Source organism: Luteococcus sp. H91 (assembly GCF_038433135.1).
GTDB lineage: Bacteria > Actinomycetota > Actinomycetes > Propionibacteriales > Propionibacteriaceae > Luteococcus.
Genome location: NZ_JBCDMV010000026.1, coordinates 1 through 56,617, shown reverse-complemented (window position 1 = coordinate 56,617; position 56,617 = coordinate 1). Strand labels below are relative to the sequence as shown.

The window sequence follows — 56,617 nt, the reverse complement described above, 5'->3', positions numbered from 1 at the left end:
CCCGGAATCAACAACTCGCACAACACCGCCGCCGCCTCCGGACAGTTCTCGCCCTCCGCATGAGCCAGCCTCGCCAACGCGATCAGCACATCATCACGGGCCATCACATCGCCCGTCCGCGATGCCCGCCGGAAATCGTCGACCGACCTCAGCAAGCCCAGGTCCGGATGACTGATCCCCCACCCCGGGGCCAGCCGATCAGCCGCCTGCAGCAGAAACTCGGTGCCCAGCGCCTCGCGCAACGTGTCCATGTCCATCTCCCTGTCGTGGGTGCCTGTCATGGACACAGATGGACACGACAACGTCCTCGCTTTCGTTCCTCCACAACCCCACCCAATGGGGGAACACGAGGGAAACACGAGACCGTCGATTGGAGAAACACCTAGCCACGGCAGTGTTCCCCCAAAAAGGGAGAAGTTCCTACCGCTCGAGCTCCACGACCAGCGGACGGGGGGTGACTTGACCCTCACGCTGCGTCAGGGCTGACAGTGAAGGGCATGAGCAACTACTTCAACGCATTCGACGCGAGCCCCGTCCCGGCGCCCGGGCCCGATGCCGTCGCACCAGAACCCTTCCGCGGCATCTACGCCATGCCCACGTTCGTCACCCTCACCAGCCCAGACCTCGCCGCATCGGTGAACTTTTGGACCCACACCCTCGACTTCTTCGAACTGTTCAGCATCCCCGGTCGCCTCGTGCACCTGCGCCGCTGGGCCTTCCAAGACGTCTTGCTGGTCCCCTCCAACGACCCCACCCGAGTGGTTCCCGGCCAGCCACTCACGAGCTTCGCCTGCCTTCTGGGCGAACTGGACGACATCGCCAGCCGCTGCCGTCAGGCCGGGACGAACGTGACCGGTCCACAGGACACCCCGTGGAACACGCGAGACCTTGAACTCACCACCCCCGAAGATGCCCGCATCGTCTTCACCGCCGCCAAGCCCTGGGACCCAGAATCCGACCAGGCACGCAACCTCGAAGCCGTGGGAATCCGCCTGGCTCGGCAAGACTGAACCCATGAGCCAACGAGACGCCCCCGGCGAACAGGGCATGACCGTCGGAGCGGCCGCGCGCGCCACCGGCGTCACCGTGCGCACCCTGCACCACTGGGACGACATCGGGCTCCTCACGCCTTCAAGCCGCACCCCCGCCGGCTACCGCCTCTACATCCAGCCCGACATCGACCGCATCCTGCGAATCGTCGCCTACCAACGCGCCGGCCTCGGACTCGAAGACATCCGCGACCTGCTGCAACGCCCCAGCGACCAGATCATCCCCGCCCTCGACCAACAGCGACGACTCCTGACCCAACGCATCGACGAACTCACCGACCTCGACAACCAACTCGAACGCATCAGCACTGCCCACCGCGAAGGAATCCTCCTGACCCCCGACGAGCAGACAGCCCTCTTCGGCGACGACTGGAACCCCCACCACGCCAACGACGCCCGCCAACAATGGGGATCAACCCTGCAATGGGCCCAATTCGCCGAACGCTCCGCCACCCGCTCCGCCACACAATGGGCCGAACTCGCCCAGCGCATGCACGCACTCGAAGACCGCTTCGCCGCAGCGATCGACAGCAACCTCCCACCCGACAGCCCCACGGCCAGTGACCTCGTCGAATGCCACCGCCACGTCTTCAGTGAGCTGTTCCCCATCACCCGTCAGATGCACGTCTGCCTGGGCAGGCTGTTCGCCAACAACCCCGACTTCAGACGCCACTACGACACCCTCCGCCCCGGACTGGCCACCTGGCTACACCACGCCATCAACCACAACGTCGCAGCCCACGGAATCAACCCTGACCAGGCAACCTGGCAATAGAACCCGTACCAGCACATCGCGCCGCCTGCTCACGGCAACCGCTGGATCACCTCGTCCACCCTCACCTGCTGAACGCCGACCAGCGCAGGATCAGCCACACGGTCAGGCGTGACATGCGACCGTGTCGGTCACCACACCCGCTGGGAATTCACGATCGGTCGCCCTGCCGACAAGCATGCGACGATGGCAGCCATGAATGTGGAGATGGTGGCGCTACCCCTCCTCGGCCCCGTCGAGGAGCAGGTCGTCGATCGCTCCACGGGCACGTCCTGGACGGCGCGCGTCGAACCCTTCGAACTGGCCACCACGGTGGTCACGCGCAGCCTCTGGGCCCAAGTGACTGGGGGCACCGTCGTCCCGGAAGAAGCGGCCCTGCCACAGACGGACGTGAGCTGGCGTGACGCGATCACCTTCTGCAACACACTGTCCATGCACGAGGGGCTCACGCCCGTGTACACGATCGGGCAACGCGAGCTTCCCGCACCGACACGGTGGCGAGCCCACAGCGAGCCCGAACACGACGACTGGATCGTCGACTGGAAGCACCACGCCGACGGCTGCCGGCTCCCCACGGACGCCGAGTGGCAATTCGCCTGCCGCGCCGGCACCACCGGGCCACGCCACGGCGAACTCGACGCCATCGGCTGGTACGCCGGCAACTCCGCCGGCCACCTGCACCAGGTCAAGCTCAAACAGCCCAACCATTGGGGACTATTCGACATGCTCGGCAGCGTCTGGGAATGGTGCTGGGATCTCTACAACCCGCAGGTGTACGGGTCGTACCGCAACATCCGCGGAGGAGGATGGAGCGATCCGCATTGGAGCTGCCGCGCCGGCGTGCGCCGCAAGACCAACCCCGCATCATCATTCGACGACCTCGGATTCCGCATCGCCCGCGGAGCAGGCACCCAGCCCGCCGTAAGACTGCATTGAGGAACGCCACCGGCGCCATCTTGATTAGGGCACACTGCCTGATCAGGACCGTCGCTGGCGGCTCGTGGGGCCCGATGCGCCCCGGGCGGCCATTCGTCAGAATTGATTCTGTCGTTCTTGCCAAGTCGTGGTCATACCCCGAGGACCGACCCACCTCCTCACGCACGGCCCCTGCCGTCCTCGCTCAAGTCGATCAACGTCGCCGCTCGCTACACCGAGCAATCGTTGTTTGCGCTACTTCCGGAAGGACGTCGCGTGTGCTCCGAGTTGGCGTAGCAGCGGTGCGGGGTCCGTGAGGCAGCGGTCGAGGTCTGGTTCTAGCTCGAGCAAGCTGAGGACGTGTGCGAAGCCCGCAGAACGGGACTGTTCGGCAGTGAGCAAGTTCCGACCGCAAATGGCTACCACTGGAATGTCGGTTGCCGCGGCGAGCTGAACGACCCCGAAGGGGCCTTTGCCTTGAAGTGTTTGAAGATCCAGGGAGCCCTCGCCGGTGATGACCAGTGATGCGCCTCGAAGAAGCTCCTCGACGCCGAGCGATTCCAGGAGGAGCTCAATCCCCGACTCTAGGTCTACGCCGAGCGCGAGGCAGGCGACGCCTACCCCTCCTGCCGCACCAGCCCCGGGCCTGTTGCGGTTGTCGTGGCCAGCGGCACGTGCCAGTACGTCGGCCCATCGGCCCAAGAGTTCGTCGGCCTCGATGGCTTCGCGTGGATCAAGGCCCTTCTGGGGGCCGTAGACGGACGCGGCGCCGCTGGGGCCGATCAATGGGTTCGTGACATCGCTGGCTACTCGCACTCGGACCCCATTGAGGCGCGACAACGCGCCTGTCAGATCGCAGGTGCTCACCTGGCTGAGTCCTTCAAGCCCTGGAGCGATCTCAAAGCCGGCTGCGTCGCGCAGCTGAGCGCCGAGCCCGGCGAGGAATCCGGCTCCGCCGTCGGTTGACGCGGAGCCGCCAAGACCGATGACTACGTCCGTGGCGCCTCGCGCGATTACGGTACTGAGTGCTTGCCCCAGCCCGAAGGAGGTCGCTGCTCGGGGCGCCCGTTCGGAGGTGGACAGATTGGCGAGCCCGCAGACCTCGGCGAGCTCGATGACGGCTCGCCGCCCCCGGTGGCCGTATCGCGCGCGGTGGGCCCGGCCCAGAGCATCGCTGCACTCGACGTAGCCGATGTCGTAGCCCAGACGCTGGAATGCGGAGAGCGTTCCGTCGCCGCCGTCTGCTATGGGCAAGACCACGACGGTCGCGCCGGGCAAGGCCGCCTGGATGCCGGCAGAAATTGCTCGGGCGACCTCGTCTGCCGAGAGGCTGCCTTTGAACTTGTCCGGTGCGACGATGATGTTCATGCGGACTCCCGCGCCGAACCTGCCAGGTGATCTATGAGCCGCGCGGTCACTTGGTCCGGGCACTCCTCGGCGATGAAGTGCCCGCCCGGCAGCCCGGTTCCGGTTGCGCTCGGGAACCAGGCTTGCCACAGCGGCAGGGGGTCTTCGTAGAGCGGCACGGTTCCTTCTTCACCCCACAGGACTAGGGTGGGGACCTCGCTCGTTCGTCCCTGATCGGCGAGGTCGTGGTCGCGGTCGACGGTGGCTGCGCTCTGGTAGTCCTTGCACCAGGCTTCGACAACCGAGGGGTTCTCGGCTGCGCGGCGATAGCTGGCCAGAGCCGCTTCGTCGAACGTGACGCGTGAACCCCCAAGGCCGCGCAGGGCATGCTCGAGGTAGAACAGCGGACGTGCGTTGATCAGCGTCTCCGGAAGGCGTCCCCCCTGGGCGAGAAAGAGCCAGTGGTAGTACCGCAGACCGAGCCCCGCATCCATCTGCCTCCACACGTCCAAGGTGGGCAAGATGTCCAGGAGGGCGAGGGACCTGACGACTTGGTCGTGATCGAGCGCCATCCGATGCGCAACACGGGCTCCGCGATCGTGCCCGATGACGTCGAAGCTTTCGTGGCCCAGCGTTGCCATGAGCTCCACCATGTCCTCAGCCATCGCTCGAAAGCTGAAGTCGTCGCACGTTGAGACGGACTGCCCGTAGCCTCGCAAATCCGGTGCGATGACGCGGTGCCCCTCAGCCAGACAGCGTGCCTGGGCGTGCCACATCTCGTGGGTCTGAGGGTATCCATGCAAGAGCAGAACTGGGCGCCCTTGGCCCCCGGCGAGGGCATGGAGCCGTCCTCTCGTTGTCGCGATCTCGAGATCTTTGAAGCCAGCCCATCGTGCATCCACCGTGTCGCCCCTCACATCCGAAGTAACCTGCATGGGAGTTACTTTATGGGAATACGGCGCACGGGTCCATAGACTCCCCACATGGTCGACCAGAGCGCGTTGTGGGTGTGGGACGGCGGGAGCCCCTGTCTTGACTTGGTAAACACCGTTCGGCATCGGCAGCTGAAACCGTTGGACACGTTGACCGACGACGGGTTGGTTGTCGCTTGGTTGCAGGCGGCAGGCATCCTAGACGCCACAGCGACCCCAGCTCCTCATAGAACTCTCCTGGAGGACGCCCGCGCCCTCAGGCAGGCTCTTGAGCGGGTCCTCGGCCTTGCTCCGCTCAACCAGGATTCCTTGGACTTGGTCAACCGTTGGGCCGAAAGCCTTCCCCGCCCTCGACTGGAGGAGGGCCCGGAGGGTTGCGTTATCGTGAGCCGGGGCCAGCGCACGCAATCGACGCGGACAGCACTGGCAATGGTCGCCGCCTCCGTCTTGACGCTGGCACAGTCGGGTCAGCTCGCCCGGGTGAAGAAGTGTGCCTATGAGAGGTGCGGGCTGCGCTTCATCGACCGGACCACCAGTCAGGATCGCCAGTGGTGCTCCATGAAGCGCTGCGGCAACCGAGCGAAGGCCGCGCGTTTCCGAAGGTCCGGAACTGGCTGACCGGTAGTCGGGGAACCCCTGCAAGGCGTGTTGCTTCGACAGCCGCCCCTCTCGCCCATTTGCCTAGTGACGGACGAAAACCGCCACCCGCAGCTCAACTAGTGCCCCGTGTTTGAAGTTGCTGGACGGTTGGCTTTCGTGAGGATTTCGTCGGCGGTCTTGGTCCAGACGAAGGGATGGCAGCGGTTGTTCCAGCCGTTGACGAAGGCCCGGATCTTGGCGTTGAGGTACTTCACCGATGGGAAGACTCCGCGGCGGATGGCCTGCTTGTCGATGATCCCGAACCAGACCTCGACCAGGTTCAGCCAGGAACCGGAGGTGGGGGTGAAGTGGACGTGGATCCGCGGGTTGGCGGCGAGCCAGTCACGGACCTCGACGCGTTTGTGGGTGGCGTAGTTGTCCATCACCAGGTGCAGCTGCTGGTCGGGATATGCCCGGGCGACCTGTTTGAGGAACGCCAGGAACTCCTGGTGCCGATGGCGTGGTTTGCAGGCCCCGGTCACGTGCCCGGTGGCGATGTCCAACGCCGCGAACAATGTCGTGGTGCCGTGGCGCACGTAGTCATGGGTGCGGCGCTCGATCTGGGTGGGCTGCATCGGCAGGACCTTCTGGGTGCGGTCCAACGCCTGGATCTGCGACTTCTCGTCCACGCACAACACCACCGCGTTCTCAGGCGGCGCCAGGTACAACCCAACGACGTCGGTGACCTTGGCGAGCAGCTCGGGGTCGGTGGAGAACTTGAACGTCCCACTGCGCCACGGCTGCACCCCGTACTCGCGCCAGGCGCGGGCGATCGTCGCGTTCCCCACGCCGAGATGGGAGGCGAGCAAGCGGCTCGACCAGTGCGTCACCCCGTACTTGGTCGGCGGCGGCTTCAATGTCGTGGCCACGATCTGACGATGGTCCAGCCGGCGTGGTCTGCCCGAACGGGGAGCGTCGGCCAGTCCCGCCATACCGCCGTCCGCGTAGCGGCGCCGCCAGGCAAGCACCGTGTTCTTCGACACTGCCAGCTGCTCAGCGATCCTGTCGTTCGCAACTCCGTCCGCGGCCGCGAGCACGATCCTGGCCCGCATCACCGCACCCGCCTCAGACGTTCGTGATCGCGTCAACGACTCCAGACGTTCACGATCACCCTCACGAAGACCCAGCGCCGGGGCAGGAGAATTGGCCATGACCATTCTCCAAACCACAACCATTCAAGAACTAACGACACGCTGCACTAGAGCTATCCGGAGGCTCGTCTGTCCCGAGCATCCATACTTCTCACGATTGACCCAACGTCCTCGGTCATGGCACCTGATATGGGCGCGGGGTTCGGGAGGCAATCGCATCACTCAGTTCAGGCGAGTCGGCTGGCAGGCCGCCCAAGTCCCGCAAATTGGGTGTCTGCCCCAGATGAGTTCTCGCATGACGTGCCACTACCCTCGAGTCGATCGCCCACATATCAAGCAGATGATCGATGTCACGCGCCTGTGGTCAGTGTGGGCTTGATCAGAAGTCGGAGGCTGCGTGGGCTCAAGTCGGCCGGGAGTTCCTCGTCGTCGAGCATGGTGCGTACTTCTTCCTGGAGTATGTGGGCTTCGTCGAGTCGGCCTTCGCCGGTGGCGACTGCTGCCAGGTCGAGTCGGGTGATGGTGTCCTCTGGGGCGGCCCGCAGCGCTGCTTCTGCGCTTGCTCGTGCTCGCGCGGTGTCGTTGTTCGTGAGGTGGTGGCTGCTGACGGTGTGGGCGATGTCGACGATCGAGACGGTGATGTGGTGCTCGAGTCCGGTGTGCGCGAGCCAGCCCCAACCGCCAGGGCGCAGCTGGTCGAATGGACGCCCTTGAGCCAAGCCCAAGGCGGCTTCGAGATCGTCGATGCCGTCCTCCCCGGCCGCTTGGGCGCGGGCGCGGAGGCGGCGCATGAGGTCGATGTCGACGAGCAGTTCGGGTACCTGGTAAACGGGCACGCCCCTGTCGAGGGCGGCGGGGGTGTTGGTGGCGTCGGGCAGGTAGCGTTCGCCGGTGGTCGGGTTGGTGCCGAGCCATTCGCGGATGGTGGTGATGCCAGTTCGCACCGTCTGCGCAGACACGTTCATGGCGTCCGCGACTTCGTCGGGGGTGGCGCCGTGCTCGCGTAGTGCGATGTAGGAGAGCATCTCGGTGTAGTAGGGCTTGCGTTTGGCGATGGTCTTGCCCCGGGCGATGACCTTGACCGGCCCGAGCAGGCTCAGCTTCGGGCGGCGTGTGTCGGGGTCGTTCCAGTCGGCCAGGTCGGCGTCGAGGGTGGGGTCGAGCTCTCGCAACCGCTGGGCCACAGTGTCGTCGGGCTCAGGCAGGAGACGTGCCCATTCGGCGTCGTCCTCGACGGTCGGAGGCAGCGACACGGAAGCATCGTGGTCGCCCTCTACGTCCCAAGTGGGCTGTGCCTGGTCCTCGACGGTCGTGGACGGGCTGTGCGTCGCGATGGCTCCGGCGGCGTCGGTGATTTCGCGCCAGCCGGTGTCGCCGGCGGGTGGGACGGATTCGTCGGTGAGTATGTCCGCTTGGGCGAGTAGCGCCGCGCAGCCGAGGGCCTCGTCCGGGGTGAGACCGGCAGGGATGAGGGCCAGCCCGGCTGGTTCCAGACGTGCCTGGCCGTGGGCGGTGAACACCAGCCGAGCCGCATCAGAGTCAGGGTTGCTCTCCCCCACCATGAGCACCGCTGTCCCGGTTCGGGAGGGGTGGTCGATGATCATGCTGGTCAGGTCATTGACTTCGATGGTGTGGGCATCGGTGGTGATGAGTGCTTTCGGGAGCCAGGCCTCGCCGTCGGTGGCGCGGCAGCGCTTGTCCTCCACGGCCGCGTCCTCGGCCGAAAGTAGGTGGACGGTGCGTCGGGCGTCGTCGGTGATCGTCTCGATGGTTCCGACTGCCGTGGTTGGTTGGTGGAGGCGGTTGGGGTTCATGTCGATGGCTTCGACGCCGGCGTCGAGGCAGGTGGCGCGCACGCCGCGGGACCAGGGGTTGACGGCGATCTCGGCGGCGGCGTAGCGGGCGAAGTCGTGGGCGTAGTCCGCGTCGCCGGTGAGGTGCAGCACGCCGAGCTGTTCGAGGTTGACCAGCCACACGGCCTGGTCGTGGTCGGTTCCTGCCGTGACGAGCAGCGGGTAGGGCGCGGGCGCCTCGATCGCACCGAGGTTCGGGTGCAGGGGTGTGGCCCAGCAGCGGCCGCTGTCGCCGGTGGCGGTCCACGCACTGGGCATGGAGTCGGTGGCCTCGGCGAGGTGGACCTCGACGTGGTCGGTGGTGACGCGCACGGCGGCCACGTGCGGCACGCGGTGGCCTGCGGCCAGGGCGTCTGCGGCGAGGTGGCGCAGGTGGGCGTCGAGGTTGGCGAGGTCGACCGTGACCGGTGTCCCGGCGGCGACCAGCGTCTGCTCGACGGGGGCGAGTTCCGGTGGGGGCAGGGTGATCTGGCGGCCCGGACGTCGGTGGGAGGCCTGCACGACGCGTCGGCGGCGCAGCACCATCAGCGCCGAGGCGGCCAGCAGGCCACCGCCCGACGCGAGCCCGGTGAGCAGCCACGATGCCGAGACACCGTCGTGCGCTTCCACCTCGTCGTTTACCGGTGCGGCAGCTGGGGTGGCGGTGCTGTGCGCCCTCGCGGTGCTCGCGGCCGATGACGGGCTGGGCGCCGGTGCCGGGGTCGAGGTCTGGCTAGCGGTGGTGCGGGGCCTGTCGGTGGGCTTGGGAGTCCGGCTCACGACCTGCGGCTTCTTCTCGGTCGCAGGTGCCGTCTGGCCAGGGATGGTGAGTGTCCAGCCGGGCAGGATGATGTCGGGGTCGGTGAGGCGTGCTCCGTCGGGCTGGGATGCGCTGCGGGAAGCCTCGTAGATCTCGGGCCAGCGCTCAGGATCGCCGAGGTGTGTCCGAGCGAGCTGCGCCAGGGTGTCCCCTTCGTGCACGACGATCGTGCGGGCCTGCCGGTCGGTCTGTGGCTGGGTGGTACTGGTGGGGATGGTGATGCGCCAGCCGGGGTTGATGACGTTGGGGTCCGTGAGGTGTGCCCCATCGGGCTGGACGGTGCGGCGGGATGCCTGGGCGAGCTCGGGCCACCGGTCGGCGTCGTGGAGCTCGTCTGCGGCGATGCTCGACAGGCTCTCCCCCTCTGTCACGACATGCACCCGCACCCCGGTGCCGGTCGGCTTCGCGGTGGCTGGGCTGCTCGGGGCGGTCTGGGCGGTGGCGGTGGCTGCGGGTGGGGTGGGGCGGGGTTCGGCCGAGGCGGTGGGGGTGCCGAGCAGGGGTGCGGTGACCAGGACGAGGGTGGCGGTGGCGACCAGGCGTCGGATGCCGAGCTGGGGTGCGTGCCAGCCGGGCAGCATCGGAGCGGTGCGGCCGCGCAGGCGCGCGACGGTTTCCAGCAGGATCAGCACGGCCAGGTAGGCCCAGACGAGCCAGCCCAGCAACCCGATGGCGCTCAGCGCGAGGGTGCCGTCGTCCGGCGCGGTCAGGGCCTGCCACCACTGGCCGGGGCTGGGGATGCTGCCGGGCAGGGGGTTGCCGACGGTGGCCACCAGTGCTGCGGGAAGGCCGACCATCAGGGCCCCGAGGGCGAACAGGGCAGCCAGACCGTGGAGGCGGCGTCGAAGGGTGGTCATCGTGGTCTCCCGTCGAGGACGCGGTGGATCTCGACCTGACCGGTTCCCGTGACGGGGAGCCGGTCGATGCCGAGCAGGGTGAGGAAACGGCACTCGTAGTCACCGGTGGCCGTCACCGACACGGTGGTCGCGCCGACGGTGGTGGTGCCGGTGTAGCCGGCGGTGCCGAGGTATCCGTCGGCGGCGGCGCTCACCCGGGCGGGGTCGGGGGTGAGGGTGCCGGTGGTGGCCAGCGTGTCGAGTTCGACCTGTTGGCCGCCGGTGCGGGCGGCTTCGAAGGCGACCTGGCGGGCGCGTTGCTCGGCCGCGACATGCCCGGCCAGATCGACGCCCAGGCCGAGGACCAGCATCATGCACAGGCTGGCCAGCACGGCCCAGGTGCTGATGGAGCCCCGCTCATCGCGCACCGGCTTGGTGCGGCGGGGTGCCGCGGTCATCGTCGGCCCCGGAACACGTCCAGCGGTGAGCTGGCCTGTCGGTTGATGGTGATGCTGCCGGGCAGCCCGGGCAGCGCGATGTCGGACAGGTTCACCTGGCACGCCACGGTGGCCTTCAGGCTGGCAGGGTTACCGACGGGAACCGCGAAGCCGGCGGCATCGACCTCGACGCGCGCCGGTTGGCAGTCGAGCTGGTGGCTTGCCAGCGTGGCCTGGGCGGCGGTGGTGGCGCGGCTGGTGGCGCTGGCCGCATCTCGTGCCAGCGAGCCGCTGCGGGCCGCTTCGGCCGCGGCGGCATCGACGTGCTGCCGGGCCACCTCAATCCGGCCCAGGGCGATGACCAGGCCGAGGAACAGGCAGAAGGCCGGCACCACCAGGACTGCCTCCAAGGTGGCCGAACCCCGCTCTCCCCGTCCACTGCGGCTCATGTGAGTTCCTCCCACGGCATCGACGCCGACCTGAGCACCGGCAACTCCAGCCCTGGGACGAGGGCCAGGCATCGTCCGGTGACCGTGGCGTGGGGGCCTGTGACGTCCCCGGTGACCGTGACCTGGGCGTGTTCGAGGCCGCCGTGGGACTGCTCCAACGCCGCCTGGGCCCGTTGCGTCCCGGTGGCCTGCCAGTCGTGGTCCTTGGCGCTGGCAGCGGCCCGGGCAGCGTCCTGCGCCGCGGCCGAGGCAATGGACGCGGCGTAGTAGTAGAGGGCCGCCTGGACGCCGACGATGACCAGCAGCAACAGTGCCGGCAGCAGCACGACCATCTCGAGGGTGGCCGAGCCGCGCTCGTCTCGCCGCGGCACCCGGCCCCGACGACGCCGGGTCACTTGATCTTGCCGACTTCCTTCTTGACGAAGGCGGTGATGGCGGCCACCACGATGCCGACCAAGGCGATGATCGCGACCGCCCACAGCGCCTGCTCGATCGTGATCGAGCCCCGTTCGTCCCGCCGCCGGGCCAGCACCTGCTGCTGGTGCCCCAGCAGGGTCTCCACTTGGTAGCCCAGCGTCAACCAGATTCCCAGAATGTGCTGCATCGTCGTGTTCCTTTCGTCGATTCCAACAAGCCACCAGGACGGCCCTGGTGACCCCAGATCTGTCACAGGGGAATGCACAACTCGGGGGAAGACCACCCGTGGTGGGTGGCGCGGGGGTTCTGCGGTGTCAGGTGATGCCGACCACCCTCAGCAAGGCCGGGACGATGAGGATGGTGATGAAGGTGATCCCCAGTGCGCTCATGGGGATGGTCAGCTTCTCGCCGACCGCGTTGGCGTGGGCCAGGTCCTGGCTCAAGAGCGCCGAGCGCATCGACGCGGAACGGGCCCGCAGCTGGCTGTAGATCTGGCTGCCCTCCTCACCCGACAGCCGCAGGATGTCGGCCAGGTCAGCCAGCTCGGCCAGACCGAGCTCGTGGGACAGTCGCCGCAGCGCCTCCCACGGCGGCTCACCCGTCCACCGCGAGAAGGCCAACTCCTCCCGCAACCGGACGAAGACCCACGAATCGCCCACCTCTGCGGCAGCCTCCATCGCCTGCCGGGTCCCCGAACCGGAGTTGCGCTCCAACGCAATCAGTTCGATGTAGGCGCCCAAGGCGCGGTTGAACTCCGTGCGGGCCCGGCCCGCATCGTCGACGACATTCCAGTTCGGGATGAAGAAGAACACCACACCCGCTGCCAGGCTCGCCACCACCGGAACCACCACCGGCAGCCGCAACCCCATCACCGCGAACAGGCTCGACAGCAGCACCGGCGCCATCATCCCCAACAGCGCGAAGGCCACCTTCTCCCCGAAGAACCGCGCCTGGCTGATCCGCAACAACGCCAACTGCTGGGTGGGCACCACACCCCACCAGCCAGCCGGCAACGTGCGCATCGCCCACCGCCCCAGACGCTCGACACCACCGACCGCCCGAACCTGACCCCCACCCGTGACAGGTGTCTGGGTCGACTGGGCGGACAGCCGCACGACCGCGTCATGGGCATCGACCTGCACCGTCGCCAACCGCCACACCAACGCCGAGACCCCGGCGCCGATGCTCAACCCGCCCAGCAGCGCCAACTGCAGACCCGTCGTGCTCATCGCACCTGCTCCTTCGCCACCGACGCCCCCAGGAACCGTGGAATCGCGTCCCCGGCAGCCATGCGCCGCATCCACACCAACACCGCCACATAGACCCCGAGCAGGACCGCCAGCACCACCTGCCCGATCGGTGTCTTGTACGGGGCGACATAGCTGCCCGACATCGCCAACACCGTCAGCGCGCACACGGTGATGACCGTCACCCACCGGGCCGTCGCCCGCGGCTTGGCACGGTCGGCCTCCACCTGCCGGCGGGCCCGCACATCAGCAGCCACCGACTCGGCCAGGCTCTCCAACACCGCCGCCACACCCGGACCACGCCGCCGTGCCGCCAACAACAGGTTCGCCGCCACCAGGTCCCCGGTCGGGTCGTCCAGCTCGTCGGCGAACAACCGCAACGCCTCCGAAGTCGACCACCGCGCCCGCAGCCGGGCCACCAGCCGCGACACCTCCGGACGGATCGGCTCCGGCGCCGACCGCAACGTCGCAATCAGCGCCTGCTCCAACCCCGCACCCACCGTCAGGATCCCTGACAGCGACCGGGTCCACTCCTCCATCGCCTCCAACCGCTCGATCCGCGCCGCCGCTGGAGGGGCCGACACCAACGCCGGCAACCCCGCCACCGCCAACGGCACCACCACGACCGCGATCAACCAGCCCGACACGAGCGCCACCACCACACCAGCCACCAGCCCGACACCGACTGCCAGCCGGGCACGCCGCGACCACCGCCGCAGGGTGCGGCCCCGTCGCGGACGTCCCGTGGCAACCGGCGACGGCCGCAGCCCCCAGACCACCCCCAGCAGCCCGGCGACGATCATCGCTCCCGCGACGGCGGGCACCAGCAGCGTCACAGCACACCTGCCTGGCTCTCGGCCCGGTAGCCGTCAAGGTCGAACCCGAAGCGCGCCAGGTCGTCGTACTCCTCCGGCAGGCCCGGCATCGCCCGGATCGTCCTCGACCCCGGCTCGCACCCGAACACCGGCACCAGCGCATAGCCCTTGGTCTTCTCCCCCGGCCCCAGCACACAGATCTGCGAGGTCCAGCGCTGCTTGCCCTGCTCGGTGGTGCGAGCATCGACGTGCACGATCACGTCCAACGACTGCGCCAACGCCCGCACCGCATAGTCGTAGGTCACATGGGCGCCGGCCTTCATCGCACACGTCACCAGCTTGTTGACCGTGTCCTCACAACTACGGGCATGCGTCGTCGACAACGATCCCGTCCCTGACTGCATCGCCTCCAGCATCGCCAGCACCTCCCGGCCCCGAACCTCACCCACGATCTGGCGCGACAGGTTGAACCGGTACGAGTCGTACAAGGCGTCATCGATGCTGAACTCCCCCGCCCGACGCCCCGAAGCCGTCATCTCCCCACCCGGCCGGGCCTCCCACGCATGCACGATCGGATGCCGCTCCCGCATTTCGTGCAGGTGCAGCTCGTACTCGGTCTCGAAGGTGCCGATCGCCTCATCCGGGCCGATCTCGGCGCACAACGCCCGCACCATCGTCGTTTTGCCCGCCCCCTGCGCCCCCGCCACCACGATCGAACGACGCGACCGCACCGCCGCCCGCAGGAAGGACGCCGCCGTCGCCGACAACGAGCCCAGCCCCACCAGGTCGTCCAAGGTCACCTGCTGCAACCGGTGACGACGGATCACCACCGACGGTCGAGGCGTCACCCACGCCGTCGCCGCCAACCGCGCCCCACCATCCAGGCGCAGGTGCAGCCGCGGCTCCGCCTCACTGAACTGCCGCGCATTCGCCTCCGACCGCGACGCCACGAAGACCAGGAAGTCGATCAACTCCTGGTCACTGTCGGCCACCGCCGGCCCCGCCACCACCCGCCCATCGGCGTACTCCAGCCACACCACATCACAGCCCTGGATGATGATGTTCTCCACCCGCTCGTCATCAACCAGCGGCTGCAACCTGCCGAGCCGGAACAACGCATCGAAGACCGCCTGTGCCACCCGCTGCTCACCCGACGGCGACAACGTCCGCACCCCCGCACGAGCCTGCTGGGCCACCTCCTCGACCACCAGATCAGCAATGATCCGCCGCCCCAGCCGGTGCTGCTCGGCCACCGACGTCGCCGACGACCCCTCCAACGCCCGCATCAACTGCCCCGACGCAGCCACCCTCAACGAGCGCACCAACTCCCAATCCAACTCCCCCTCCACCGCAGCACCGGCCCGAACCTCCGCCACGTCGGGCACAGGCTCGGTCACAGCGCTCTTGGGCGTCGCGGTGCGAATGTTGGCCGGTGCCGCAGCGGCCCGGATCCGCTCCACCGACGCCGAACCCCGCACCAGCGAGAACGTCGAGCGACGCCGCCCCGCCGACCCGGCCGGTGAGTCCGTCTGGAACAAGGGAAGCCGCGCCAGATCCGACGCCTCCAGCTCGCGTTCATCGACCCGGTCGTTCATCACGCCTCCTCCAGCACCGTCGACGGATCCTGCGCGCTCGCCGCCGAACGGATCGCCGTTCCCAGCGCGTCGAGCGAGCGATGCCACCGACCCAACGCCCTGCCCGAGACCTTCTCCCCACGACTCACACTGCCCGCCGCCCGCGGATCCCAACACACGCTCCCGAAGCCGGGCAGCCCCACCGCCTTGGCCACCTCCCGCAATCCGTAGGGACGGCCCGGGCCCACCACCACGCAGCCCACCGTCCCGGCACCCGTGCCCGCAGCAGCCGCCTCCGCCCAGGCCAGCCCCCACTGCCGGGCAGCCGACAACTCCGGCAGCCCACTGCCACAGACCAACAGCGCCAGATCAGCCGACTCCACCAACGCCGTCGCTGAATGGGCCATCCCCAACCGTCCCGCGTCGATGATCACGTCCTGCCCCGACGCCTCGAGCGCTCGAAGCTCCACAGCCAACGGACGCCACAACTCCCGCAGACTGCCCGCCTGCACATGCGACCTGGGCCCCACCAACACCGACGCATTCGTGCCCTCCAGCACCAGCAGCGACGTCGGCAACGCCTCACCCAGCCGGCCCTCACGCTGCGCCAGCACCAGCTGCACCATCGCATCCGGATGCGCCACCGCACCCTGGAACAACCCCGCCAACACCGGCGAACCACCCACCGGGTCGGCATCCACCAACACCACCGGACGCGGCCACCGCATCGCCAACCCCAACGCCGTCGTCGTCACGCCCGGAGCACCCGAAGCCGAGGCCAACACCACCAGAGCCATCAGCCCTCCCGCGCATCCACCACGAGGGCCACCTTGCCGCTGGCCGAACGAGCCGCCAGCTCCGGCGCCTGCTGCTCCGCCACCTCCACACTCACACTGATCCGCCCCGACACATCCGCAGCACCGACCTGCACCACCGACGCCGTGAACACCCGAACGTCCTGAGCCACCACGTCACCCTGCTGGCCCGGCGTCGACACCACCCGCACGCGATCGCCCACCCGCAGCGGCTGCGACGGCAACTGGCCCGGAGCCAATGCCAAGCCCACCACCGACATCCCCTTGTGCGGCGCCACATCCTGCGTCACCCCCGTCGGCACCATCAACTGCCCCGCCTGCAAATCCACCGCAGCACGCTGACCCACCAAGGCCTCCAACCGGTCCGCCGGCACCGTCGCCAACGCCGGATCAACCCCCACCCGGACCACCTCCAGGTCCGACGCCGAGATCACCGACCCCCGCGCCACGTCCTGCCGCACCCCCACCACCGGCTGCGCCGAACCCAGGCTCGAGTACGCCCACACCGACAACAACGCCCCCAGCACCACCAGCGCCACCGACACCGCCACCAACGCAGGACGCCGCCGCATCCGCACCCCCGCCGCTACCGGCGCCACCCTGGCCGCCCCCTGCGGGGCCTCCACACCAGCCGTCTGCGCCGCGATCATCGCCCGATCACCTGGACCTCGCCCACTTCAAGCACCCGATCCGTCGTGAAATCCATCGCGATACTCCCCGTCTGCCCGCCCGAAGCCGTCCAATCAACAGCCCAAAAGGACGTCGCCCGGATCGTGTACGTCCCCCGCTGCGAATACGTATGGCCGCAATCCGGCGACGACTTTCCGCCATCCCCAGGCCCGAACACCGACCCCGCCGTCGTGCACGTGACAGCCTGGCCGTCGCCCATCTGCCACACCACCCGCTTCACCTTCGCCGTGGCCGAAACCGTCACGCCCCGCTCGCTCAAGCTGCGAGTCTGCGGGCCGAAGGTCTGCGCCGACGGATTCTCAACCCACATCCACACCGGCAACCCCACCGTCCCCACCACACCAGGACGATCCTCCGGAGCCATCCCGACATCGATCGCCCGAAGATTCATCTGCGCCACCAACCGCTTCGCCAACACCGCAGGATCCGGCGGCGCCGCCACACCAGCTGGCTGCGTCGCCGACCAGAAGGAGTAGACGTGACCGCCAGCCTCAACGCCGGTCGTGCACATGTACACCGCCCCATCCGTGTGCCCCTCCCAGAGCGGATGACCTGCGGGAGGCGGAGGCGTGGCCGGCTTCACATAGCACTGCCGCTCGTTGGACCAGTAGCCGGCACTGCTGGTGCACGGGACCGGGGAACCCGACCGGCTTGCACACGCCGCCTGCACGGCCCTGCCCTCCACCTTCTTGTGGAGCGCGGCAGCCGGCTGAGAGCCTCCCCGTTGTGGAACTGACAAGGTGAGTTTGCAGGTGCCAGTCAGGCGCACATACTCCTGATCCCGTCCGCACGAGACACCCGAGTCAGCCGCAGCTGTCGTCGAGGCTCCGCACAAGAGGGCCAACAGACTCACCGTCCCTCCGACGCGGCTCAGCACGTACCCACCACCTTGTCCTGGATGACGAACCACGAACCCGTAACGGCGTCCTCGGCGACGGTCACCTTCGATTCCACCCGCCTCGGGCCTTCTCCTCGAACGGACTTCCCCTTGGCGTCCACCAGATCCGTCCCCGTGCCGTCCACGCAGTAGGTCATGAGCCAAGATCGTGCGTCGCTACCGGGCGTTACATGCGTGAGCCGAGCTGAACTATTCCCTGTCTGCTTCAACCCTTGGGTCCTCAACTCCGTCAGGTCCACCTGCCAACGTCTCAGCGCATCACCGCGCGTTACGGTCTGAAGTTGGTTCAAGTCCGAGGAAGGGTCCGCGGCCAGTTCCTCGGTCAACTTCAGGTATCGACCAAAAGCCGCATCGGCCTTCTGCGCCCCCGCTGGGGTCGGGGGACTTGAGCTCGGTGAAGTGGGAGAAGGCACATGCACCGGCGTAGAGCTGACGCCAGCACTTGGAGAGGTGGGTGCAGGCGGCCTCTCTGTGGTCACCGGTGCCTCCGGCCCTGAGCACGCGGCCATAGCGAACGCCAGTGCTGTGCTTGCAACCAACTTCTTGGCACTCGTCCTCACGAGGGCCCCCTCTCGTCTGCAGCGTCATTGCCACAAGCCGAGCCGGATGTCGTGGTGCTCACCGACCCGACACTGGGGGCATCAAGCAATTCATCACTCCCCCGAGTGGGACCCATACTGCGACAGTTCATGGTCTTACCGCTAGTAGTGGCGGAACCTCTGGGCGACTGACAACCGGCCAGCGGCTGCTCGTCTCGGTCGCGAATCCTTACGGCATAGGGCATCCAGCAAAGCCGGAGCTCCTCGAAAGGTTTTCGAAATTTCTTGTGCCGTCGACACGCAATCCGCGGGTTTGCGCGGAACATCTCGCACTCTCGGCTTCTTGGCACAGGAGCCCCGCCGAGCGGGCACAACGACGCTCCACTGCCAAGAGAGGACAGGTCCCAAGACGCGGTGAATGCACCTGACCGAGTAGCCCAAGTTATTGCTGCGCGACGTGCCGAAGCTGAGGTAGCTCGTTTGAACCCCGACGTGGCCTCGGGTCTGGCGCTCCATGATTGATGCCTTCATCGACCATGCACTCAGGGTGTGCTCTCGGGGTAGTCCTCGCGGCAGATGAGTGGGTTGTTGGTGGCTCAGATGTGGAAGCGCACGTCGTTGAGTTGGGCGTCGTGAGGCATGTGGGGGTAGTGGCTTCGCAGGCCTGCTTGGTAGTCGGGGTCGAGGTCGGTGAGGTTGATCGGCGTGACGCTGTCGATGGTTCCGGGCATGGTCTTGAACCCGTGGTGTTCGCCGTCCTCGAAGACGAAGGTGGTCGGTCCGAAGGGCACGGGGTCGAGAAAGCGGACGGTTTGCGTCTTGCGCCCGCTGGCGACGTCGTCGTAGTAGCGGGCGTTAAACCTAACGAAGCGTTCTGCGGTGCTGTCCGGGAAGCGGTAGGTGTAGGGCAGGAGCTGGGCTACGGGCACGGAGACGACGGTGTCGTTGCTGGGGACCAGGATGCAGCAGTCGGGGTGCTGGTCGAGGATGATCTGTCGGCATCGACCGCAGGGGGCGATGACTCCTCGTCCGCCGTCGCCGACGGCGACCATCGTGGCGAGTGGGCCGGCGTGGGCTGCGGCGGCGAGGCCGAGAACGAGAACGACCAGTTCTGCGCAGGGACCGCCGGTGAAGTGGTGGTTGTTCACGGCGGCGTGGATGGTGCCGGACAGGTCCATGGCGGCTGCGGCGACGGTGTGGTTGGGGTCGTCGCCGAGAGCGGCGGCGAGGCGGGTTGCGGCGGCGATGACGGCGTCGTCGTTGGCCCAGTTCGTGGTGGTCATGTGACTCGTGTTCCTTTCTGGACGGCGCTGACCGTCGCTGGTCCACTATGTTCTTGATCGCTCAAGAGTGCGCGGGCTAGAGAAGAGCAGGTGGGTGTGGTGGTGCGATGAGCGACGTGGCTGAGGTGATGGGCGTCTCGACGACGACGGTCAGCAACGCCTTCAGTCGCCCCGACCAACTCTCGCCCGAGTTGCGCGACCGGATCCTCACGCGCGCCGCGAAGATGGGCTACTACGGCCCCCACGTGGCAGGCCGCGTCCTGAAGCAAGGGCACGCGAACGCCTATGGAGTCGTGTTCATGGATACGCTCAGCTCCGCCTTCGACGACCCCTTCAAGATGCAGTGGCTCGCGGGGTTCTCCGACGCCCTGCAGCCGGTGGGCGCGAGCCTCGTGCTGATGGCCGTGGCCCCCGACATGCAATCCGCCGCCCAGGCCCTGAGGAACACGCTGGTGGACGGCATCGCCGTCACCTGGGCAACCCACCCCATCATGCGGATGGTCCGCTCCCAGGGCCTGCCCGTCGTGGCAGGAGGGCCCCAAGGCCCCTGTTACGTCACGATCGATGAGCACGCTGCCGGCCAGGAGATGGGCCAAAACCTGCACGACATGGGACACGACCAGGTGTGCATCCTCACCGGACCCGTGGCGCACACCACGCCTAAGCCCAGCATCACCACCTGGAACGACTACATCGCGGGCCAAAAGCCCGACGAGCCCTGGCAACGATTGACCGGCCTGGCCACAGGCCTCAACACAACCAGCCTCGTGATCGCCCAAGCCACCCACTGGACCCGCACATCCGGCGCTGAAGCAGTCTCCGCTGCGCTCGATCGCTACCCCCACCTGAGCGCCATCGCCTGCGCCGGGGACTCCCTGGCCCTGGGAGCCCTCGACGCGCTCCATACGCGCGGACTGATCGCCGGCAGGGATCTCGCAGTCACCGGGTTCGACGGGACCGACGATGCCGAAGAACACGGACTGACCACCATAGACGCACATGCCCGAGAACAAGGCACCCGCGCAGCCCAACTCCTACTCGACCCCAGCCTTCAACCGCGGCGGGTAGTGCTCGACCATCATCTCATCCTTCGCCAGAGCAGTTCACGGCTGACAATGCCGTCATAGAGACGGAAATCGCCTCGCGGCATGAGAGTCTGATGGGCGGGGCGCAGTTGCCGCGCCCGCCCGACGAGGTCAGGCTGGGATGAAGTCGAGCCGTGTTTCGGTTGCGGTCCAGCCGACGCGGGTGAAGGCGGCGGTCATGGGCACGTTGCTGGCATCGGTGTCGGCGATCAGGGTCGCGGCACCTTCGCGGACGAGTTCTCGTGTGGCCAGTGCCAAGAGGTCGCGTCCGAAACCGTGGCCACGTGCGGCGGCCGACACTCCGACGTGGTTCACATAGCCGCGACCGCCGGGCAGAGACACCCAGGAGACCATCCCGACAGGGTCGGGATTCCCGTCAAAGGCCAGGCGGATGCACTGCCATGGATCCGCTTCGAGGAGGTCGTCAACGGCGCGATCCGCCGCCTGGTCGAGGCCCACCTCGTCGACGAGCTGGATGTCGTGGGCGTCGCGGCTGTCGCGGAGGATTCCCCGGAACAGAGGCCGTAGGCGCGGATCGTCAGGGCCGGTGAGCTGCTCCAGCCTCAGCTGCGAGATGTGCTCTTGGCCAAGGGCATCTACGGCGGGCGTCTCGTAGTGGTGGCGCTGCACCAGCAACTTCCATCCGTGGCGGGAGAGCGCGTCCAGCCAAGGCTTCGCGGTGGGGTCGGCGGTGGAGGCGGTGGCTGGCAGGTGAAGACACGCTTCCGAGCCGGGGACCGTGCGCAGTGCCTGGGTGGCAGCGTGCAGGGCAAGGTCAAGGCCGTGGGTGGGAGCGCCTCCCCAATGATCGAGGACCACGGCATCGCCGATGCCCAGGCCGGCAACGGTCGCGAGGACGCGGTGCTCGTCGCGGGCTGCCCAGACCCAAGCGGGTCGTCGCCGTCCGGAGGCGAAGGCGCGCTCCAGGAGGGTTCTGTCGCGGAGGCGGTGGTTGGTGGGGCTGTCGAACGCCAGTGGCGCTGACAGCATGAGGTCGATGGCGTCCTGGGCTGTGGTGGCTTGGACGAGGTACTGCGAGGTCATGAGGATTCCTTGCTGCGGCTCAGCCGCGAACGAGAATCCGGCCTCCTGCTGAGGCCGGGACGGTGACGTTCATCGCGACCTCCTTTCCTGTCGTGGGTCTGGACGCCTTCACAGTAGCGGAGCTCAACACTGCGCGCTTCCCAATTCGATGCATCGTTCGGCGTGATCGGGCCGTTCCGAAGGCCCGCTCATCGGCAGTTGAGAATGCTCACGCGCGGGACACGCATCTGGACATGGCGGGTGGAATACCCAACAACGGACTCCTTCAACGGTCAGCTTCGACACTGCGGACGTGCGACGACAGGTGGCGCAGATCCGACAGGCAATCGGTGCGTTTGGTCAGGAAGCCCGTTGCAGCAGACGGTCGACGTCCGCCGGGTCCAGGCGGAGCATCCGTGGGCCAAGACGGTACGCCGGAAGTCTCCCGTCGGAGATCATCCGACGCACCGTCTTGGGACACACCCCGAGTCGCCGCGCAGCCGACTGCACAGTCTCGACCTCAATCTCTCGCCGTGGATGCTCCATGCCCGCCCAAGCCGCCACGCGCTCTCTCGTGATCGACACCTACTCGCCTGCCCCCTCGCCACCGCGGGCCAGCTCGGCCAGCCGCTCTGCCAGGAGTTGTTCGCGCTGCCGACTGGCGTGCTGGTAGCGCATCGCCATCTGGGCCGTCGTGTGCCCCATGCGCGCCATCAACTCGGCGGTCGTGGCGCCATTCTGCGCGGCCATGGTGGCAGCAGTGTGACGCAGGTCATGGAACGTGAGATCGTGCCGGTCCATCACATCGCGTGCCTGATCGAAGGCATACCGCAGCGCCTTCTCACTCATCGGCAGCTCACCGCGACCAGGGAAGAAGTACGCAGAGCGCGCCCTCCGCTCCCCCAGACCTGCACGCCACTCACGAAGCGCCGGCAGCAGATGCGGCGGAATTCCGACATCCCGGATCGCCGCAGGCGTCTTGGGCGGACCCACGATCACCTGGCCCTTGATCCGCGTCACGCCCTGACGAACGTGGATCCACCCGGTCACGGTGTCGACGTCCCCAACCCGAAGCGCCCGCACCTCCCCAGAACGAAGCCCACACCACGCGGCCAACAGCACGGGAAGCGCCTGGCCCGGTGGCAACCGATCGGCCACACGGTTGAGCTCGGCCACCGTCGCCGGCTGCATCGCCCTGGTGGTCTTGCGCCGGCCCGCCGAACGGATGCGGCAGGGATTGGCGACAATCAACTCCTCGTCCACACACACCGCGAGCAAGGACTTGAGCAGCGCGTACGCGTGGCTTCGTTGCGTCGCCCGCTCCGGCCCCATCCGGTCGAACCACGCACGGACCTGCTTCGGCGTGATCGACGCCACCGCCTGATCCCCAAACTCGGGAAGGATCAGCCGATCCAACAGACTCTCGTACAGGACCCTCGTCCTCGGTGTCAGATCACGTCGGGCCACCTCGTCACGGGCCAGGTCTCGGAACACGACCTCGACCGGAGCCTCCTCCTTCACCAGCTCGGGCTGGGGAGCCACCGGAGGCTGCCACTCACCCCGGCTGATCGACCGCTCAACGTCGACGAGCCAACCTTCGGCGTCGATCTTGGCCACGAAGGTGTGATCTGCCGAGTGCACCTGACCATCTGGCCCCAGATACCGAGCACGCCACTTCCCAGAGGGAAGCTTGTCCAAACGTCCAAAGCCCCGTTTGGAGCGCCCGCGGCGCTTGGACCATTCCGCTTGGGGGGAACGCAAGTCACTGGCGTTTCCCCCATCGCTTATGGGTGATGAGGTTGTCCGCTTCGTCGTCATGTCGAGCCTCTCGTCGTGGGAGATACGTGGGAGATGAATGTCCCCACAAGTCCCTCGGAGGCCCCTTGGTGCTCATCGGACCGAAACATGAAACAAGGCGTTCCCCCTAGTCAACTAGGAGAAACGCCTTGTGAGCGAAGTTCTTGAATTGGTCGGGGCGACAGGACTCGAACCTGCGGTCTCCTGCTCCCAAAGCAGGCGCGCTAGCCACTACGCTACGCCCCGGAATCCGCGGCCCCGTGGTCTCCCGTCGGGGTGCGAACCGTTCAAGTCTAGACGACGGGACTTCCCGAGACGTAATCGAATCGCCCATGCCATTCAGCCCGGCGCCGGCGCGCTCTGTGGGCTGCGGCTCAGGGACCAGCACAGGTCCCTTGCCGCAGCCACCGTCACATCAGAACCTGAACGGAATCGGGATCGGGCCGCAGCAGCAGACCCCCTCCACCCGAACATCCGAGCGACGCAGCCCCGCCGCGGAACGGGCGCAGGTGGCGAACTGACGAGCCGCCGGCCCCACCGAGCGGAGCGCCCCGTCGGCTACCAGGCTCTCGCGAATCACCGTCGAGCACGTGCCGTGCCCGGCCACGCCAGACGCACAGCGCCAGCCCTTGCGGGGCGAGATACTCGCCCGGTAACCCTCCACCAGTCGCAATGCAATGGAATCAATCAGCATGACAGCTCCTCTCAACGACGCTTCGCCAGCAGGTTGACGACGGCCTTGGCCACCGCCGTGGCCGACGTCGGATTCTGGCCCGTGACCAGATTCCCGTCGGTCACCACCTTCTCCGCCATCGGCCGCAGCGCCTTGGTGTACTTGGCGCCGCGTGCCGCCAACTCGTCCTGCAGCTTGTAGGGTACGACGTCATCACGCTGGGCCAGCTTCTCCTCGGCCCAGCTGAAACCGGTCACCTTGCGCCCCTTCAGCAGCGGCTGACCCGCAACCTCGGCCAGCAGCAGACCTGCCGGGCCGTGACAGACGGCCGATACCACCTTGTCCTGACTCCAGAACTCAGCCACCAACTCAGCCAGACGGGCGTCGTCGAAGTCGAACATGGTGCCGTGACCGCCGGTCAGGTAGATGGCGTCATAATCCTCGGCCCGGACCTGACGCACGGACTGTGTGCCGCGCAGCCGATCCATGAACTCCCGGTCGCGGTAGCGCTTTCCAGTGTCACCCAGCGCCAGCACCGGCGGCATCAGGCTCTCGGGGTCCAGCGGCACGTCACCGCCCGCAATGCTGACCACGTCCACCTCGTGCCCGGCATTCTCGGCCACATCGACGAAGTGGGTCAACTCCCCCAGCCACAAACCGGTGCGGTACCCGGATGTCTGGTACTCCGCGACGCTGGTGACGATGGCCAGGATCCGGCCTCGCTTCTTCTTGCCGAACATGCAAACCTCCCGATCGGTGAGGTCTCCCACGCTAGCGGCGCCCAGCTGGCCGCAATGCACCCTTTCGGCGGGGATCGTCCACCTGAGAGCGAACAGGGTCAGCTGGCAAGCGACCGCAACCGCCCGGCCAGCACGGTCACTCGGGGCGGACCGCGTGGATCGCGGCGGCGATCACGTCGGGGCGGTCGAGCATCATCAGGTGCTTCGAGTCGGGCACCACCACGTGGCGGGCGCTCAACAGGTGCGCGAGCCGCCTCTGCTGCGCCACCCACTTGCCGTCCTCGGCGTCTGCGGCGCTGAGCACGACTGTCGGGAGACCGGGCCACGGCGCCCGGGCACGCAACTGCAGCAGGTCCCAGCCCTGCCGATCGTAGGCCATCGACTCGGCCAACCCCATCGCCAGGGAGTCGGCGTCGCGATAGATCGAGGGAAGCCGCCCATGGCCGAGTCGCGACCATTCATGATTGGTCTGCAGATAGCTGCCAAAACGAAAGGCCATGCCGGCCAGCCTGTTCAGGCTGAGCGACTCCACGACGCGCCCCAGCCGTCGGGCCAGGGTGGGTGCGGGCAGGTCGGGTCGGGTGGGGTACCACTCCACCGAACCGTCCACCAGCACCAGGCCGCTGACCAGCTCGGGCCGCAGCCGGGCCAGGGCCTCGGCGTGGAAGGCAGCCATCGAATGCGCCACCAGCACCACACCGGCGATCCCCCGCTGGTCCAGCAGGTCGGCCAGGCTGGCGACCTCCTCGTCCAGGCTGGGCAGGTGCCCCGGCCACGCGGTGCCGCCCATCCCGGGGCGGTCATAGCTGAGCACCCGCACAGAGGGCAGCAGGCCAATCAGGTCCCGCCAGAATTCCATCGCCAGCCCGCAACCATTCATCATCACAACGGCCGGTTCCTCGCCCACGCGCTCGCGCCAGTGCAGCTGCCGCCCGGCGCACAGGGCCACGCGCCCCTTGGGTTCCACCATCCTGCGACCTTCTTCGATCGGGGCTTCGACGAGCCGAGCCAACGTGGGAATTGCCTACCCAGCGAGACTAGCGCCGCGGCCGAACCAGCGGGAAGGCAATCGTCTCCCGGATCGACGCGCCGGTGAGCAACATCACCAGCCGGTCCAGCCCGATCCCCAGACCACCCGACGGCGGCATGCCATATTCCAGTGCCTGCAGGAAGTCCTCGTCGATCTCCATCGCCTCCGGGTCACCATTGGCGGCCAGCAGGGACTGTTCGGTGAGCCGCTGGCGCTGGATCACCGGATCCACCAGCTCGGAATAGGCGGTGCCCAGTTCAGATCCGAAGACCACCAGATCCCACCGTTCCGCCAGCCTCGGGTCCTCACGGTGCGGTCGGGTCAACGGGGAGAGTTCGGCGGGGAAGTCACAGAAGAAGGTGGGCTGCACCGTGGCCTTCTCGCACAGGTGGTCGTAGAGCTCCTCCAGCACGGCACCCCGACCGGCCTTGGGCTCCACCTCGATCCCCAACCGTGACGCGAAACGCGCCAGCTCCTCGCGAGGGGTGTCTGCGCTGATCGGCTCGCCCAGCTTCTCCGCGATCGCGTCGTGCACGCTCACCCAGCGCCACGGCGCGGCAAGATCGATCTCGTGCTGCTTGCCGTCGGCGCCGGTACCGCGAACCACCGTCGAGCCATTGGCCTCCAGCGCCGCCCGTCGCACCATCTCGACGGTCAACTCCTGCATGCTGCGGTAGTCACCGTGCGCCTGGTAGGCCTCAATCACGCTGAACTCGGGGTTGTGGGTGGCGTCGGCGCCCTCATTGCGGAAGTTGCGGCCGATCTCGAAGATCCGGTCCAGCCCGCCCACCATCAGTCGCTTGAGGTACAGCTCGGGCGCGATCCGCAGGTACAGATCCAGGTCATAGGCGTTGATGTGGGTTCGGAAGGGCCGGGCGTTCGCGCCACCGTGGATGGTCTGCAGGATGGGCGTCTCCACCTCCAGGAAGCGGTGGTCCAACATGGTCTGGCGCACCGCCTGAATCGCGACGCTGCGTTGTTGCAGCCGCTGTCGGCTCGACGGGTTGACGATCAGGTCCAGGTAGCGGCGTCGGACCAGCGCCTCCGGATCCCGGATGCCCTTGCGCTTGTCGGGAAGCGGTCGCAGGCACTTGCTGATCAGCCGCCAGCTCTCGACGAGCAGGCTGGGCGTGCCGGTGCGGGAGGCCCCGCAAATGCCGGTGAAGGCCACCTGGTCGCCCAGGTTGGTCACCGCGTCGAAGCGTCGCAACTCCTCCCGGCCCAAGCTGCCGGAATCCAGCAGGGCCTGGGTGGAACCGAACCAGTCCTGGAGCCGGACGAAGCAGACGCCGCCGTGGTCGCTGACGCCGACAATGCGCCCGGCGATGGTGACCCGCTCGCCCGTGCTCATCGCCACCACGTCGCAATGGGCGTCGACGCCGGTGTGCACCGGATAGGCCTGTTCCCCCGCCTCCAGCAGCTGATTGCGCTTGGCCAGCCGGCCGCGCATCTGCTCCGGCACCCGGGCGGGGGGCAGCGCCAGTGCCGGCCGTTCCAGGAAGGCCATCACCGCCGGGTCGTCGCGGCTGACCAGATCCTGCTCCGGCTCGGGCAGCGGGTTGGCCCAGTCGGGCAGGTCCAGGAAGCCCTCGGCCAAGCCCATCGCGGCACCCACCTGGCCGATGTCGGCAGCATCCTCGTAGGCCATCAGCCGGGGCTGCCAGCTGGGCGCGTACTTCACATTGGAGCGATAGAGCTGTTCGATCTGGAACCAGCGGGAGAAGATCATCAGCACCCGACGCTTGGCCCGATCCAGTGCCGTGGCGCCAACCCGCTCGCCCTCCTCGAAGGCACTGCGGAAGACGGCGAAGTTCAGCGAGACCCGACGCCAGCCGCGATCCCGCCCGGCGGCCATCAGGCCGGCCACCATGAATTCAGTGATGCCATTGTCGGCGTCGGGATTGCGGCGCATCACGTCCAGCGAGAGACCGTCACGGCCCCACGGCACGAAGGACAGCAGCCCCGCGGTGGATTCCGAATGCTCGGAATTCTGCGGGAAGACGGCCTGCACCAATACGCACTGGCCGTCCAGCGGGTCGCCGAGCCGGTTCAACGCCATCGAGAAGCCACGGTCGTCGCCGTCGCGCCAGGCATTGGCCAGCTCGATCAGGTGCCGCAGCTCGGGCTCGGGGATCTCGTCGTGGCGCCGCACCCGCACGGTGTAACCGGCATTCTGCAGCCGGGTCACCGAGCCGCGCACCCCCTTCAGCTCGCGTGATTCCAGGTCGAACTGTTCGGGATGCAGGACGGCCTCGTCGCCCACCCGGATCACCTTCAGCCCGGCCAGCTCGTAGGCGGCGGCGCCGTCCTCGGAGGCGCCAACCACTCCCGGCGTCCAGCCAAAGGTGTGGCACTGGTCCAGGTAGGCGGCGATCGCTCCATCCCAGTTCTCGCGTCGCCCGACGGGATCACCGGCGGCAAGACAGACGCCCAGCTGCACCCGGTAGGCGATCGCGGCGCGACGGTTGTGGCTGAAGACGATCTGCTTGTCCCGACGGGTGGCGAAGTAGCCCAGCGAATCCTCCGGGTACTCGGCCAGGAGTTGGCGCAGCTCCAGCTCGTCCGCCAGCGTGGTGGCACCGGCGGAGCGCTGGGAGCGCAGCAGCACCAACAGCGCCGCGATCAGGCTGATCGCCGCCAGCAGCCCGACGATGCTCTGCACCCAGCCGGGCACCATCTTGGGCACGCCGGCATTGGGGCCGTAGATGATGTGCTGGAAGATGTTGATCAACCGGGAGCGGGGGCGGCCGGTTTCGCCGGTGACCAGGCCCAGCAGGTAGCCGACGCCCAGTGACAGCAGAATTCCGACCAGTCCGGTGAGCACGGCGGAACGGACATTGCCGGGGTTCAACCGGGCGGTGAACTGGCGCCGATTGGCCAGCAGGAGCCAGAGCAGGACGCTCAGCGTGATGCCGCTGAAGACGTACTCCAGCAGGTCCCGGTTGAGGCCGCGGGTCAGGGGCTCGCCGTGGGCCGCGGAGACCACCAGCGCACCCCAGCCCAGCACCGCGGCGATCCACCAGAGCCCCAGCCACGCCACCGCCATCCACCAGGCGACCCGCTTTCGTCGCATCAGCGAGGCGCCGATGATGCCGAGCAGCACGGCCAGGCCCAGCCCGCCGAGTTCCACCGGGAAGACCAGAGAGCTGAAGGCCCGCACCACGGCCCGCACCCAGTGGGTGCCGCGGAAGACCTCGCGCAGGATCACCAGGAAGGCCGCCACGTAAAAGACGCGGGACAACAGCTGGGGTACTCGTCGGCTCGTCGGCGTCAGCTGGGGCATGCGCCCATCTTGCTACCCACTAGGGCCGCGACGGCAAATGCCGGCGCGACGAGTTGCCCGAAACCACCCACGGTCTGATGCCAACCATTCCCTGGTCGGACCGTCGGCGCGCCGATCGGGCGACGGCGCCGTGACAGCCCGGTCACCAGAGCAGCCAGGCCAGCACCTCACTGTCGCAGCGCTCCGCCAGCAGCCGAGCCCGGGCATCCTCCCGGACCCGCGCCAGCGACGCCGGCCAGCGCTCCACCTCCCAATGCTCCGGCAAGTTGCCCGTGACGGCCCAGATCAAGGCCCGGGTCAGCTGGTCGACGGTGTGGCCCGGCAGGCCCGCACCGAGCAGAGCGGCCAGCCGGATGGTGTGCGTGGGCACCTGTTCCGCGGGGCGAAGGGCCAACAGTTCGGTGCGGATGATCGCCTCGTTCACTGCGCGTTCGGCCATGCTCTCGCCCCGGACCTCTCCCGCGGGCAACGGCAGGTTGGGCTGGCCACCGGCGAGTCGGCTGGCCAGCGTGGCATGCAGCGCACAGGTCAGGGTGCCGGGCTGCAGGGGCGTGCGACTTGCCAGATCAGGCAGGACTTCCACGAGTTCCGGGGCGCCGTGGGCCAGCACCTCGTCGGCGACCGCGGCCAGCGCCAGCGGCGGCACCGGACCGGGGCGAGCGGCCAGGTTCTCCACCGCCTCGGTGACCAGCGTCGTGGGGGCATCTCCCAGGTGGCCCAGGGAACGGGCGCGGCCCAGCAGGAAGACCTCATGGGCGGCCAGGGTGCGCGGGTCGCGCCGCCGGAGTTCGTCGACGACGGGCATCAGATGCTCCCAGACCAGGTCCCCCGCCCACGCCAGTTCGACGTCGGTGGTACCGCGCCGGGCGTGCACCTGGGCGATGTGCACGCCTTCCTGCGCGGTCAGGTAGGTGCTGGTCTCGTCCTGCAACACGTGGATCCCGGCGGCCTCGATGGCGGCATCGGGCAGGTCCAGCCGCAACACCTCCTGCAGATCCAACAGGACGATCCGCTCCGGCCACCAGCTGGGCAGCGCGGCGGCCTGCATCCGCTCGTCGCGCAACCAGTCCGCTCGCCAACTCACCCGGTAGCCGGCATGCGGGGTGCCAGCCGGGCCAAGGTGGATCGGCAGGTCGGTGAGCCAGCACTGCCCCTCGCTCCGACGGCTGCGGCCGCGTAACTGGGTGAAGGTCAGCAGCCGACCCTCCGGATCCGCGACGTCCAGGCTGATCTGCCCCTCCGCACCGGCCAGCCAACAGCGGGCGGGCCAAGCCGGGGTGAAGTCCAGCCGGGCCGGCGGGGCGGTCAGCTCGACGTCGGTCAGGTTGACCACCTGCACGCGAATGCTCCAGGTGTCGTCGAAGACGTGCCGCACGATGGCCCGGGCCTGGGTTGCGCCGTCGATCTCCAGGGCAAAGTGCTGCTCGATCTCGTCCAGCAGCAGTTCGGTGCGCTGGAGGGCCCAGGGCGGAGCGAAGCGCACCGCCAGATCGGTGAGCACCGGGCGGCCGTCCTGGGTGATGCTGACCAAGGTGCCATCCGAGGCGACGGCGACCTCCAGACCGCGCCAGTTGATCAGCGTCGGCGCTGACATTTTCCACACCAGTAGAGATTGCGCCCCTCCAGGTCGGCGACGCGGACCGTGCTGCCGCAGACCAGGCAGGGTTGGGCGGCTCGTCGGTAGACATAGACCTCGCCACCGTGCCGGTCCACCCGGGCGGGCCGCTGCTGCGCCTCGGGGCCGTGTTCGTCCAGAACCGTGTCGATCCTGCCGAGCGCCACACCGTCGCGCATCAGCACCACCAGATCGGCCCAGATGGCCTGCCAGGTGGCGCGGCGGAGCTGATTGCCGGGGGTGGTGGGGTTCACCCGATGCCGGAACAGCACCTCTGCGCGGTAGATGTTGCCCACGCCGGCGGTGATTCGTTGGTCCATCAGCAGCGACGCGATGCTGCGCCCAGAGCGGTGGATCCGCTGCCAGGCAACCTCCGGATCGGCGTCGGGGCGGATCGGGTCGGGGCCCAGCCTGGCGATTTGCGCCTGCTGTTCCGCTGCGCTGATCAGTCGGCACAGCTGGGGCCCGTGCAGGTCTGCGGCGGTGGTGCCATCCGTGATCCGCAGCCGCACCGCCCCCTTTGGTTCTGCGAGCGGCGCGAAGAAGAGCTTGCCGATCAACCCCAGGTGAATGTGCACGATGCGCTCCGGTTGGGCGCTCGCGAAGTCGATGAACAGGTGCTTGCCGCAGGCGCTGGCCGCCTGCAGGACGGTGCCGTCCAAGCTTGCGGCCGCGCCGTCGAACCGACCCTGGGGTGAGCTGACCGCCACCACCTGGCCGCCGAAGTTGGCCATCGTGGCCTGGGCCAACCGATGGATCACATGCCCTTCCGGCATCCGCACCTCCCTGAAGTCATTGCCCTCTAGAGTTGCACGCATGAGCACTGAGCGCACGGCACCCGGATCCGCCGGTGGCAATCCGCGCGGTCAGGGCGCACATGGGCCGCGAGAGTTCGGCCGCGACGGAACCTCCGGCATCGTCACCCCGGGCCGCGCCCTGCGAGCGCGAGAGGTCAGCCGCCCCGCCCCGGCCGATCTGACCGAGGCCCAGCGGGTGCTGGACGGTCTGCTGGCCCGGGCCGCGGGGCGGCGGCGATGACGCCTCAGGCGCGGTGCGCGTCCTCGTAGTCGGTCATCTTCTGCACGCGACGGGCGTGCCGCGCCTCCTCGGTGAATGGCTGGGTGAGGAAGACGTCGACGATCTCCAACGCCTGCTCATTGCTGGTGAAGCGGCCCCCCAGGGAGATCACGTTGGCGTTGTTGTGCTCGCGGCCGAGCCTGGCGATCTCGGTGTTGTAGGCCAGGATGGCGCGGCAGCCCTTGACCCGGTTGGCGGCCAGCTGCTCGCCATTGCCCGAACCGCCCAGCACGATGCCCAGGCTTTCCGGATCAGCCACCACTGCCTCCGCGCACGGAATGCAGGTGTCCGGGTAGTCGTCCTCGGCGTCATAGCTGGTGGCGCCGTGGTCCACCACCTCGTGGCCGGCGGCAGTCAGCTGCTCGCGCAGGTATTCCTTGAGCTCGAAGGCGGCATGGTCAGTGGCAATGTGAACGCGCATGGGGCAACTATTTCAGATCCGCTGGCCCCCGGCAGCAGCGCCATCCATGGCCGGCGGATCGGGAAGGCGCTCCCGCACACCCTTCCCCGTGACCCCGCCGGAGCCCGACCCTGCGAGGGTTGCGCTAGGTGGCCGAAGCAGGCGGGCGGTGCAACCACTTCCCGTTGCGCCGAACTCGTGTGACCTCCCGCCGGGCAACCCTCGCACGGTCGGGTCCGGGAGGCAGGCCGAGCTCTCGGCGGCAGCGCTCCATGGTGGCGAAGAGCTGGGCCATCACGGTGCTCTCCTCCTCGATCATCGGGACCGTCACCGGAAAGTAGGTCCAGCCATTGGCCACCAGATTGGCGATCCGAGACTGGTCCTTGTAGAAGGTGGCGTGGTCCGTGTGGTGCTCGAAGGACTGCACCTCCATGTCGATCTTGAGCTCCGGCATCCCCGCATCCAGCACCATCTTCACCCCACCGATCACCACCGGCAGATTGCCGATCCAGCCGGTCACCCCATGTGCGCGCAGCATCATGTGCCACTGGCGTTCCGGGTGTGACCAGGGGTTCTCGGCGCTGTTGGCCACCACGAAGCGCCTCAGGTTTGTTGCCGTTTGCCGGGACATTGACCCCAGGGCCCCCTGTACCTCCTCCAGACTGGCCTCCTTGCGGCGAAATGCCTCGTCAATGGCATCTCCTCCGTCCTGCTCGGCCAGCCACACACTGGTCCACGCCGGGTGCGTGCGCCGGATCCCTTCTGTCTCCACCATGTGGTCCAGTGGCAACGCCACCCGATGGACCCGCACCCCAGGCGCCGGCTTGGTGAAGTGCGGCACGATCACATCGATCACATCCGCCTGATGCTCCGGCCAGTAGTCCAGCCGGGCCGCAGCGTCCCCGGTGATGATCGCATCTGGCTGCCAGAGCATCACCGCCTTGACCCGCACCGTGAAATCTTCCGCCACAGCGCTGGCCGCGATCACCCCCGGCAGCAGCCGGACGACCTCTTTCGTGGGTGAGCGCAGCATCCAGTCAATCGAACCTCGCAGTTCAGGATGGTTCGATCTCTTGAGCACCCCACCATTGGCCTGCAGCAGTGCCCGCACTTCATCAGTTCCCCGCATGCCCACAGTGTGTGAATCTGTACCCGCAGCGCGTCACGCCCTGGCAATCCTGTGGACAATTCTTCGGAACTCGTCTCCTGTGGACAACCCTGCGAGGGTTGCCGATCTGGGCTTCACCGTCAGGACCCGGAGCGGTGGCCACGCTCAGTGAAGACACTATGACGAGCATCATCAGCAACCCTCGCAGGGTCAGCCCCCTGACCACCTTGTGAGAATCTTCACGAAATATCTTGTGCATGAGTTCACAATGTGTCACTCTCGGATAAGTCACTTGTGTGACTGAACGGTTCGGCAATGCAGCCGCCCCGTTGGAGCACCACCGCGCCACACCACCACGACCCAGCCGGGTCCCCGCGGTTTGGCAAGCCCGCCGAACCCCACCTTTGAGACCCCACCGAGGCCCCGCCTCGGCGCCCTGACAGGAGCCCGCGTGACGCACGAACACCACCACTCCACCTCCGAAGAGGTGGAGGCCCACCTCCCAGAGGACCACTGGCCTCTGCCTGAACTGAGTCAGGTCGGGCCAGAGACCAATGTCCACGGCATCGACTTTGTCGAGGCCAAGGACTCGCAGGAGTACCGCGAACTGCGCAAGTCCTTCACCAGCTTCGCCTTCCCGATGGTCGCCACCTTCATCGGGTTGTACTTCGTCTTCGTCCTGTTGGCCACCTACGCCCCGCACCTGATGGGACGCCGCGTCTTCGGCTTCGTCAATGTGGGGATCCTGTTCGGACTGCTCAACTTCGCCACCACCTACCTGGTGACCTTCCTCTACGTCCGACACGCCAACAACAACCTCGACCCCCGCGCCGCCACCCTGCGCGCCCGTCTTGAGAAGGAGGCGACCCCGCGATGAATCCCACCATCATGGAGACAGTCGGCAACCCGATCCTCAACATCAGCATCTTTGCCCTGTTCGTGATCGGCACCATGGCCGTGGTGGTCGCGGTGACCCGCAACTCCGCCAAGAAGTCCACCGACTTCTACACCGGCGGCGGCGCCTTCTCCGGCCGCCAGAATGGTCTGGCGATCACCGGTGACTACCTTTCGGCCGCGGCTTTCCTGGGCGTGACGGGCGCCATCGCCCTCAACGGCTTCGACGGCTTCCTCTACTCCGTCGGCTTCTTCGTCGCCTGGATCATCGCCCTGCTGCTCGTGGCCGAGCCGCTGCGCAACACCGGCAAGTACACGATGGCCGACGTGATGAGTTTCCGGATGAATCAGAAGCCGGTGCGCACCGCAGCTGCCGCCTCCACCCTGACCATCAGCTTCGTCTACTTGCTGGCGCAGATGGCCGGCGCCGGCGGCCTGGTGGCCCTGCTGCTGGGCATCAGCTCCAAGAACGGCCAGAGCCTTGTGATTGCCCTGGTGGGTTGCATCATGATCGTCTACGTGCTGGTCGGCGGCATGAAGGGCACCACCTGGGTGCAGATGATCAAGGCCGTGCTGCTGGTCAGTGGCGCCGCGGTCATGTTCGTCTGGGTGATGGCCCTCAAGGGTTTCAACCTCTCCCGCGTCTTCGGCGAGGCCGTGGCCGCTCACCCCAAGGGCGACCTGATCATGGAGCCGATGCTGCAGTACGGCACCAATGGCTGGACCAAGCTGTCCTTCATCTCGCTGGCCATCGCGCTGGTCGCCGGCCCGTCGGGCCTGCCGCACGTGTTGATGCGCTTCTACACCGTGCCCACGGCCCAGGACGCCCGCAAGTCGGCGGTGTGGACCATTGGCATGGTCGGTGTCTTCTTCATCTTCACCCTGGTGCTGGGCTACGGCGCCGCCGCCCTGGTCGGCGCCGAGGCCATCAAGAAGGCGCCCGGCGGGGCCAATGCGGCTGCTCCCCTGCTGGCCCATCACCTCGGCGGATCGGTCTTCATGGCCATCATCTCCGGTGTGGCCTTCGCCACCATCCTCGCGGTGGTCGCGGGCCTGACCATCACCGCGTCGGCCTCCTTCGCGCATGACATCTACAACAACGTCCTGCATGACGGCAAGGTGGATCCGGCCGCAGAGGTCAAGGTGGCCCGGATCACCTCGGTCACGATCGGCATCCTTGCGGTGGTCGGCGGCATCTTCGCCAATGGCCAGAACATCGCCTTCCTGATCTCGCTGGCCTTCGGCGTCGCGGCCTCGGCCAACCTGCCGGCCATCCTTTACACGCTGTACTGGAGCAAGTTCAACACCCGCGGCGCGGTCTGGTCGATCTACGCCGGTCTGCTCTCCGCGGTGCTGATCATCGTCTTCTCAACGTCGATCTCGGGCGATCCGAAGGCCTTCTTCCCGAATGCCGATTTCGCCCTGTTCCAGCTGACCAACCCGACTATCGTCAGCCTGCCGCTGGCCTTCCTTGCCGGTTTCGTCGGCACCATCACCTCCAAGCCCGCGGACACCGATCTGCAGGCCGAGATGGAGGTCTGCTCGATGACCGGCATCGGCGCGGGTGGGGCCATCGCGCACTGACCCCGCACCCGGGCTCTGCCACACGCCGCAGCCCCGCCCACCAGCACGGTGGGCGGGGCTGCGCCGTCTGCCGTAGCGGTTCAGGCCAAGGCGTCGGGGCCACCGGCCAGCAGCTGCAGGAACTGCGCCTCGTCCAGGATCGGGCGGCCCAATTCCTCCGCCTTGGCCGCCTTGGAACCGGCATTCTCCCCCACCACCACGTAGTCGGTCTTCTTGCTGACGCTGCCCGACGCCTTGCCGCCGCGACTGATGATGGCCTCCTTGACCCCGTCGCGGGTGAAACCCTCCAGCCCGCCGGTGACGACAATGGTCAGCCCCTCCAGGGTGCGCTCCACCGACTCGTCGCGTTCGTCGGCCATCCGCACCCCGGAAGCCGCCCACCGCTCGACGATCTGCCGGTGCCAGTCCACCGTGAACCATTCAACGACGGCCTCGGCAATCACCATCCCAACTCCCTCGGTATCCGCCAGTTCCTCCACCGTCGCCGCCCGGATGGCATCCAACGAGCCGAAGCGGGTGGCCAGCGCCCGAGCCGCGGTGGGCCCGACGTGCCGGATGGAGAGCGCGACCAGCACCCGCCACAACGGTTGTTCCTTGGCCTTGGCCAGGTTCTCCAACAGCTTGCGACCGTTCGCATTCAGCACCCGACCATCCACCACACCGGGGGCGGGTACACCGTCGGGGTCGGCCAGCTCGGTCTTCTTGGCGGCCCGGGTGTAGAAGGGGGTCCGCACCAGACCGGCGTCGGTCAGCTCGAACAGGGTGGACTCGTCGGCCAGGATCCCGGAGCCGAGCAGGGCGTCGGCGCCCTGGAAGCCCAACGCCTCGATGTCGAAACCGGAGCGCGAGGCCAGGCTGAACAGCCGTTCCCGCAACTGGGAGGGGCAGGTGCGTGAGTTGGGGCAGCGAATGTCCTTGTCACCCTCCTTCTCCGGCCGCAGCTCGGTGCCGCAGGAGGGACAGTGGGTGGGCATCACAAACTCGGTCTCGCTGCCGTCGCGCAGCTCCACGACGGGCCCCAGGATCTCCGGGATCACATCGCCGGCCTTGCGCAGCACGATGGTGTCGCCGATCAGCACCCCCTTGCGCTTGACGTCGAAGCCGTTGTGCAGGGTGGCCATGGAGACGGTGGACCCGGCCACTTTGACCGGCTGCATCATGCCGAAGGGGGTGACGCGACCGGTGCGGCCCACATTGACCTGGATGTCCAGCAGCTTGGTGTTGACCTCCTCCGGGGGGTACTTGTAGGCAATGGCCCAGCGCGGAGCCCGCGAGGTGGTGCCCAGCTGGCGTTGACGGGCGATCTCGTCCACCTTGATGACGATGCCGTCGATCTCATGGCTCACATCGTGCCGGTGCTCCCCGTAGTGGGCAACGAAGTCCAGCACCTCAGCCGGGGTGGCGAGCACCTTGAAGTAGGGGGAGGTGGGCAGCCCCCAGCCCTTGATCCGCTCATAGGCCTCGCTCTGCCGGGTGATCTCGAAGCCGGACCGCGCACCGATGCCGTGCACCAGCATGTCCAGTGGCCGGGTGGCCGTGACCGACGGGGCCTTCTGTCGCAGCGAGCCGGCCGCGGCATTGCGCGGATTGGCGAAGGGCGCCTTCCCGGCCTCCACCAGCGACGCATTCAACTCCGCGAAGGCCGCCACGGGGAAGAAGACCTCGCCGCGGATCTCCACCAGCTCCGGGATGTCGTCACCGGCCAGCTGTTGCGGGATGGAGCGGATGGTGCGGACATTGCCGGTGACGTCCTCCCCCACCCGACCGTCGCCGCGAGTCGCGGCCCGGACCAGCCGGCCCTGCTCATAGGTGAGGCTGATCGCCAACCCGTCGATCTTCAACTCACACAAGTATTCGCTGCCGGCGGCTCCCACCGCCTTCTGCGTGCGGCCCAGCCATTCGGTCAGCTCCTCGGTGGAGAAGACATTGTCCAGGCTGAGCATCCGTTCGGCGTGGGTGACGGGCGCGAAGTCGGTCATCCGTTGGGCCGCGGCCACCTTCTGGGTGGGCGAATCCGGGGTGCGCAGCTCCGGGAAGCGCTCCTCCAGAGCGTCCAGCTCACGCATCAGCTGGTCGTACTCGGCGTCGGAGATGGTGGGCGCGTCGGCGCCGTAGTAGGCCTCTTGGGCGTCGGTTATCCGCTCGGCCAGCTCCGTCCAGCGATGCCGTTCGTCGCTGCCGGCATCCGGGGCAGCCTCCACCTGGGCCGCGGCCTGCGCAATGGCGGCCTCGTCGAGTACCTCGTCGTCGGCGTCGGGCTGGGGAGTGCGATTATGCGGAGTCACGACGACCATCCTGCCGCAGGGCCCTGACATTTTCTCGTCGGCAACGGCTGCCCCGGGTGCTGGGGCCCTGATCGCTGAGGCCAGATGAACACGCCGCCAATTTGGGCCAGAGTCTTGCATTGTGACAAATTTCACGATTTGCTGTCGCGAAGGCCCGACGAAGACACACAGGAGTGCACACCGTGGAGGAATTTCTGACAACCCTGGATGGGATCATCTGGGGCAAGTTCATGCTGATGCCCTTGCTGCTGGGCACCGGCATCTGGTTGACCATCCGGTTGGCCGGCCTGCAGTTCCGCAAGCTCGGCCCGGCACTCTCGCTGGCCCTGTTGCGCCGCAACGACGCCGACCACGAGGAGGGCGACGTCTCCCACTACCAGGCGCTGGCCACAGCCCTGGCCGCCACGGTCGGCGTGGGCAACATCGCCGGCGTAGCCACCGCGATCAACCTCGGCGGCCCCGGCGCCCTGTTCTGGATGTGGATCTCCGCCATCTTCGGCATGGCCGCCAAGTACTCCGAGGCCTTCATGGGCGTGCGTTTCCGCAGCACTGACGCCAAGGGTGAGGTCTCCGGCGGCCCGCAGTACTACCTGCAGCGGGCCATCCCCGGCGGGCTGGGCAAGTTCCTGGCGCTCTTCTTCGCCATCGCCGCCGTGGTCGCCAGCTTCGGGATCGGCAACATGACCCAGTCCAACTCCGTCGCAGCGGCCATGCACGACACCTTCGGGGTCAACCCGACGATCGTCGGCGCCGTCCTGGCCGTGATGACCGCACTGGTCCTGCTGGGCGGCATCAAGTCAATCTCCAAGGTCACCAGCGCCTTCGTGCCCTTCATGATCATCTTCTACGTGGCCGCGGGCTTCGTGGTGCTTGCGATCAACTTCCGCGGCATCATCCCCGCCCTGCAGCTGGTCTTCACCGACGCCTTCACCGGCACCGCCGCAGCCGGTGGCTTCGCCGGCGCCGCGATGGCGCAGGCCATCCAGTTCGGCATCGCGCGCGGCATCTTCTCCAACGAGTCCGGCATGGGCTCGGCGGCGATCGTCGCCGCTGCGGCCAAGACCAAGCACCCGGTGCGCCAGGGGCTGGTCTCCATGACCCAGACCTTCATCGACACCATCATCGTCGTCTCCATGACGGGGCTGGTGATCCTCACCACCGGCGTGTGGACCTCCGGCAAGACCGGCGCCGCGCTGACCGCGCAGGGCTTCTCCACGGGGCTTCCCGGCACCGCAGGCGGCATCATCGTCGCGCTGGCGCTGATCTTCTTCGCCTATTCAACGGTGCTGGGTTGGGCCTACTATGGCGAACGCAATGTCGAGCGGCTGGTGGGGATCAGGGGCGTGATGCCCTACCGGCTCTTCTTCAGCGCGATCGTCTTCGTCGGCGCCACCACCGAGCTATCGACGGTGTGGACCTTCTCCGACATTGCCAATGGCCTGATGGCCTTCCCCAACCTGGTGGGCCTGCTGATCTGCTCGGGCCTGATCGCCCGCGAGACCAAGGCCTACCTGGCGGCCGACCCGACGCTGCACCACGAGCCGGAGGTCTCCACCCTGAACGGCATCGAGGGGCTGGAGACCAGCGCACGCTGACCGGCTGACCCCTCCTGAACGAACTGACCGCATCTGGCACCGACGACGGTGCCAGATGCGGTCAGTACGTTTGCCCAGGAATTCTCAGTCGAAGAGCGGGCCCACGGTGCGGGTGCGCTTGAGCTCGTAGAAGCCGTCGTACTCGGTGACCAGCGCGAAACCATCGAAGAGTCGGCCGGCCTGCTCACCCTTCGGCGCCGGACTGATCACCGGCCCGAACAACGCCTTGCCGTTGAGGTGGATCACCGGGGTGCCCACCTCGTCGCCCACCGGATCCATGCCCTCGTGGTGGCTCTTGCGCAGGGCGACGTCAACCTCGTCGGGCTCGTCGCCCGGCTGCCAGGCCTCGGCCCGGTCCGCGATGGACTCGTCCAGACCGGCCTCCGCCAGCGCGGCCCGGACCGTCGCGACGGTCTTGGGCTGTTCGCCGGGGTGGTAACGGGTGCCCAGCGCGGTGTAGAAGTCGCGCACCGCCTCGGGGCCGTGCTGCTGCTCCACCAGGATGGCGGCGCGCACGCCGACCCAGCCCTCGCGCATGTGCTGCACATAGTCCTCGGGGAGATCACGGCCGTCGTTCAGCACCGACAGGCTCATCACGTGGAAGGTGGTGTGCACGTCGCGCACCTTCTCCACCTCGAGCATCCAGCGCGAGGCCATCCAGGCCCACGGGCACATCGGGTCAAACCAGAAGTCAACGGGAGTGGTCATGGCACCAGCGTAGGCGCGCGGGACAAGGTCATTGGACCGGGTGGGCCACCGGTATAGGCTCATTTAAGCCCCAACGACTGAAAGGTCACCACCCGCATGACCACCGCAAACATCACGCGAGCCGGCGCCCAGCAGCGCTCTCGCGTCGTCACCGCCGACGCCTATCAGGTCACCGTTGACCTCTCCGGGCTGGGGCTGGACGGCGAGCCGCTCGCCGAGCCGACCGAGACCTTCATCTCCACCACCGAGATCACCTTCACCAGCCGGGGCGGGGCCAGCCATGTCGACCTGATCGCCGACGAGGTGCTGGACGCCTGGCTGGACGAGACCGAGGTGGACGCCACCGCCTTCGCCGATGGCAAGCTGCCCTTCACCAGCGAGCCCGGCGAGCACCGGCTGATCGTCACCGCCCTGTGCCGCTACTCGCACACCGGCGAGGGCCTGCACCGCTTCGTCGACCCCGCCGATGGCAAGGTCTACCTGTACACCCAGTTCGAGACCGCCGACGCGCGTCGAGTGTTCGCCAACTTCGAGCAGCCCGACCAGAAGGCCACCTTCCAGCTGAATGTGATCGCTCCCAAGCACTGGCTGGTGGTCAGCAATGCGCAGGCCGTCGAGCCCGTCGAGGGTGCCAATGGCAACGGCATCTGGGAGTTCGAACCCACGCTGAAGGTCGCCACCTACATCACCGCCCTGATCGCGGGCGAGTACCACCGCGTCGAACACAGTCTGAAGACCAAACTGGGCGAGATCCCCGCCTCGGTGATGTGCCGGCAGTCCATGACGGAATACCTGGACGACGACCGGATCATGCACACCACCCAGCGTGGCTTCGACGTCTACGAAGAGTGCTTCGGCTTCCCCTACCCCTTCGGCAGCTACGACCAGATCTTCGTGCCCGAGTTCAATGCCGGCGCCATGGAGAATGCCGGTTGCGTCACCTTCCGCGACGAATACCTCTTCCGGTCCCGCGTCGGGCAGGAGATGTACGAGTCCCGGGACAACACCATCCTGCACGAGCTGGCGCACATGTGGTTCGGCGACCTGGTCACCATGACCTGGTGGGATGACCTGTGGCTGAACGAGAGCTTCGCCGAGTGGGCCAGCCACTTCTGCCTGGCCAAGATCCACGCGGCCGACGGTGGCGGAGACCCGTGGGTCGGTTTCTGCAATGGCCGCAAGTCCTGGGCCTACCGGCAGGACCAGCTGCCCACCACCCACCCGATCGCCGCGGACATGGTGGACCTGGAGGCCGTGGAGCAGAACTTTGACGGCATCACCTACGCCAAGGGCGCCTCCGTACTGAAGCAGCTGGTGGCCTTCGTCGGGGAGGACGCCTTCCTGGCCGGGGTCAAGCAGTATTTCGAGGACCACGCCTTTGGCAACACCCAGCTCAGCGACCTGCTGGAGGCGCTGGAGCAGAGCTCCGGGCGGGATCTGTCGCAGTTCAGCGCGCAGTGGCTGGAGACCACGGGTCCCAACACCCTGCGGGCCGATTTCGACGTCGATGCCGAGGGCAAGTTCACTCGCTTCGACGTGGTGCAGACCGCCCACCCGGAACACCCGACGCTGCGCACCCACCGGATGGGGATCGGCATCTTCACCCTGACCGGTTCCGGTGACGACCAGGTGCTGGGCCGAAGCCACGAGCTGGAGGTGGACATCGACGGTGAGCGCACCGCCATCCCCGCCCTGGTGGGCGTTCACCGCGGTGACCTGGTGCTGCTGAATGACCGTGATCTCACCTATGCCAAGGTGCGACTGGACGAGAAGTCGCTGTCCACCCTGGTGGGGCACGTGCACCAGATGGACGATCCGCTGGCCCGCGCCGTCTGCTGGGCCGCCGCCTGGGACATGTGCCGCGACGCCGAAATGCCGGCCGCCGACTACATCTCGCTGGTGCTGCAGGGGGTCGCGTCGGAGACCGACCCCAATGCCGTCGCCTTCCTGCACAACCAGGCGATCGCCGCCGGTGTCACCTACACGGCCGACGACCAGCGCTCCGCCAGCCGGGCCCGACTGACCGCCGGTTTCGCCGGGCTGCTGAAGGGCGCCGAGGCCGGCAGCGACCACCAGCTCAGCTTTGCCAATGGCATCATCAGCGCGGTGGACTCCCCCGCCGGAGCCGAGCTGCTGAAGGCTTGGCTGGCCGGCGAGGAAGTGCCCGAGGGCCTGCAGATCGACGCCGACATGCGCTGGCGGATCACCTGCGCACTGGCCCGGATGGGAGCGATCGGTTCCGCCGAGATCGACGCCGAGGCCGAGCGGGACAAGACCATCTCCGGTGCCGAAAGGGCCGCCGCCGCGCGCGCAAGCCTGCCCGACGCCGACGCCAAGGCCGAGGCCTGGCGGCTGGCCGCCGACGATCCCGACGTGCCCAATGGCACCCAGGAGCAGATCTGCCGCGCCTTCTGGCGGGATTCGCAGGGCGAGCTCCTGGCACCCTATGCCGAGAAGTATCTGGCCTTGTGCCGGGCCATTTCCGGCTCCGAGGGGATCTGGAAGACCCGCGGTCACGCCGCCAGCCAGAACGCGCTGGTGCTGCTCTTCCCGAGCGTCCCGGTGGCCAACGAGGCCTTCCTGGGCAGGGTGGATGAGCTGCTGGCCGAGCCGGGGCTGTCCGCGGGGGTCCGACGGGTGCTGCTGGAGCAGTCCGACGCGGCCCGCCGCGCCTTGCGCTGCCAGGCCGTCGGCGCCTGACCGGACGAAGACAGATGCCCCGGCAGTGGCGTGCGGGGCCGGGCGATCATCACGTCCGGCCCGGCGCGTCCGCGCGGGTCCAGCCGTCGCCGTCGCTCCGACTGGCGGCGGGGTTGCGAGGCGCGACCCTGCTGACGGGGGTGGTGCTTCTGGGGCCGGCGGGCTGCGGGGATCCCTCCCCCGCTGAGGGTCCCGGCGGCCCGCCGGCCGCTGGCTCCTCAAGCCGAAGCACCTCGCCTTCACCAGGTTCTCCGACCCCCAGTTCGCCGTCCACCAGCGCTGCTTCGGGCTCCGCACCGATCGGGCAGTACAGTCACCAGCCACTTCCCCAGATCGTGCTGCGCGGGCAACATGGTGACATCTCGCTGCACACCGCCGGGAAGCTGGATGGGGTGGCCCTACCCGACACCAACACCCGGCTGACGTTGACCGGCACGGTGCTCACCATCGGGCTGGGGAAGACCGATGTGGTTGAGGAGGCCCCAGGCGGATCCATCGTCGTACGCACGGCTTCCGGAGAACTGAAGCTGGCAGCCGAAGCCCCCACCTTGACCGTCGCGGGCAGCGCGCCGATTCCCGGGACGTGGCGGGTGACCGGTCGTCGCCTGAGCGCGGCGCCGGCGGATGGGCAACAACTCCCTCGCTCCCGGGCCGTACGGGTGAGCGCCACCGTGGGCACGGCCCTGGTCGCCTCCGTGGGCAAGCAATCCTGGCAGGGCAAGCCGCGCTGGCTGATCACGCCCACCGAGCTTGGCCGCACGGCACCATTGACCGTGCTCACCGCCGAGGGCTGGGCCCAGGCACGCCGGGCAGGCGGCATCCCGGACACCGCATCGCTCAAGAACCAGTTCGTCTGTCACCCCACCAGCGGGGTCGCCCGTTCCAAGCCCAGCTGGAACATCGAGGCCGCCCGGGACGCGTCCAACTTCCTGGAGACCATGGCCGCCGGCTGCAATCCCTGAACCCGAGCATCGCCTCCGTTGGGGCCGGAGCTGTCCCACCAACCCCGCGAGGGTTGCGCAGTGAACCCCGCTGGGGGGCTCCAGACCCGCGCCGCACGCCTGACGGCGTCCCATGGCTGTCAATGGTGGCAACTCTCGCAGGGTTCACCCGAAAGACACCACCCCGCTCTTGCAATGGTGTCACGCTGGTGTCATTCTGGTGTGCATGGAGCTGAACAGCTATCTGGAGGCGGTGCGGGCCGACCTTGAGCGCGCCACGGCACTGGCCGACGAACAGACAAGGACGGTGGCCGAGAAGTTGGTCACCGCCGCCGAACCAAGCCTGCGGTTGGCCCTGATCCAGGCGCTCACGCAGGCCGCCGCCGAAGTCTCCGCGGCACTCGAGGACACCGTGGTGCAGGTACATCTGGAGGGGCGAGACCCCGTGATCGCGGTGCTGCGAAACAACACCGAGGCACCCCCACCGGCAGAACCACAGCAATCGGAGACCGAAGACGAGGGCACCTCGCGGATCACCCTCCGCCTACCCGAGAGCGTCAAGACAAGAGCCGATGCCGCCGCCCAACGCGAGGGCATGTCGCTCAACAGCTGGATCACCCAGGCCTGCCGCCAGTCACTGGCCCCACAACCCACCAGCCCCAGGACCTCACGCCGCGCCACCGGCTGGGCCTAGCCCGAGATTGCCGCCGCACCCAGCCCAGCCGCGCCATCCGGGAGCCACTCTGGGCCGCGCCCCGCTCGCAACAGCTTCGACCACCGCCCCTAAGGAGGGACCATGAACAGCGACCGCACCACCCGCACCTTCACCTTTGACACCACCGACCCGGTGCACCTCACCGTGATTGCCCATGAAGCCGATCTGGAGATCACCCACGACGCCGCTCCCGGCCGGGTGGAGATCGAGGTGGTGGCCGATGAACCCAGCTACCTGGACGAGTCCGTCTCGGCCGAACAGAAGGGTGACCGGGTGGAGGTCACCATCCCTCCCTTGCTCACCACTGGCAAGGGCAAGGGATTCGCCCTGCAGATCGGGCGTACCTCGGTGCGCTTCGGGCACACCGCCTCCGTCACCGCCAGCATCAGTGTGCCGAGTGACGCCATCCTGGATCTGGATGGCAAGAGTGGTGACATCACCATCAAGGGCCAACCCGGCCCGATTCGCGCCCGGACCACCTCCGGCGACCTCACCATGCAGACGTGCACCGGTGGAGAGATCGACACCGGCTCCGGAGCGGTCAGCATCGACGAGGCCACCGGCCACCTGCGGGTCAAGACCGGCTCGGGTGAGATCCGGCTGGAAGCCCTCGCCGGAACCGGAGAACTGACCAGCGGCTCCGGTGACATCGAAGTGGGGCGCCTCACCGCGGGCAGCGTCACCGCCCGCACTGGTAGCGCCGACATCACGATCGGCGCCAAGCGCTCCCTTCCCCTGTGGCACGATGCGAGCACCGCCACCGGAGACCTCAACATCCAGCTGGACCCGCGGGGCGAACCCGCCCCCGGGCAACCCCACTTGGAGATCCGGGTCAGCTCGGGATCGGGCGACGTGACCCTCATCGACGCCTGAGGATTCGAAGAACACCCTCGACCAGCTCAGGGACCGTGGCTGATTTCCCAGCTCGGGGTCTGCCGGGCGCACAGACCAGGCCACGCCGGCCGAGCCCCTCGAGGCCTCGGCCACCAACCCTGCGAGGGTTGCGCATCAACCCATGCGGTGCGGCCGTCGACGGCCCACTGCCCTTGGACTGGCCCTCGCGGGGCGGGCGGACTCGGCTGGGCGCCGTGGTTTCGGTGTGCCGGTTCACAAGATCACCTCGGGGTGGGTGGTGCTGCCGGAAGGTGGCGCGCAACACGCAGGTGAGGTGACCAACGAACAAAGGGTGGTCAGATGATGCCCGGCGTCACGCGCCGGACGGGTGGCCCAGACAATGGGCGGGGGGTCAGACGCGGCTCAAGCCATCTGACACATGCAGCCATTGAGGCGCAGCAGATCCACGTGACGACGAGTCACGAGGTATAGCACTGCGGCGGTCTGCATGCCACGGAGTCAAACACATCAGCCGGTGAAACTCCAAGCCATCTCACGTCGTGACACCCTCCCGCAGAGATTCCGGCCGCAGCAGCGCCCGGAACAGACGCAGGACGGGGGGGCAACGCAGCTGGTGCGTTGACCCCCCCGTCCTGCGATGAGTGGTGGAGTCGACTGATGGGAAGATCAGTGCTCTCGGTTGGCGGCGTGGGAGCCGGTACGGGGGACGCCGTCGAGCTCCCGATCACCAGCGGGCACCTCTCGCTGTGCCCGACCGGGATCGACGGCGGTGCTGCCGGTCCGACGCGGGGCCGGGTCAATCATGCCGGCGGCCTCATTGCTGGCGTGCAGTTCCTGGCGGCGGTGGGTACCGACGATCAGTCCGGTGACCACCAGGCCGATCAGCAGCGGCGCGCCCAGCGTCAGCAGGAACATGTGCATGTTCGAGACGGGCGTGAACTCGGGCCACCCCGGGAAGGTGGACTCCAGAATGTGCAGGGTGGTGAGCGCGTTCATGGCGCCGATCCTAGCGGAGCGGGTGGTGAATGTCTGTGCTTTGCGGGCGACGTCCCACACCGGCGTCGCGGCTTGATAGATTGCCGATTCGAGGGCCTCGTCCCACGTCGGGACGGCCACCACAGGAGATCTGCTTGTGACCACCGATCCCGTTATCACCCCGCCCGATGATGCCGCCGGGCCGGTGCGCACCATTCTTGATGCCGACGAGATCCAGCGTGCGCTGACCCGGATGGCGCACCAGGTGACCGAACTGAGCCGTGGCGCGGAGAGCCTGCTGGTGCTGGGCATCCCCACCCGCGGCGTGCCGCTCTCGCGCCGGCTGGCCGCCGAGATCAACCGGATCGAGGGCATCCGGGTGCCCGTCGGGGACCTGGACATCACGCTCTACCGCGACGACCTGCGCCGCAACCCCACCCGCACCGCCAGCCGCAGCCGGATTCCCTGTCCGGTGGAGGGACGCACCGTGCTGCTGGTGGACGACGTGCTGTACTCCGGCCGCACCATCCTGGCGGCGCTGGACGCACTCAAGGACATCGGCCGCCCGGCCCGGGTGATGCTGGCCACCCTGGTGGACCGTGGACACCGGGAACTGCCGCTGCAGGCGGACGTCGTCGGGCTGCGGATCGGCACCGGCAAGGACGAACGGGTCGCCGTTCACCTGGCCGAACACGACGGCGAAGACCTCGTGACCATCCAACGCACCACCCCCGACGCTGCAAAGGGCACCCGATGAAGCACCTGCTGGCCGCCAGCGACCTTGACCGCAGCACCGCGCTGAGCATCCTGGACCTCGCGGAACAGATGCACGACATCCAGGGCCGGGAGGTGAAGAAGATCCCCGCCCTGCGCGGCCGCACCATCATCAACCTCTTCTTCGAGGACTCCACCCGCACCCGCACCTCCTTCGAGATCGCCGGCAAGTGGATGAGTGCGGACACCATCAATGTCTCCGCCAAGGGTTCGAGCGTCAGCAAGGGCGAGTCGATGAAGGACACGCTGTTGACCCTGGACTCGATGGGCGTCGACTGCTTCGTGATCCGGCATGCCGGCTCCGGCACCGTGCAGCAGGCCGCCGGCTGGGTGCGCGCCAGCATCGTCAATGCCGGTGACGGCGCCCACGAGCACCCCACTCAGGCGCTGCTGGACAGCTACTCCATCCGGCAGCACTTCCGGTCACTGGACGGCGGTGACGTGGACAACTTCGAGGGCCGCACCGTCGCCATCACCGGCGACCTGCTGCACTCCCGGGTGGTGCGCAGCAATGTCAGCCTGCTCAACACCCTGGGGGCGACGGTGCTGCTGTGCGCTCCCCCGACGCTGATGCCCACCGGCGCCAGTACTTGGCCGGTGGAGATCGTCGACAGCTTCGACGAGGCCCTGGCCCGGGCCGACATCGCGATGATGCTGCGGGTGCAGCGGGAGCGGATGAGTTCCGGCTTCTTCCCCAGCGAGCGGGAGTACATCGACGGCTGGGGGTTGACCGCCGGCCGACTGCAGAACCTGAAGCCCGGCGTCGGCATCATGCACCCCGGCCCGATGAACCGCGGGTTGGAGATCTCCAGCGAGGCCGCCGACAGCGTCAACTCGCTGGTGCTCAACCAGGTCTCGGCCGGTGTGGCCGTGCGGATGAGCGTCCTCTATCACCTCCTGGGCGGCTCCCAGGGCCCCGACAACCAGGAAGGCCAGCCGGCATGAACACGCCCGCCCAGAACTACGTGATCGCGGGCGCGAAGCTCGCCGACGGCACCACCGGTGACCTCTACATCGCCGACGGGCTGCTCACCGACGAGGCCCCGTCCGGTGCGGAACGGATCGACGCCGACGGGCTGCTGGCGCTGCCCGGCCTGGTGGACATCCACACCCATCTGCGCGAGCCCGGCCGGGAGGATGCCGAGACCGTCAGGACCGGCACCCAGGCCGCGGCGCGCGGCGGCTTCACCGCGGTCTTCGCGATGGCCAACACCCAGCCCGTCACCGACGACGCGGAGAAGGCCGAGTGGATCAAGCTACTCGGTGAGCGCGACGGCTCCTGCTTCGTGCAGCCGATCGGTGCGGTCACCAAGAACCTGGCCGGCAAGGAACTCTCCGAGATGGGGCTGATGGCCAAGTCGTCGGCGCAGGTGCGGGTCTTCAGCGACGACGGGATGTGCGTGATGGATCCGCTGCTGATGCGTCGCGCGCTGGAATGGGTGCGCCCCTTTGGCGGGGTGATCGCCCAGCACTCGCAGGATTCGTCGCTGGCCGGGCCGGGTGCCTGCTGCCACGAGAGTGAGATCTCCGGACGGCTGGGGCTGGGCGGCTGGCCGGCCCAGGCGGAGAGCGTGGTCATTGCCCGCGACGTCCAGCTGGCCGAGCTGACCCGTTCCCGGCTGCATGTCTGCCACATCTCCACCGCCGAGGGCGTCGACGTGGTGCGGTGGGCCAAGAAGCGTGGGATCCATGTCACCGCCGAGGCCACCCCGCACCACCTGCTGCTGGGCACCCGGGAGGTGGAGGGCTATGACACCACCTTCAAGGTCAATCCGCCGCTGCGCACCGACGAGCACATCGAGGCCGTCCGGGAGGCGCTGGCTGACGGCACCATCGACGTGGTTGGCACCGACCACGCCCCGCACGCCGCCCAGGACAAGGACCATGCCTTCGTCGACGCCCGCCCCGGCATGCTCGGTCTGGAACAGGCCCTGGCTGTGGTGATGGAGACCATGGTCAACACCGGGCGGATGGACTGGCCCACCCTGGTGCAGCGGATGAGCACCAAGCCCGCCGAGATCGGCAACCTGGCCGGTCGGCACGGCGTGGCCCTGGCGCCCGGCGCCCCGGCCAACCTGGTGCTGGTGGACCCGTCGGCCCGCGCCACGGTGGACAAGGAGACCTCCGCCTCCCGCAGCCGCAACAACCCCTACCACGGCCGGGACCTGCCCGACCCGGTGGTGGCCACCTTCTGGCAGGGGCGGCAGACCTACCGTCGCTGAGGTGATCGGCTGACGTTGCCCGACGGGCCCTCGACAGGCTCGGGCATCGTGGTGGCGATCCTCCGCACGGTGCCGCACACGTGGGCCAAGCCTGCCGAGGCCACGTGATCGCTGACCCTTCGTTCCGGCATCCTCGACACCGAGGATTCCGGCCGAAGGGGAACTGATGCTGACCGCGATCATCGCACTCGTCGTCGCCATTTTCGTGGTGGGCGGCGTGATCAGTGCCATGGGAAACTCCACCGGCAAGACCGTGATCAGCAAACACGACGAGCTCTTCGAGTTGCCGCCGGGCGCGCTGCCCCCACACCCGGGCTTCCCCACCCGCAAGGCGACGGGCAATGACGTGCGGGCCCCCGTCGCGGTGCGTTTCGAGCCACCCGCCGGGGTGCTGCCCGAGCAGGTCGGCATGCTGAGCGATGCCGCCGTCTCCGGCCCGGACATTGCCGCGGCGATCGTCGGGCTCGCGGTGGACGGCTACCTCAACCTCAGGCCGCAGAAGGTGGCCGCCGGTTGGCGCGGGCGAGACGTCAAGACCGAGTGGCTGGTCACGGTGCAGCGTCCGGCCGACGACCGCCTCACTCCGCTGCGCAAGGATCTGCTGCGGCTGCTGGCGATTCTGGGGCGGCCCGCCACCATCGCGGAGCTGAAGCCCCACCTGGCGAAGAACATGAGCGACCTGCGGCAGGATTTCGCCCGGCAGCCGCAATTCCAGCAGTGGTACCCGCACCTGCGCGGCGGCAGCATCCCGCTGGGCAAGTGCCTGACCAGCCCCGGCGCCAAGCAGCGCAGTGCGCTGGGCACGGCGCTGCGCTACCAGTCGGCCGGTTTCAAGCACTTCCTGGCGGTGGCCGACGGCAATGCCCTGCGCTTCCAGGAGGGCGCCGGCATCTTCAGCCGCTACCTGCCGTGGGCGATCGCCTATGGCGTCACCGACCAGTGGGTGCGCGCCTTTGGCCAGGCCCTGCACGGCCTGGATCCGGCCACCGCCGACATCTGGGTGCATGACCTTGCCTGGTACGGCGACTTCGGTTCCTTCGACACGGGCTCCTTCGACGTTGGTTCCTTCGACGGCCTGGGCGACGCGGCCGGCGATCTGGTCTCTTCCCTGGGCGATGCCCTCTCCGACCTGACCGACAGCATCGGCGACCTGGCCAGTGACCTCAGCGATGCCGGTGGCGACGGTGGCGGTGGGGACGGCGGCGGCGATGGTGGTGGGGGTGGCGACTGATCCCCGTAACCTGTCCGGTTCTTCTGGCCACCCGCCCGGCGCGCCGTCGACGAAGGAGGGTTGAGCGGTGGTTCCCGGTAGGGTTTCGAGAGGAACAGGAGGCTGGGTGAGTGCAGACGAAACCGTGGGGCCGCCGCTGATCCCCGGCCTGCGGTACAAGGCCCTGTTGGGTAGCGGTGGATTTGCCCACGTCTACCGCTACGAACAGACGGCGCTGGGACGCGACGTCGCGGTCAAGGTGATCCATGGCTTCGACGATGCCGCCCGTCGTCACTTCGCGTCGGAGGCCAGTCTGATGGCCCGCCTGTCGAGCCATCCGCACGTCGTCCCCGTCTACCAGGTGGGCCAGAGCGACGACGCCCGCCCCTATCTGGTGATGCAACTGTGCCCCGGGCCGAACCTGGCCGACCGGATGCGCGCACGCCCGCTGCCCGTCGCCGAGGCCCTGCAGATCGGGATCCAGGTGGCCGGCGCGGTGGAGACGGCGCACCGGCTGGGCATTCTGCATCGCGACATCAAACCCGCCAACATCCTGTTCTCCGAGTACGGCCGCCCGCTGCTGGCGGATTTCGGCATCTCGCAGTCCTTGGAGGCCACCGCCCAGCCACTGCCCGCCTTCAGCCCCGCCTGGGCGCCGCCCGAACAAGCCATCGGGCAGGGCTTCGCCCCCAGCGCCGACGTCTACTCGATGTGCGCGACGCTCTGGGCCGCGCTCACCGGCAAGGCACCGATGGGCCCCAGCCGCCCCGAGCTGACCGCCCAGGCGCTGGGGCGCTCGGATGTGCCCCCGGCGCTTGAAGACCTGTTGCGACGAGGTCTGGCGGAACGGGCCGACCAGCGCCCGTCGAGCGCGTTGGAACTGGGGCGTTCACTGCAGCAGGTCCAGGCCCACCTGGGGCTGGCCGTGACCCCGATCGAGCTGTGGGACGGCGAGGATCGCCAGACCACCCGGGTCAAGGATCCCGACGACCGGACCCACCTGGTGACGCTGGTCGAGCCAGGACCCGAGGTGACCGCGCGGGCCACCACGGGGGCCCCGACGGTTGCCGCCGCCTCGATACCAGCCGACGCGACCCCCCGCGAAGCGCACTCCCCCGCCCCAACGGGCCCGGCCGAGGCCGACCAGTTCCACGTGGCCGACACGCCCGTGCCTCAGCCCCCGGCTGTCCAGAATCCGGCTGCCCAGAACCGGGCAGCCCCCGCACCGTGGCCCCCAGCAGCCGCCTACCCCGTGCAGCCGGGCTACCTGTCACCCGCCAGGCCCCGCGAGGCCAGGCCACGGCGCACCTGGCTCTGGCTGGCGCTGCTGCTCTTGGCCCTGTTGGTGCTGGCCTCGCTGCGCTTCCTGCCGCACCTGGGTGGGGGTTCGACGCCTACGCCCACGCCGTCGGTCAGCGGGACGCCACCGGTCAGCAGCACGACGTCCGGGCCCTCCGTCACACCGACGACGGCACCGCCGACCACGACGACACCGGTCCCGTCGCAGCAGTCCGCGTCCGGGGCCAGCAAGGAACCCGAACTGGGTGGAGGAGGTTGGGGCGGATGACCAGCAATCCCGACGCGCTGGTGGTGGACTACATCGGCGAGCTGACCACCGTCGAGCCCGGCACCGTGTGCACCATTGGCAGGTCCGCGATGGTGGAGATCGATGACAACCCCCACCTGCACCGCGTGTTGCTGGAGCTCAGCCATCACGACGGCCTGTGGTGGGTGGCAAATGTCGGCACCCGGCTGCCGGTGCAGCTCACCGACGTGGCTGGCCTGACCCGTGCCACCCTGTCGCCCGGGGCGCGCATTGCCCTGGTCTCGGAACGCACCCTGGTCACCTTTCAGGCCGGGCCCACCAGCTATGAGCTGGAAGTGCTGCTGCCGCGTGTGCCCTCGCCCGGCCAGGCGGGTGGACCGCTGGCCGCGCCGGGGCTGGAGACGATCGGCCCGCCGGTCTTCACCCCGTCGCAACGGCTGGCCATCCTGGCGCTGGCCGAGCCCACGCTGCGCCGCGGTGGCAGTGGCGTCGGCCATGTGCCGTCGCTGGCCGAGGCCGCCGCGCGGTTGGGTTGGCCGTTGACTCGTTTCAACCGCAAGCTGGACAATGTGTGCGCCAAATTGGAGGCCGCCGGCGTCGAGGGCCTTCGCGGTGGTGTCGGGAAACTCGCCACCAATCGACGCAATACCCTGGTGCATCATGCGGTGAGCACATTGCTGGTCACGGAGGCAGATCTGGCCTTGCTCGACGAGGAGAATCTACGGAATCAAGACGACACGAAGTGAACCCGGGTAGGGATTCCCAGGTATTCGAGGGGGCATGGGGAGTTCTCCCCATCGACAGCTGAACGTGCCTCGGGCGAAGATTTTTCACGTAAGCCAGCAACAACACCTGCTGACCACCACTGAATTGAAAGGACTCGCCATGAGCCGCTCCACCACCCTTCGCACCAGCATCGCCGCCCTGGCCATCCTGCCCGCTTTCACCGCCTGCTCGATGCTGCCCATCGGCCAGAAGGACGTCGACGCCACCCCGAGCCAGAACAATGCCGCTCCCCAGACCACGTCGACCCCCGAGGCCAACCACGAAGACTCGGCCAGTGAGCACGAGAACTCGTCCAGCAATGACGACTCCAACAACGAGTCGAACAACAACGAGTCAAACAATGACTCGAACAATGACCATTCGAACAGCGAATCCAGCAACGACGAGTCCACCGGCAGCAATGGTTCCGGAAACGACTCGGACGACGCCGGAAATGACAATTCCAACAATACGAGCAGCACCGATTCCAGCAATGACGATGCCAGCAGCAACTCGTCGAACAATGACGATTCGAATGACCACGCCACCACCGGTTCGAGCAACAACAGCGACGACAGCAGCTCGACCTCCGACAGCGACACCGGCACCCGCCAGCGGGTCCCCGTCCCGGCCGGTTCGGGCATCTCTCAGCTGGATCTGGTGAAGATCTACGGCTCCCCCGCCTCCGGCGGGAAACACGGGCAGATCGTGGCCGTCTTCAAGGCCACCACCGACCGGCCGATGATGCTGAACCTGCGAATCAACCTCTATGACGCCTCCGGCAAGAAGATCGCCACCAACACCGGCCTGAACTCGGTGTACACCACCGGGTCGCAGTACCTGGTGACCAGCAACCTGATCGAACTGCCCGTCGGGGCCAAGGTCCACAGCTTCAAGGCGTCGCTGGTGGACAAGACCGACCGGCCGCGGGACTTCTCCATCACCAAGGTCTCCAAGCCCACGCTCGGCCAGTCCACCAAGTCCCGCGGGGTCCAGGTGCTGCGAGGCACCGCCACGCTGCGCGGAAAGATGAACGGCACGGTGGAGGCCAATGCTGCCTGCATCATGCCCGACGGCAAGATCTACCACGGCTCGGAGAGCCTGAACGACAATCCCGTCAAGAATGGCTCGGTGGACTACGAGGTGCCGATGTACGACGCCGACAAGGTCGACCTGTCCGAGGGCACCTGCTACGTCTCCGCCTGACCAAAGGATCCGACCAGCTGATCCGACGCGCCGTCCCCGGCCCTGCCACAAGGTCCGGGGACGGCCGATTGTTGGGCTTGGCTGAGGAATTCTTCCCCATGGGGACTTCTCCCCATCGACAGTTGGACCCCCGTCCCACGAGGATGGACACCGTAAGCCAGCAGGAACCACTGCTGACCGCCAGTGAATTGAAAGGACTCATCGTGAGCCGCTCCTCCACCCTTCGTGCCAGCATCGCCTGCCTCGCCATCCTGCCGGCCTTCACCGCCTGCTCGATGCTGCCGGGCGGCGAGAAGGTCGAGGCCACCCCCAGCCAGAACCAGGCAGCCCCGCAGGAATCCAACACCGACCCGTCCACCGACGAGAACCAGCAGGCCGACAACGAGCAGAGCCCCGAGGCCAGCGACGAGCCGGGCGATGACGAGTCCCAGCGGGACGAGTCCCAGAATGACGACGCGGACTCCTCCGCCAGCGAGTCCGAGGAGGGCACCACCGGCGAGTCGGGCAGCACCGAGGGCGTCGACGGCTCCGGCGAGGAGAACGAATCCGGCAGCAACAACAGCGCCAGCCCCGCTCAGAAAGACGGCAACGGCACCTCGCGTCGCACCGCGCCTGCTCCGCAGCGGATCGCCGTGCCGGCCAGCTCCGGTATCTCCAGCCTGGAGCTGATCGACATCCAGGGGGCACCGACCCAGGGGGGCCAGCACGGGCGGATCGCCGCCGCCTTCAAGGCCACCACCGACCAGCCGCTGATGCTCAACATCCGCATCGATCTGCTCGACGCCAATGGCAAGGTGATCGCGACCAATACCGGTCTGACCTCGTCCTATGCCGTTGGGACGCATGACCTGGTGACCAGCAACCTGATCAAGCTCCCCTCCGGCGTGAAGCCCAAGCGGTTCAAGGCCACCCTGATCAAGACGACCAAGATGAATCCCAACTTCAGCATCAGCAAGGTCTCCAAGCCGCAGGTGGGCACCTCCTCCAAGTCCCGCGGCGTCCCGGCGCTCACCGGCACCGTCACCCTCGACGGCACGATGAAGGGCAGTGTCACCGCCCACGCCGCCTGCATCACCCCCGACGGCCGGGTCTACCACGGCTCCGAATCGCTCAATGACAACCCCGTCAAGGGCGGCTCGGTGGACTACGAGATCCCGATCTACGACGCCAAGGGCGTCGACCTGTCCACCTCGCGCTGCTACGCCTCCGCCTGATCCTCGCCCGATCAGCTGGCCGACCGCCCGTCCCGGGACCCTGCCCAAGGGCCGGGGACGGGCGTCTGTGGTTGTTCACATCCGGTGCTGAATTGCCTCCTTCCGGGTGATGTGTGCGGAGCCAAGCCCCACTAGCGTCGGGGATGACTCTCGTGAAAGGAGCCAGCATGACTTCCCAGAACGACCCCCAGAGCCAACTCACCTTCGCCAACCCCGTCACCCGGCATGAGGATCTGCAGATTCCCGAGCAGAGCCAGCCGGAGCCCGGGCTGGACGCCGACCTGATGCCCAAGCCCGATCGCGGCGAGACCACCTACCGCGGCACCGGCCGGCTGAAGGGTCGCAAGGCCTTGGTCACCGGTGGTGATTCGGGCATCGGCGCCGCCGTCGCCATCGCCTTCGCCCGGGAGGGCGCCGACGTCGCCCTGGGCTACCTGCCGGCCGAGGAGGAGGATGCCCAGAAGATTCGCGAACTCATTGAGGCCGAGGGTCGAACCGCCGCCTGCCTGCCCGCCGACATCAGCAGCTCCGAGGCCGCGCGCCAGCTGGTGAATGACGCCGCCGAGGCGCTCGGCGGGTTGGACATCCTGGTGAACAATGCCGGGCACCAGAAGTCCACTGCGAGTTTCGAGGAACTCAGCGACGAGCAACTGCGCGAGACCTTCGACACCAACATCCTGGCCATGTTCTGGACCAGTCAGGAGGCGCTGAAGCACCTGCCCGAGGGCTCCAGCATCATCAATAGCACCTCGGTGCAGGCCTACCAGCCCAGCAAGGACAAGATCGACTACGCCTCCACCAAGGCGGCGATCAACAACTTCACCAAGGGTCTGGCCCAGTACCTGGCGCCCAAGGGAATCCGGGTCAATGCGGTGGCCCCCGGCCCGATCTGGACGCCGCTGCAGGTGCAGGGCGGGCAGCAGACCGAGGATCTGCCGGACTTCGGCAAGCAGACCGCACTGGGACGCGCCGGGCATCCGGTGGAGCTGGCGCCCGCCTATGTCTTCCTGGCCTCACCGGAATCCAGCTATGTGGTGGGCGAGACGCTGAACGTCAACGGCGGCATGCCCACCCCCTGACGCACCGCGCACATCCGTCGTGGGGGGGGGGGGGGGGGGGGGGGGGGGGGGGGGGGGGGGGGGGGGGGGGGGGGGGGGGGGGGGGGGGAGGGGGGAAGGAAAGGAGGGGGGGGGGGGGGGG

The 56,617-nt window shown here is 67.9% G+C and carries 54 protein-coding genes and 1 tRNA gene (1 of these 55 cut by a window edge); 22 read left to right on the top strand and 33 right to left on the bottom strand.

What is annotated here, in order from left to right:
* A protein-coding gene (locus AAEX57_RS13430) for a hypothetical protein (RefSeq protein WP_342092945.1) crosses the window boundary here: on the bottom strand, window positions 1–251 show its 5' end (the start). Its footprint begins 559 nt before the window's first position; only the first 251 of its 810 coding nucleotides appear in the window; the start codon lies at window positions 249–251; the stop codon falls past the left edge of the window.
* Window positions 252–497: 246 nt separating this feature from the next.
* Here AAEX57_RS13430 and AAEX57_RS13425 point away from each other — a divergent pair, with 246 nt between their 5' ends.
* From AAEX57_RS13425 to AAEX57_RS13415, 3 genes are all read left to right on the top strand, one after another.
* Entirely contained in the window at window positions 498–1,010 is a 513-nt protein-coding gene (locus AAEX57_RS13425; RefSeq protein ID WP_342092944.1) for a VOC family protein, read from the top strand.
* Window positions 1,011–1,014: 4 nt separating this feature from the next.
* Window positions 1,015–1,824: a MerR family transcriptional regulator gene (locus tag AAEX57_RS13420; protein ID WP_342092943.1), complete on the top strand. Its 810-nt coding sequence runs from the start codon at window positions 1,015–1,017 to the stop codon at window positions 1,822–1,824.
* A gap of 183 nt (window positions 1,825–2,007) precedes the next feature.
* Window positions 2,008–2,757 carry a formylglycine-generating enzyme family protein gene (locus AAEX57_RS13415; RefSeq protein ID WP_342092942.1) on the top strand — a complete coding sequence of 250 codons (750 nt, stop codon included), beginning with the start codon at window positions 2,008–2,010 and terminating at the stop codon, window positions 2,755–2,757.
* A 234-nt stretch (window positions 2,758–2,991) separates the two neighbouring features.
* Here the strand turns inward: AAEX57_RS13415 and AAEX57_RS13410 are convergent, their stop codons facing one another.
* Together AAEX57_RS13410 and AAEX57_RS13405 are read right to left on the bottom strand one after the other, a co-directional pair.
* Window positions 2,992–4,104, bottom strand: coding sequence for a glycerate kinase (locus tag AAEX57_RS13410; protein WP_342092941.1), 1,113 nt, complete (start codon window positions 4,102–4,104; stop codon window positions 2,992–2,994).
* Window positions 4,101–5,018 (bottom strand): alpha/beta fold hydrolase, encoded by a 918-nt coding sequence (locus tag AAEX57_RS13405; protein WP_342092940.1) that lies wholly within the window; start codon window positions 5,016–5,018, stop codon window positions 4,101–4,103. The genes AAEX57_RS13410 and AAEX57_RS13405 overlap by 4 nt, the downstream gene beginning before the upstream one ends.
* Before the next feature lie 48 nt (window positions 5,019–5,066).
* Between AAEX57_RS13405 and AAEX57_RS16270 the strand changes: the two genes are divergently transcribed.
* Window positions 5,067–5,633 carry a CGNR zinc finger domain-containing protein gene (locus AAEX57_RS16270; RefSeq protein ID WP_446721165.1) on the top strand — a complete coding sequence of 189 codons (567 nt, stop codon included), beginning with the start codon at window positions 5,067–5,069 and terminating at the stop codon, window positions 5,631–5,633.
* A gap of 98 nt (window positions 5,634–5,731) precedes the next feature.
* On the opposite strand, the gene AAEX57_RS13400 is transcribed toward AAEX57_RS16270, so the two are convergent.
* From AAEX57_RS13400 to AAEX57_RS13335, 14 genes are all read right to left on the bottom strand, one after another.
* Window positions 5,732–6,805 carry an IS630 family transposase gene (locus AAEX57_RS13400; RefSeq protein WP_342092970.1) on the bottom strand — a complete coding sequence of 358 codons (1,074 nt, stop codon included), beginning with the start codon at window positions 6,803–6,805 and terminating at the stop codon, window positions 5,732–5,734.
* A 290-nt stretch (window positions 6,806–7,095) separates the two neighbouring features.
* Window positions 7,096–10,254, bottom strand: a complete 3,159-nt coding sequence (locus tag AAEX57_RS13395; RefSeq protein WP_342092939.1) for a LysM peptidoglycan-binding domain-containing protein — start codon at window positions 10,252–10,254, stop codon at window positions 7,096–7,098.
* Window positions 10,251–10,691, bottom strand: a complete 441-nt coding sequence (locus AAEX57_RS13390; protein ID WP_342092938.1) for a pilus assembly protein TadG-related protein — start codon at window positions 10,689–10,691, stop codon at window positions 10,251–10,253. Before AAEX57_RS13390 ends, AAEX57_RS13395 begins: the two co-directional genes overlap by 4 nt.
* On the bottom strand, window positions 10,688–11,119 hold the full coding sequence (locus tag AAEX57_RS13385) for a TadE/TadG family type IV pilus assembly protein (RefSeq protein WP_342092937.1): 432 nt from the start codon (window positions 11,117–11,119) through the stop codon (window positions 10,688–10,690). Before AAEX57_RS13385 ends, AAEX57_RS13390 begins: the two co-directional genes overlap by 4 nt.
* Window positions 11,116–11,514: a TadE/TadG family type IV pilus assembly protein gene (locus AAEX57_RS13380; RefSeq protein WP_342092936.1), complete on the bottom strand. Its 399-nt coding sequence runs from the start codon at window positions 11,512–11,514 to the stop codon at window positions 11,116–11,118. Before AAEX57_RS13380 ends, AAEX57_RS13385 begins: the two co-directional genes overlap by 4 nt.
* The gene (locus tag AAEX57_RS13375; protein WP_342092935.1) at window positions 11,511–11,723 is read right to left on the bottom strand and encodes a TadE/TadG family type IV pilus assembly protein; all 213 of its coding nucleotides are present in this window, start codon (window positions 11,721–11,723) and stop codon (window positions 11,511–11,513) included. The genes AAEX57_RS13380 and AAEX57_RS13375 overlap by 4 nt, the downstream gene beginning before the upstream one ends.
* Window positions 11,724–11,850: 127 nt before the next feature.
* Complete coding sequence (locus AAEX57_RS13370; RefSeq protein ID WP_342092934.1) at window positions 11,851–12,765, bottom strand: type II secretion system F family protein; 915 nt, start codon at window positions 12,763–12,765, stop codon at window positions 11,851–11,853.
* Window positions 12,762–13,619, bottom strand: coding sequence for a type II secretion system F family protein (locus AAEX57_RS13365; RefSeq protein WP_342092933.1), 858 nt, complete (start codon window positions 13,617–13,619; stop codon window positions 12,762–12,764). Before AAEX57_RS13365 ends, AAEX57_RS13370 begins: the two co-directional genes overlap by 4 nt.
* Complete coding sequence (locus tag AAEX57_RS13360) at window positions 13,616–15,193, bottom strand: CpaF family protein (protein WP_342092932.1); 1,578 nt, start codon at window positions 15,191–15,193, stop codon at window positions 13,616–13,618. The genes AAEX57_RS13365 and AAEX57_RS13360 overlap by 4 nt, the downstream gene beginning before the upstream one ends.
* Window positions 15,193–15,969 (bottom strand): hypothetical protein, encoded by a 777-nt coding sequence (locus AAEX57_RS13355; RefSeq protein WP_342092931.1) that lies wholly within the window; start codon window positions 15,967–15,969, stop codon window positions 15,193–15,195. Before AAEX57_RS13355 ends, AAEX57_RS13360 begins: the two co-directional genes overlap by 1 nt.
* On the bottom strand, window positions 15,969–16,637 hold the full coding sequence (locus tag AAEX57_RS13350) for an SAF domain-containing protein (protein ID WP_342092930.1): 669 nt from the start codon (window positions 16,635–16,637) through the stop codon (window positions 15,969–15,971). Before AAEX57_RS13350 ends, AAEX57_RS13355 begins: the two co-directional genes overlap by 1 nt.
* Entirely contained in the window at window positions 16,634–17,194 is a 561-nt protein-coding gene (locus AAEX57_RS13345) for a hypothetical protein (protein ID WP_342092929.1), read from the bottom strand. The genes AAEX57_RS13350 and AAEX57_RS13345 overlap by 4 nt, the downstream gene beginning before the upstream one ends.
* A 353-nt stretch (window positions 17,195–17,547) precedes the next feature.
* Complete coding sequence (locus tag AAEX57_RS13340) at window positions 17,548–17,712, bottom strand: hypothetical protein (RefSeq protein WP_342092928.1); 165 nt, start codon at window positions 17,710–17,712, stop codon at window positions 17,548–17,550.
* Between the two features lie 998 nt (window positions 17,713–18,710).
* The gene (locus AAEX57_RS13335) at window positions 18,711–19,397 is read right to left on the bottom strand and encodes a hypothetical protein (protein WP_342092927.1); all 687 of its coding nucleotides are present in this window, start codon (window positions 19,395–19,397) and stop codon (window positions 18,711–18,713) included.
* 107 nt (window positions 19,398–19,504) lie between these two features.
* On the opposite strand from AAEX57_RS13335, the gene AAEX57_RS13330 reads away from it, so the two are divergent.
* Window positions 19,505–20,524, top strand: coding sequence for a LacI family DNA-binding transcriptional regulator (locus AAEX57_RS13330; protein WP_342092926.1), 1,020 nt, complete (start codon window positions 19,505–19,507; stop codon window positions 20,522–20,524).
* A 69-nt stretch (window positions 20,525–20,593) separates the two neighbouring features.
* On the opposite strand, the gene AAEX57_RS13325 is transcribed toward AAEX57_RS13330, so the two are convergent.
* The 10 genes from AAEX57_RS13325 to AAEX57_RS13285 all read right to left on the bottom strand — a co-directional run bounded on the left by AAEX57_RS13325 (window position 20,594) and on the right by AAEX57_RS13285 (window position 31,419).
* The gene (locus tag AAEX57_RS13325; protein ID WP_342092925.1) at window positions 20,594–21,526 is read right to left on the bottom strand and encodes a GNAT family N-acetyltransferase; all 933 of its coding nucleotides are present in this window, start codon (window positions 21,524–21,526) and stop codon (window positions 20,594–20,596) included.
* A 339-nt stretch (window positions 21,527–21,865) separates the two neighbouring features.
* On the bottom strand, window positions 21,866–22,051 hold the full coding sequence (locus AAEX57_RS16265; protein ID WP_094764024.1) for a helix-turn-helix domain-containing protein: 186 nt from the start codon (window positions 22,049–22,051) through the stop codon (window positions 21,866–21,868).
* A 39-nt stretch (window positions 22,052–22,090) separates the two neighbouring features.
* On the bottom strand, window positions 22,091–23,122 hold the full coding sequence (locus tag AAEX57_RS13320) for a tyrosine-type recombinase/integrase (protein ID WP_342092924.1): 1,032 nt from the start codon (window positions 23,120–23,122) through the stop codon (window positions 22,091–22,093).
* Between the two features lie 350 nt (window positions 23,123–23,472).
* A tRNA-Pro gene (locus tag AAEX57_RS13315) sits at window positions 23,473–23,548 on the bottom strand.
* Window positions 23,549–23,717: 169 nt separating this feature from the next.
* A complete protein-coding gene (yidD, locus tag AAEX57_RS13310; RefSeq protein ID WP_342092923.1) occupies window positions 23,718–23,996 on the bottom strand; it encodes a membrane protein insertion efficiency factor YidD in 279 nt (92 codons plus the stop codon).
* 11 nt (window positions 23,997–24,007) lie between these two features.
* Entirely contained in the window at window positions 24,008–24,715 is a 708-nt protein-coding gene (locus tag AAEX57_RS13305) for a type 1 glutamine amidotransferase domain-containing protein (protein WP_342092922.1), read from the bottom strand.
* A gap of 136 nt (window positions 24,716–24,851) precedes the next feature.
* Window positions 24,852–25,685: an alpha/beta fold hydrolase gene (locus tag AAEX57_RS13300; RefSeq protein ID WP_342092921.1), complete on the bottom strand. Its 834-nt coding sequence runs from the start codon at window positions 25,683–25,685 to the stop codon at window positions 24,852–24,854.
* 67 nt (window positions 25,686–25,752) lie between these two features.
* A complete protein-coding gene (gene lysX, locus AAEX57_RS13295) occupies window positions 25,753–29,028 on the bottom strand; it encodes a bifunctional lysylphosphatidylglycerol synthetase/lysine--tRNA ligase LysX (protein ID WP_342092920.1) in 3,276 nt (1,091 codons plus the stop codon).
* 142 nt (window positions 29,029–29,170) lie between these two features.
* Window positions 29,171–30,622 carry a hypothetical protein gene (locus AAEX57_RS13290; protein WP_342092919.1) on the bottom strand — a complete coding sequence of 484 codons (1,452 nt, stop codon included), beginning with the start codon at window positions 30,620–30,622 and terminating at the stop codon, window positions 29,171–29,173.
* A complete protein-coding gene (locus AAEX57_RS13285) occupies window positions 30,604–31,419 on the bottom strand; it encodes an Fpg/Nei family DNA glycosylase (protein WP_342092969.1) in 816 nt (271 codons plus the stop codon). The genes AAEX57_RS13290 and AAEX57_RS13285 overlap by 19 nt, the downstream gene beginning before the upstream one ends.
* A 40-nt stretch (window positions 31,420–31,459) precedes the next feature.
* Between AAEX57_RS13285 and AAEX57_RS13280 the strand changes: the two genes are divergently transcribed.
* Window positions 31,460–31,681 (top strand): hypothetical protein, encoded by a 222-nt coding sequence (locus tag AAEX57_RS13280; protein WP_342092918.1) that lies wholly within the window; start codon window positions 31,460–31,462, stop codon window positions 31,679–31,681.
* 4 nt (window positions 31,682–31,685) lie between these two features.
* Here the strand turns inward: AAEX57_RS13280 and AAEX57_RS13275 are convergent, their stop codons facing one another.
* Together AAEX57_RS13275 and AAEX57_RS13270 are read right to left on the bottom strand one after the other, a co-directional pair.
* Complete coding sequence (locus AAEX57_RS13275) at window positions 31,686–32,141, bottom strand: ribose-5-phosphate isomerase (RefSeq protein ID WP_342092917.1); 456 nt, start codon at window positions 32,139–32,141, stop codon at window positions 31,686–31,688.
* A gap of 124 nt (window positions 32,142–32,265) precedes the next feature.
* Window positions 32,266–33,249, bottom strand: coding sequence for a hypothetical protein (locus AAEX57_RS13270; RefSeq protein ID WP_342092916.1), 984 nt, complete (start codon window positions 33,247–33,249; stop codon window positions 32,266–32,268).
* Between the two features lie 430 nt (window positions 33,250–33,679).
* Here AAEX57_RS13270 and AAEX57_RS13265 point away from each other — a divergent pair, with 430 nt between their 5' ends.
* A complete protein-coding gene (locus AAEX57_RS13265; RefSeq protein ID WP_342092915.1) occupies window positions 33,680–34,105 on the top strand; it encodes a DUF485 domain-containing protein in 426 nt (141 codons plus the stop codon).
* Window positions 34,102–35,706, top strand: coding sequence for a solute symporter family protein (locus tag AAEX57_RS13260; protein WP_342092914.1), 1,605 nt, complete (start codon window positions 34,102–34,104; stop codon window positions 35,704–35,706). Before AAEX57_RS13265 ends, AAEX57_RS13260 begins: the two co-directional genes overlap by 4 nt.
* A gap of 80 nt (window positions 35,707–35,786) precedes the next feature.
* On the opposite strand, the gene ligA is transcribed toward AAEX57_RS13260, so the two are convergent.
* Window positions 35,787–37,928, bottom strand: coding sequence for an NAD-dependent DNA ligase LigA (gene ligA / locus AAEX57_RS13255; protein WP_342092968.1), 2,142 nt, complete (start codon window positions 37,926–37,928; stop codon window positions 35,787–35,789).
* 245 nt (window positions 37,929–38,173) lie between these two features.
* On the opposite strand from ligA, the gene AAEX57_RS13250 reads away from it, so the two are divergent.
* Window positions 38,174–39,586: an alanine/glycine:cation symporter family protein gene (locus AAEX57_RS13250; RefSeq protein ID WP_342092913.1), complete on the top strand. Its 1,413-nt coding sequence runs from the start codon at window positions 38,174–38,176 to the stop codon at window positions 39,584–39,586.
* An 84-nt stretch (window positions 39,587–39,670) separates the two neighbouring features.
* Here AAEX57_RS13250 and AAEX57_RS13245 read toward each other — a convergent pair whose 3' ends face one another.
* The gene (locus AAEX57_RS13245) at window positions 39,671–40,294 is read right to left on the bottom strand and encodes a mycothiol-dependent nitroreductase Rv2466c family protein (protein WP_342092912.1); all 624 of its coding nucleotides are present in this window, start codon (window positions 40,292–40,294) and stop codon (window positions 39,671–39,673) included.
* Window positions 40,295–40,390: 96 nt separating this feature from the next.
* Here AAEX57_RS13245 and pepN point away from each other — a divergent pair, with 96 nt between their 5' ends.
* The 4 genes from pepN to AAEX57_RS13225 all read left to right on the top strand — a co-directional run bounded on the left by pepN (window position 40,391) and on the right by AAEX57_RS13225 (window position 45,523).
* Window positions 40,391–42,994: an aminopeptidase N gene (pepN, locus tag AAEX57_RS13240; RefSeq protein ID WP_342092911.1), complete on the top strand. Its 2,604-nt coding sequence runs from the start codon at window positions 40,391–40,393 to the stop codon at window positions 42,992–42,994.
* A gap of 392 nt (window positions 42,995–43,386) precedes the next feature.
* Window positions 43,387–43,956: a DUF2599 domain-containing protein gene (locus AAEX57_RS13235; RefSeq protein ID WP_342092910.1), complete on the top strand. Its 570-nt coding sequence runs from the start codon at window positions 43,387–43,389 to the stop codon at window positions 43,954–43,956.
* A 205-nt stretch (window positions 43,957–44,161) separates the two neighbouring features.
* Complete coding sequence (locus AAEX57_RS13230; RefSeq protein ID WP_342092909.1) at window positions 44,162–44,629, top strand: YlcI/YnfO family protein; 468 nt, start codon at window positions 44,162–44,164, stop codon at window positions 44,627–44,629.
* Window positions 44,630–44,731: 102 nt separating this feature from the next.
* On the top strand, window positions 44,732–45,523 hold the full coding sequence (locus AAEX57_RS13225; protein ID WP_342092908.1) for a DUF4097 family beta strand repeat-containing protein: 792 nt from the start codon (window positions 44,732–44,734) through the stop codon (window positions 45,521–45,523).
* A gap of 384 nt (window positions 45,524–45,907) precedes the next feature.
* On the opposite strand, the gene AAEX57_RS16260 is transcribed toward AAEX57_RS13225, so the two are convergent.
* Window positions 45,908–45,994: a putative leader peptide gene (locus tag AAEX57_RS16260; protein ID WP_446721167.1), complete on the bottom strand. Its 87-nt coding sequence runs from the start codon at window positions 45,992–45,994 to the stop codon at window positions 45,908–45,910.
* Window positions 45,995–46,171: 177 nt separating this feature from the next.
* Window positions 46,172–46,501, bottom strand: coding sequence for a hypothetical protein (locus tag AAEX57_RS13220; RefSeq protein WP_342092907.1), 330 nt, complete (start codon window positions 46,499–46,501; stop codon window positions 46,172–46,174).
* A 136-nt stretch (window positions 46,502–46,637) separates the two neighbouring features.
* Here AAEX57_RS13220 and pyrR point away from each other — a divergent pair, with 136 nt between their 5' ends.
* The 9 genes from pyrR (at window position 46,638) to AAEX57_RS13175 (ending at window position 56,496) form a co-directional block, all read left to right on the top strand.
* Window positions 46,638–47,237, top strand: coding sequence for a bifunctional pyr operon transcriptional regulator/uracil phosphoribosyltransferase PyrR (gene pyrR, locus AAEX57_RS13215; protein WP_342092906.1), 600 nt, complete (start codon window positions 46,638–46,640; stop codon window positions 47,235–47,237).
* A complete protein-coding gene (locus AAEX57_RS13210; RefSeq protein WP_342092905.1) occupies window positions 47,234–48,199 on the top strand; it encodes an aspartate carbamoyltransferase catalytic subunit in 966 nt (321 codons plus the stop codon). The genes pyrR and AAEX57_RS13210 overlap by 4 nt, the downstream gene beginning before the upstream one ends.
* Window positions 48,196–49,476, top strand: a complete 1,281-nt coding sequence (locus AAEX57_RS13205; protein ID WP_342092904.1) for a dihydroorotase — start codon at window positions 48,196–48,198, stop codon at window positions 49,474–49,476. Before AAEX57_RS13210 ends, AAEX57_RS13205 begins: the two co-directional genes overlap by 4 nt.
* Before the next feature lie 166 nt (window positions 49,477–49,642).
* On the top strand, window positions 49,643–50,707 hold the full coding sequence (locus AAEX57_RS13200; RefSeq protein ID WP_342092903.1) for a hypothetical protein: 1,065 nt from the start codon (window positions 49,643–49,645) through the stop codon (window positions 50,705–50,707).
* A gap of 106 nt (window positions 50,708–50,813) precedes the next feature.
* Window positions 50,814–52,253, top strand: coding sequence for a serine/threonine-protein kinase (locus tag AAEX57_RS13195; RefSeq protein WP_342092902.1), 1,440 nt, complete (start codon window positions 50,814–50,816; stop codon window positions 52,251–52,253).
* A complete protein-coding gene (locus tag AAEX57_RS13190) occupies window positions 52,250–52,978 on the top strand; it encodes a hypothetical protein (protein WP_342092901.1) in 729 nt (242 codons plus the stop codon). Before AAEX57_RS13195 ends, AAEX57_RS13190 begins: the two co-directional genes overlap by 4 nt.
* Before the next feature lie 139 nt (window positions 52,979–53,117).
* Window positions 53,118–54,203 carry a hypothetical protein gene (locus AAEX57_RS13185; protein WP_342092900.1) on the top strand — a complete coding sequence of 362 codons (1,086 nt, stop codon included), beginning with the start codon at window positions 53,118–53,120 and terminating at the stop codon, window positions 54,201–54,203.
* 203 nt (window positions 54,204–54,406) lie between these two features.
* The gene (locus AAEX57_RS13180) at window positions 54,407–55,417 is read left to right on the top strand and encodes a hypothetical protein (protein ID WP_342092899.1); all 1,011 of its coding nucleotides are present in this window, start codon (window positions 54,407–54,409) and stop codon (window positions 55,415–55,417) included.
* Between the two features lie 167 nt (window positions 55,418–55,584).
* On the top strand, window positions 55,585–56,496 hold the full coding sequence (locus AAEX57_RS13175) for an SDR family oxidoreductase (RefSeq protein WP_342092898.1): 912 nt from the start codon (window positions 55,585–55,587) through the stop codon (window positions 56,494–56,496).
* Window positions 56,497–56,617 lie beyond the last annotated feature (121 nt).

Bases quoted from the DNA above. Each gene is read 5' to 3' on its own strand.
- AAEX57_RS13425 (WP_342092944.1), top strand. From the start codon at position 498: ATGAGCAACTACTTCAACGCATTCGACGCGAGCCCCGTCCCGGCGCCC.
- AAEX57_RS13420 (WP_342092943.1), top strand. From the start codon at position 1,015: ATGAGCCAACGAGACGCCCCCGGCGAACAGGGCATGACCGTCGGAGCG.
- AAEX57_RS13415 (WP_342092942.1), top strand. From the start codon at position 2,008: ATGGCAGCCATGAATGTGGAGATGGTGGCGCTACCCCTCCTCGGCCCC.
- AAEX57_RS13410 (WP_342092941.1), bottom strand. From the start codon at position 4,104: ATGAACATCATCGTCGCACCGGACAAGTTCAAAGGCAGCCTCTCGGCA.
- AAEX57_RS13405 (WP_342092940.1), bottom strand. From the start codon at position 5,018: ATGCAGGTTACTTCGGATGTGAGGGGCGACACGGTGGATGCACGATGG.
- AAEX57_RS16270 (WP_446721165.1), top strand. From the start codon at position 5,067: ATGGTCGACCAGAGCGCGTTGTGGGTGTGGGACGGCGGGAGCCCCTGT.
- AAEX57_RS13400 (WP_342092970.1), bottom strand. From the start codon at position 6,805: ATGGCCAATTCTCCTGCCCCGGCGCTGGGTCTTCGTGAGGGTGATCGT.
- AAEX57_RS13395 (WP_342092939.1), bottom strand. From the start codon at position 10,254: ATGACCACCCTTCGACGCCGCCTCCACGGTCTGGCTGCCCTGTTCGCC.
- AAEX57_RS13390 (WP_342092938.1), bottom strand. From the start codon at position 10,691: ATGACCGCGGCACCCCGCCGCACCAAGCCGGTGCGCGATGAGCGGGGC.
- AAEX57_RS13385 (WP_342092937.1), bottom strand. From the start codon at position 11,119: ATGAGCCGCAGTGGACGGGGAGAGCGGGGTTCGGCCACCTTGGAGGCA.
- AAEX57_RS13375 (WP_342092935.1), bottom strand. From the start codon at position 11,723: ATGCAGCACATTCTGGGAATCTGGTTGACGCTGGGCTACCAAGTGGAG.
- AAEX57_RS13370 (WP_342092934.1), bottom strand. From the start codon at position 12,765: ATGAGCACGACGGGTCTGCAGTTGGCGCTGCTGGGCGGGTTGAGCATC.
- AAEX57_RS13360 (WP_342092932.1), bottom strand. From the start codon at position 15,193: ATGAACGACCGGGTCGATGAACGCGAGCTGGAGGCGTCGGATCTGGCG.
- AAEX57_RS13355 (WP_342092931.1), bottom strand. From the start codon at position 15,969: ATGGCTCTGGTGGTGTTGGCCTCGGCTTCGGGTGCTCCGGGCGTGACG.
- AAEX57_RS13350 (WP_342092930.1), bottom strand. From the start codon at position 16,637: ATGATCGCGGCGCAGACGGCTGGTGTGGAGGCCCCGCAGGGGGCGGCC.
- AAEX57_RS13340 (WP_342092928.1), bottom strand. From the start codon at position 17,712: ATGACCTACTGCGTGGACGGCACGGGGACGGATCTGGTGGACGCCAAG.
- AAEX57_RS13335 (WP_342092927.1), bottom strand. From the start codon at position 19,397: ATGACCACCACGAACTGGGCCAACGACGACGCCGTCATCGCCGCCGCA.
- AAEX57_RS13330 (WP_342092926.1), top strand. From the start codon at position 19,505: ATGAGCGACGTGGCTGAGGTGATGGGCGTCTCGACGACGACGGTCAGC.
- AAEX57_RS13325 (WP_342092925.1), bottom strand. From the start codon at position 21,526: ATGACCTCGCAGTACCTCGTCCAAGCCACCACAGCCCAGGACGCCATC.
- AAEX57_RS16265 (WP_094764024.1), bottom strand. From the start codon at position 22,051: ATGGAGCATCCACGGCGAGAGATTGAGGTCGAGACTGTGCAGTCGGCT.
- yidD (WP_342092923.1), bottom strand. From the start codon at position 23,996: ATGCTGATTGATTCCATTGCATTGCGACTGGTGGAGGGTTACCGGGCG.
- AAEX57_RS13305 (WP_342092922.1), bottom strand. From the start codon at position 24,715: ATGTTCGGCAAGAAGAAGCGAGGCCGGATCCTGGCCATCGTCACCAGC.
- AAEX57_RS13300 (WP_342092921.1), bottom strand. From the start codon at position 25,685: ATGGTGGAACCCAAGGGGCGCGTGGCCCTGTGCGCCGGGCGGCAGCTG.
- lysX (WP_342092920.1), bottom strand. From the start codon at position 29,028: ATGCCCCAGCTGACGCCGACGAGCCGACGAGTACCCCAGCTGTTGTCC.
- AAEX57_RS13290 (WP_342092919.1), bottom strand. From the start codon at position 30,622: ATGTCAGCGCCGACGCTGATCAACTGGCGCGGTCTGGAGGTCGCCGTC.
- AAEX57_RS13285 (WP_342092969.1), bottom strand. From the start codon at position 31,419: ATGCCGGAAGGGCATGTGATCCATCGGTTGGCCCAGGCCACGATGGCC.
- AAEX57_RS13280 (WP_342092918.1), top strand. From the start codon at position 31,460: ATGAGCACTGAGCGCACGGCACCCGGATCCGCCGGTGGCAATCCGCGC.
- AAEX57_RS13275 (WP_342092917.1), bottom strand. From the start codon at position 32,141: ATGCGCGTTCACATTGCCACTGACCATGCCGCCTTCGAGCTCAAGGAA.
- AAEX57_RS13270 (WP_342092916.1), bottom strand. From the start codon at position 33,249: ATGCGGGGAACTGATGAAGTGCGGGCACTGCTGCAGGCCAATGGTGGG.
- AAEX57_RS13260 (WP_342092914.1), top strand. From the start codon at position 34,102: ATGAATCCCACCATCATGGAGACAGTCGGCAACCCGATCCTCAACATC.
- AAEX57_RS13245 (WP_342092912.1), bottom strand. From the start codon at position 40,294: ATGACCACTCCCGTTGACTTCTGGTTTGACCCGATGTGCCCGTGGGCC.
- pepN (WP_342092911.1), top strand. From the start codon at position 40,391: ATGACCACCGCAAACATCACGCGAGCCGGCGCCCAGCAGCGCTCTCGC.
- AAEX57_RS13230 (WP_342092909.1), top strand. From the start codon at position 44,162: ATGGAGCTGAACAGCTATCTGGAGGCGGTGCGGGCCGACCTTGAGCGC.
- AAEX57_RS13225 (WP_342092908.1), top strand. From the start codon at position 44,732: ATGAACAGCGACCGCACCACCCGCACCTTCACCTTTGACACCACCGAC.
- AAEX57_RS16260 (WP_446721167.1), bottom strand. From the start codon at position 45,994: ATGCAGACCGCCGCAGTGCTATACCTCGTGACTCGTCGTCACGTGGAT.
- AAEX57_RS13220 (WP_342092907.1), bottom strand. From the start codon at position 46,501: ATGAACGCGCTCACCACCCTGCACATTCTGGAGTCCACCTTCCCGGGG.
- AAEX57_RS13210 (WP_342092905.1), top strand. From the start codon at position 47,234: ATGAAGCACCTGCTGGCCGCCAGCGACCTTGACCGCAGCACCGCGCTG.
- AAEX57_RS13205 (WP_342092904.1), top strand. From the start codon at position 48,196: ATGAACACGCCCGCCCAGAACTACGTGATCGCGGGCGCGAAGCTCGCC.
- AAEX57_RS13200 (WP_342092903.1), top strand. From the start codon at position 49,643: ATGCTGACCGCGATCATCGCACTCGTCGTCGCCATTTTCGTGGTGGGC.
- AAEX57_RS13190 (WP_342092901.1), top strand. From the start codon at position 52,250: ATGACCAGCAATCCCGACGCGCTGGTGGTGGACTACATCGGCGAGCTG.
- AAEX57_RS13185 (WP_342092900.1), top strand. From the start codon at position 53,118: ATGAGCCGCTCCACCACCCTTCGCACCAGCATCGCCGCCCTGGCCATC.
- AAEX57_RS13175 (WP_342092898.1), top strand. From the start codon at position 55,585: ATGACTTCCCAGAACGACCCCCAGAGCCAACTCACCTTCGCCAACCCC.